Here is a 56,869-nt window from a genome sequence, read left to right as displayed (position 1 = left end):
GGGGCAGTTGTCGTTGCGGGCCACCGAGATAAGGCCGGTGGGGGTCGGGGAACTCCTCGCGCGGCTGGAGCAGTTGAAGAAGTCGCTGGCCGCGGAGGGGCTGTTCGCGGCCGAGCGGAAGAAACCGTTGCCGTTCCTGCCGCAGCTGATCGGGCTGGTCTGCGGGAGGGCCTCGGCGGCCGAGCGGGATGTCCTGGAGAACGCGCGGCACCGCTGGCCCGCCGTCCGGTTCGAGGTGCGCAACGTGCCCGTGCAGGGTGTGCACGCCGTGCCGCAGGTCGTGCAGGCCGTGAAGGAACTGGACGCGCTCGACGGCGTGGACGTGATCATCGTGGCGCGCGGCGGCGGCAGTGTGGAGGACCTGCTGCCGTTCTCCGACGAGCAGCTCGTGCGTGCCGTGTCGGCCTGTCGTACGCCCGTCGTGTCCGCGATCGGTCACGAGCCCGACAACCCGCTCCTGGACTACGTGGCCGACCTGCGCGCCTCCACCCCCACCGACGCCGCGAAGAAGGTCGTACCGGACGTCGGCGAGGAGTACGAGCGCGTACGGCAGCTGCGTGACCGGGCTCGGCGGTGCGTCGTCGCGTTCGTGGACCGGGAGGAGCGGGGGCTGGCGCAGGCGTTGTCGCGGCCGTCGATAGAGGATCCGCACCGGATGATCGACGAGCGGGCGGATCATGTCGCCGCCCTCCTCGACCGGGGCCGGCGCACGCTCGGCCACCTGCTGGACCGCGCCGACTCGGAGCTGACCCACACGCACGCGCGCGTGGTGGCCCTCTCCCCCGCGGCCACCCTGAAGCGGGGATACGCGGTGCTGCAGAGGGCCGACGGGCATGCCGTCCGGGACCCGGAAGAGGTGACGGCGGACGAAGTGCTGCGCGCGCGGGTCTCCGAGGGTGAGTTCACGGTTCGGGTCGAGGCGTAGTTCCTGTTGATGCATAGGGTGGGCGGATGACCAGCAAGGTGACGGAAGAGTCGCTCGGGTACGAGCAGGCACGCGACGAGCTGATCGAGGTCGTACGGCGGCTGGAGGCGGGCGGCACGACCCTGGAGGAGTCACTCGCACTCTGGGAGCGCGGCGAGGAACTGGCCAAGGTGTGCCGCCGCTGGCTGGACGGGGCGCGGGCACGGCTGGACGCGGCACTGGCGGAGGAAGAGGAAGCCGACTCGGCCACAGAGGCGGACGGCGAGTAGCGAGCGCGGGCAGCTCGCGGCGGGCAGCGACAGCTGGCGGCGGGCAGCAAACCGCGGCGGCCATCAGTCGGCAGCGACGGCGAACAGCTGGCAACGGCCAGCAACCGACGACCGGCAGCGAACGGCAGCAAACGGCAGCAAACGGCAGCTGACAGCCAAGCGCGGACAGCACGTAGCGCCAACTGTCAGCAGGCAGCAAGCCACAGTGGCCGCCGGCTGGCGCCATTACGGCGAAGAGCTGCAGCGGATGGCGGCCGACGGCTAGCGGCGGATCGCGAGAACACCAGCCACCAAACCAGCGGCAGACGGCGAGTAGCGCCCGCCTGCAGCCGACAGCGAGTCGCAGCCGCCGCCAGCCGTCAGCATCGGCCGTCGGCCGAAGACTGCCAGCGGACTGCGAGTCGCAGCAGCCGCCCGCTGTCAGCACCGGCGAGCAGCTGGCAGCGGACGGCAACTACCGGCAGCGGACCTCGAGTTACGACAGCCAGCAGGCGACCGCGGGTCACCCCGGCCGGCACCCGTCAGCAACGGCGGCCGGCTAGTACCCCCTCCCCCGCTGCCGGGCAACGTCGGACGCCCGGCAGCACCAGTGGACACCCGGCAAGGAGCCCCCACGGCGATTTCCTGTGAGGCGGATCACCATGCTCCGGTTTTGGTTGAACGTTGAACCTCTCATCGCGTACGGTCTGTCTCGTCAGCCTATCCGGACCATGGTCCGGTTCCGGTTCCCGGCCACCCGAGGAAGTTCACGTATGTCTCTCGTCCTTGACCCCACTGCCCAGGACCTGCTGTTCCGCGAGGCCCGCACCGCGAACACGTTCACCGACGAACCGGTGACGGACGAGCAGGTGCAGGCGATCTACGACCTGGTCAAGTACGGCCCGACCTCCATGAACCAGTCGCCGCTGCGCATCACCCTGGTCCGCTCCCCCGAGGCCCGCGAGCGCCTCGTGCAGCACCTCGCCGAGGGCAACCAGAAGAAGACCGCCGCCGCCCCGCTGGTCGCGATCCTCTCCGCGGACAACGAGTTCCACGAGGAACTGCCGAACCTGTTCCCGCACTTCCCGCAGGCCAAGGACGCCGTCTTCGCCGAGCGCTCGGTCCGCGAGGGCAACGCCGCGCTGAACGCCGCCCTCCAGGCCGCGTACTTCATCATCGGCATCCGCGCCGCCGGCCTCGCCGCCGGCCCGATGACCGGTCTCGACTTCGCGGGCGTCCAGAAGGAGTTCCTGGACGGCGACCACACCCCGTTCGTCGTCATCAACATCGGCAAGCCGGGCGAGGACGCCTGGTTCCCGCGTTCGCCGCGCCTGGAGTACGACGAGGTCGTCACCACCGTCTGAGTCATCTGAGTCAGTCGGCCCGGCCACGGATTTGACATGAGGAAGGCCCCCGGCGCCGAAGCCGCGCCGGGGGCCTTCGTCATACCTCTCGGCCTACTTCGTCTGCAGCGCCTTCGCCATCTCGGTCAGCTGGGTGAAGGAGCCCGTGCCCGCCACGACCGTCGTCGAGCCCTTGTCCGCGAGCACGAGGGCGTCGTAGCGGCCGCCGGTGTAGTGGGTCCAGGTCCGGCCGTCGATGTCCTGGGTGGTCTTCGTCGCGTCGGAGCCCTGGCTGGCGGCGTCGATGAAGTCGGTCGGCTTCTGAGTCGACTGCTCTATCTGCACGTACTGTCCGCCGGGGGCACTGAACCCGAGGTGCCAGGCGTCGAACGCGGCGCCGTCGTAGCTGACCGAGGTCGCCTTCCAGGTCTTCGACAGGCCCTCCGGGGCCGCCACCGGGTACGGCGCCGCGCGGCGGGCCGTGAGCAGCTCCACGCGGTAGTCGACCCGCTTGATGTCGGGAGCGTGGTCGCTGTGCGGGATGAAGATGTAGACGATCGCCGCCGCGATCCCGATCAGGCCCAGGGAGAGAATCATGTCCCGGACCGTCTTCTGCTTGCCGTTCGAACCTGCCACGTCCCTATCGTCGCAGGTGCCCTGGTCCGCTCATCCGTGGGCCCCCCTGCTCATTTTGTCTGCCTGGCGATAGAGTCGGGGCCATACCCTCATCCGGCCGTCGTCGTATCAGAAAGGTGCGCTCCGATGACCGAGCATCATCATCTGCCGTCCGAACTCGAAGTCCCCTCCGAGGCCCCCGACCGCAACCTCGCCCTGGAACTCGTCCGGGTGACCGAAGCCGCCGCGATGGCCGCGGGCCGCTGGGTCGGGCGCGGTGACAAGAACGGCGCCGACGGTGCCGCCGTGCGTGCCATGCGGACCCTCGTCTCCACCGTCTCGATGAACGGCGTCGTCGTCATCGGAGAGGGCGAGAAGGACGAGGCGCCGATGCTCTTCAACGGCGAGCGCGTCGGTGACGGGACCGGGCCGGAGTGCGACATCGCCGTCGACCCGATCGACGGGACCACGCTCAACGCCAAGGGCATGCCGAACGCGATCGCCGTGCTGGCCGCCGCGGACCGGGGTTCGATGTTCGACCCGTCCGCCGTCTTCTACATGGACAAGCTGGTCACCGGGCCCGAGGCCGCCGAGTTCGTCGACATCGAGGCCCCGATCTCGGTGAACATCCGCCGGGTCGCCAAGGCCAAGCGGGTCACGCCCGAGGACGTCACCGTCGTCGTCCTCGACCGGCCACGGCACGACGGGATCATCAAGGAGATCCGGGAGACCGGTGCGCGGATCAAGCTGATCTCCGACGGCGATGTCGCGGGCTCGATCCTGGCGCTGCGCGAGGGCACCGGCGTCGATCTGCTCCTCGGCATCGGCGGTACGCCCGAGGGCATCATCTCGGCGTGTGCCGTGAAGTGCCTCGGTGGCGTGATCCAGGGCAAGTTGTGGCCGAAGGACGACGCGGAACGGCAGCGGGCGCTGGACGCGGGGCACGATCTGGACCGGGTGCTCACCACCGGCGACCTGGTGTCGGGCGAGAACGTGTTCTTCGTCGCGACCGGGATCACGGACGGGGAGTTGCTGCGAGGTGTTCGCTATCGCGCCGAGACCGCCACGACCGACTCGATCGTGATGCGGTCCAAGTCCGGGACGGTGCGGCGGATCGACTCGGAGCACCGGCTGAGCAAACTGCGGGCGTACAGCGCGATCGACTTCGACCGGGCCAAGTAGCCACGACGCAGGCACGACGCAGGACGAAAAAAGCCACGACCACACGGTCGTGCGTGAAAGAGGCGCCCCCGGTGCGGTGGGGGCGCCTCTTCTACGTCGGTCAGCCCGCCGCCGCTATACGGCCCGCCGCACGTGCCTTCTGGAGTTCGAGGTCGCGGCGGCGGCGCCGTGCCAGGACCACTCGGCGTTCGGCGGCGGTGAGGCCGCCCCAGACGCCGTAGGGCTCGGGTTGGAGCAGTGCGTGTTCGCGGCACTCGACCATGACCGGACAGCGGGCGCAGACGCGCTTGGCGGCGTCCTCGCGGGAGAGTCGGGCGGCGGTGGGTTCTTTGGAGGGTGCGAAGAACAGGCCTGCCTCGTCGCGCCGGCACACCGCTTCGGTGTGCCAGGGAGCGTCTTGGTCCCTGTCTCGCGCAGGCACCCGCTGAGCCGGAACAACAGCTACCTGCAGGGACGAATGCGGCGGTTGCAGCACGGTCTACTCCTGACGACGGCTTCGCGAGCGAGAGACGATGCAGCAAGGCCTACCCGCTGTGCGCGCGCCTATGCACTGAGTTCCGAACCGCTGGTTTTCGGGCGCTTCTGCGCGATGTCAGGGGCGGACGGACGTGGACCGATCAGCTCCACATGTGTCCTGATTCACAACCGTCAACGGTCCAGGTGTTTGCGCAAACCCTTGTCGACCTTGCGCTGAACCCGATCGAGAATGTCCGCAACGAGCTTGCCGCGCTTGGGTTTTGCCTCGATGTTTCCGAGTACGGCCCACCCGTCGACGTAGACCACGGGCGCGTCCGGCTCGCCGGAGTCCAGCGTGTCCACCTCGAAGTTGCCGAGGACGCCGCCGCCGGTGCCGCGCAGCGACACGTTCTCCGGGACGCGGATCTCGACGTTGCCGAAGACCGAGATCGCCTTGATGACGACTTGCTGGTACTCGAAGATCGCCTCGCTGAGGTCGATCTCGACGCTGCCGAACACGGCGTACGCGTGCATACGGCGGCCGGCGCGCCAGCGGCCCTTGCGCATGGCGGCGCTGAACACCGCCACCACGTGCTCGTCGGCCTCGGCCGGGATCGCGCCCTCCGTCGGGCGGTTCGGGGCGGGGCTGTACGACGGGGTCGTCGGCCGGTGTCCGTGGGCGGCCGGCAGATCCTGGATGAAGACCTCCAGCTCGCCGACCGTCTTGGCGCTCAGCACCCCCTCGACCCGCTCGGCGTGCTCGTCCGCGTCCAGGCGCCCTTCGGCCAGGGCCTCGCGCAGGATGTCGGCGATGCGGTCACGGTCGGCGTCCGAGGCGCGCAGCGCCGAGCCGGGCGGATCGGCGACTGCGGGCGCCGGCTGCGCGGCGGTGGGCGCGGGTGCGGGCTGCTTCTGAAGGTCCACGACAGCAGAGTACCGAAACGCGATAGATCGCGACTAGGGGTGTGGACAACGTTGGCGTGGCGAAGGCCGTGGCGAACTGAGCCTTACCTCACAAGCTCGGTGTCAGTGGCAGGTTCTACGCTGGTGGACGCCTGCCAATGGAGGCCGGCTGCGCTGTCTGTCGAGTGAGGAATGGGCGACATGCCTGAGTTCGCGTACACCGATCTGCTCCCCATGGGAGAGGACACCACCCCGTACCGGCTGGTGACCTCCGAGGGTGTCTCCACCTTCGAGGCCGACGGGCGGACGTTCCTCAAGGTCGAGCCCGAAGCGCTGCGCCAGCTCGCGGCCGAGGCCATCCACGACATCCAGCACTATCTGCGGCCGGCCCACCTCGCGCAGCTGCGCCGGATCATCGACGACCCCGAGGCGTCGAACAACGACAAGTTCGTGGCGCTGGACCTGCTGAAGAACGCGAACATCGCGGCGGCCGGCGTGCTGCCCATGTGCCAGGACACCGGTACGGCGATCGTGATGGGCAAGCGCGGGCAGAACGTCCTCACGGAGGGCGGCGACGAGTCGGCCCTGTCGCGCGGCATCTACGACGCCTACCTGAACCTCAATCTGCGGTACTCGCAGATGGCCCCGCTGACCATGTGGGACGAGAAGAACACCGGGTCGAACCTGCCCGCCCAGATCGAGCTGTACGCGACCGACGGCGGCGCCTACAAGTTCCTGTTCATGGCGAAGGGCGGCGGCTCGGCCAACAAGTCGTTCCTCTACCAGGAGACGAAGGCGGTCCTCAACGAGGGCTCCATGATGAAGTTCCTGGAGGAGAAGATCCGTTCGCTGGGGACGGCCGCCTGCCCGCCGTACCACCTGGCGATCGTGGTCGGCGGTACGAGCGCCGAGTACGCGTTGAAGACCGCGAAGTACGCCTCCGCGCACTACCTGGACGAGATTCCGGCCGAGGGTTCGGAGTTGGGGCACGGCTTCCGGGACAAGGACCTGGAGCAGAAGGTCTTCGAGCTGACGCAGAAGATCGGGATCGGGGCGCAGTTCGGCGGCAAGTACTTCTGCCACGACGTGCGGGTGGTGCGGCTGCCCCGACACGGTGCGTCCTGCCCCGTCGCCATCGCCGTGTCCTGCTCGGCCGACCGGCAGGCCGTCGCGAAGATCACCGCCGAGGGTGTATTCCTGGAGCAGTTGGAGACGGACCCGGCGCGGTTCCTGCCGGAGACCACCGACGAGCATCTCGACTCCGCCGAGGAGGGCGTGGTGCGGATCGATCTCAACCAGCCCATGGACGACATCCTCGCCGAGCTGACCAAGTACCCCGTAAAGACCCGGCTTTCGCTCTCCGGGCCGCTCGTCGTCGCACGTGACATCGCGCACGCCAAGATCAAGGAGCGGCTCGACGCGGGCGAGGAGATGCCGCAGTACCTGAAGGACCACCCGGTGTACTACGCCGGTCCGGCCAAGACGCCTGAGGGGTACGCGTCCGGGTCCTTCGGGCCTACGACCGCCGGGCGCATGGACTCCTACGTCGAGCAGTTCCAGGCTGCGGGTGGGTCCAAGGTAATGCTCGCCAAGGGGAACCGGAGCAAACAGGTCACCGATGCGTGTGACGCGCACGGCGGGTTCTATCTCGGGTCGATCGGTGGGCCTGCGGCGCGGCTCGCGCAGGACTGCATCAAGAAGGTCGAGGTCGTCGAGTACGAGGAGCTCGGGATGGAGGCGGTCTGGAAGATCGAGGTCGAGGACTTCCCGGCGTTCGTCGTCGTCGACGACAAGGGCAACGACTTCTTCCAGAACCCGGCGCCTGAGCCCACGTTCACGCATATTCCGGTGCGGGGGCCTGGGTTGGCGTAATGCCGGTGGGGGCCGCGGGGATGGATTCGCCCCCGCCGCCCCTACCCGTCCCATCCTCCAGGGGCTCCGCCCCTTCGACCCCGCCAGGGGGCTCCGCCCCCTGGACCCCCGGTCGGCCTGAACGGCCTCGTCCTCAAACGCCGGACGGGCTGGGTGGTGCCGGCCCGGCTGAGTGGTGGTGTCCCGGGATGCCCACATGTCCCGGACCCTGTCCCATTTCATCCCCGGGACGCACGGGACGGCATCCCCGCCCGCTTTGCCGGAAAAGCTCCGAACCGACTGGATCACAGCCCGTGGTCCTCGGTCCACTCGGAGGAAACCCCCCATGATCCGACGCACTCTGCGCAACGGTCTCGTCGCCGCGATCGCAGCCGTCGCCGTCTTCCCCGTGACAGCCGTCGCCGCCCCGGCCGCCCACCCGACGAACCCCACCCGGCACCACGTCACCGCCCACGCCTGGGGCCGGGTCACGACCCACCACTACCGGCACCTGAACGTCCGCTCCGGCCCCGGCACCGGCTACCGCGTCGTCGGCACGCGGCCGGTCGGGCAGCGCCTCCCCATCGTCTGCAAGACCCGCGGCACGAACGTCTTCGGCAACCACCGCTGGTACAAGCTCCCGCACCACGAGGGCTACGTCTCCGCCCACTACGTCCACAACCGCAGCACCGTCCGCTGGTGCTGACCCCCGCCTGAGCCACGGCACCACCCGACGGGACCGCCCAGTGCGTCCCGTCGGGTGGTGCCAGGTCAACAGCCCTTCATATTCCGGTGATCGGGGTGTGGCGCGCGGCCGACCCCGGGAACTGATCACGGCGGACACCCCGGTACGGCTAGGGAGCAGGATGGAAAGCCACGTGACGGTCGAGCAGCAGCAGCCTCTGTCCGGCCCTTACGACGTCGCGGGGCCGCTCCTGACGGAACGGCTCCGCCTCCTCAAGCAGCGGACCGGGCTGAGCCTGGCCGCGCTGGCCTCCGTCACCCCGTTCAGCAAGTCGACCTGGCACCGCTATCTCCACGGCGACCAACTCCCGCCCCGCGCCGCGGTCGAGGCGCTCGCCAAGCTCGCGCACACCGACCCCGGCGCACTGCTCGCCCTGCTCTCCCTGTGGGACGCGGCGGCCCAAGAGCAGTCCAGGCCGCCCGCCGCTCCCCCGCCGCAGCCCCCGGTCCCGTCCGTACGACCCCGTCGGCTGCGCGCCCCCGCCCGCGCCCTGGTCGCCCTCGCCGCGATGGCCACCACCGTCGCGGTCACCGCCGGTGCCGCCGACGTCCTCGATCACGATGCCGGGGCGGAGCGGCGCACGGTCGCCTCCTGCCTGGCCGGCGGATGTCAGGGGGAGCTGCCGTCCTCCGAGACCTGCGCCCGGGACGCCCGTACGGAGCGTGTCGTCACGCGGGCCGCCCAGGTCGTACGGCTGCGCTACTCCCCGTCCTGCGCCACCGTCTGGTCCGAGGTGCGCACCCGGGTCGGCGGTGCGCGGGAGATCTCGATCAGGTCGGGGCAGGACGAGCTGTCCGCCGAGTATCCCGGTCACCGGTCGGACGGCTACAGCAGTCCGATGCTGGCCTCCGCCGACCCGCGCGGGGCTCAGGCCTGTGCCGAGGTGGGCGGGCAGCCGGTGTGCACCGGGGCGGGGCGCTGAGCGCTCGGCCAAGACACTCCGTTTCCGTCCGCTGCGGTGGGAACACGCGACGTGTCCGCGATGCTGTCCCCCACAGGAGGTGATCGGCGATGGCCGACGGTCAGACAGTGGGCCCGTTCCGCATCGAGCACGATTCGATGGGGGAGGTCCGTGTCCCGGTGGACGCGAAGTGGCGGGCGCAGACCCAGCGGGCGGTGGAGAACTTCCCGATCTCGGGGCAGCGCATCGAACGCGCCCACATCGAGGCGCTGGCCCGGATCAAGGGTGCCGCCGCGAAGGTGAACGCCGAACTGGGCGTCCTGGACAAGGACATCGCGGAGGCGATCCAGGAAGCGGCCCGTGAGGTCGCCGGCGGGAAGTGGGACGAGCACTTTCCCATCGACGTGTTCCAGACAGGGTCCGGCACCTCGTCCAACATGAACACCAACGAGGTGATCGCCACCCTCGCGACCGAGCGGCTCGGGCGGGACGTGCATCCCAACGACCACGTCAACGCCTCGCAGTCGTCCAACGACGTCTTTCCGTCCTCCATTCACATCGCGGCCACCGGTGCCGTCATCCACGACCTGATTCCCGCGCTGGAGCATCTCGCGGGCGCGCTGTCGCGCAAGTCCGTCGAGTTCGCCGATGTCGTGAAGTCCGGGCGGACCCACCTGATGGATGCCACGCCGGTGACCTTGGGGCAGGAGTTCGGCGGGTACGCGGCCCAGGTGCGCTACGGCGTCGAGCGGCTCGAAGCCTCGCTGCCGCGGCTCGCCGAGCTGCCTCTCGGCGGTACCGCCGTCGGGACCGGGATCAACACCCCGCCCGGGTTCTCCGCCGCCGTGATCGCGGAGGTCGCGCTGGTCACCGGGCTGCCGTTGACCGAGGCGCGGGACCACTTCGAGGCGCAGGGTGCGCGGGACGGGATCGTCGAGACCAGCGGGCAGTTGCGGACCGTCGCCGTAGGGCTGACGAAGATCGCGAACGATCTGCGGTGGATGGCGTCCGGGCCGCGGACCGGGCTCTCGGAGATCTCGCTGCCCGATCTGCAGCCGGGGTCCTCGATCATGCCCGGCAAGGTCAATCCGGTCATTCCAGAGGCCGTGCTCATGGTCGCCGCGCAGGTCGTCGGCAATGACGCGACCGTCGCCACCGCCGGGGCCGCGGGCAACTTCGAGCTCAATGTGATGCTGCCGGTGATCGCCAAGAATGTGCTTGAGTCCATTCGGCTGCTCGCCAACGTGTCGCGGCTGCTTGCCGATCGGACCGTCGACGGGATCGTCGCGCACCGGGAGCGCGCGCGTGAGTACGCCGAGTCCTCGCCGTCCGTCGTCACTCCGCTCAACAAGTACATCGGGTACGAGGAGGCCGCCAAAGTGGCCAAGAAAGCACTGGCGGAACGGAAGACGATCCGCCAAGTCGTGCTGGAGAACGGCTATGTGGAGCGCGGCGACCTGACCGTCGCGCAGCTCGACGAGGCTCTCGATGTCCTGCGGATGACGCGTCCGTAACCAATCGTCGCCCTGGCGTGAACCGTGACGCGCGCCGCAGCGTCGTATGCCCGGGGCACCTAATATCTCTTCATGACAGACGGTGGAGCGGTACGAGCGGTGGAAGCGGGTACGTCTACGGCCTTCTGGGCGCCCGGGGATCAGATCCTGTGGCGCTATCGGGAGAACGCGGGCAACCGTTTCCACATCGCCCGTCCCGTGACCGTCGTGCGGGACGACGAGGAGGTGCTCGCCGTCTGGATGGCGCCGGGCACCGAGTGTGTGAAGCCGGTACTCGCGGACGGTACGTCCGTGCACGTGGAGCCGCTGGAGACCCGGTACACGAAGCCGCGTACGGTCCAGCGCGACCACTGGTTCGGGACGGGTGTGCTGAAGCTGGCGCGGCCCGGTGAGCCCTGGTCGGTGTGGCTTTTCTGGGAGCCCGGATGGCAGTTCAAGAACTGGTACGTGAACCTTGAGGAACCGCAGCTCCGTTGGGATGGCGGAGTCGACTCGGTGGATCACTTCCTGGACATCTCCGTTCACCCGGACGGCAGTTGGCGCTGGCTCGACGAGGACGAGTTCGCGCAGGCCCAGCGGGACGGGCTGATGGATCCCCAACTCGCCGAGCGGGTACGGGAAGCGGGCTGGTCCGCGGTCGAGACGATCCGTGCGTGGGGGGCGCCGTTCGCGGACGGATGGCAGCACTGGCGCCCGGATCCGTCCTGGGCTGTACCTTCACTTCCGGAGGACTGGGACCGCACCCCCGCGCACATGTCCACATGAGACCCTTGATGCGCCCCCGGTCCACAACCGTAGGATCGTCCTCCGCAAGGGCACAGCAACAACTCCCGGGGCATGTACCGGGACTGACCAGACGTCACCGAGGGGCGGCAGGACGTGAGCGAGGGGTATCAGGGCACCATCTGTTCGGGCCGCCGGTCCACCGGTGACACAGGAACAGCCTCTGACCACGCGGGAATTCCGTTCCTGGGGCACGTATTCCGGGTATCGGCATTTCAGCGGGACGATCCGCACGTACCGCGTGCGGTCCCGGACGGACGGATTCGACACGCGTGACGGAGCACCCCACCTCCTTCGAGCGCCCCGGCGGCGCCGACCCCGCAGACCCCCGCGGGGCGCTCCTGCACACCTCGACGCCGTCCAGGCCGTCCGGTGGCGCCGGTTTACCGGCACAGGCACGCACCGGCGAGCCGCCTTCGGCGCCGGGCACGAGCACGTCCCGCGCCAAGGGGAAGGACCCGGCAGGTACTCCTGTGAAGCCCGAGCCCGATATCGCCGCAGCCGGCTCCGAGCACTCCCAGCCCTCGGCCGCCGAACCCGACACCCATCGCCCCCGCCCCTCGCCCGACGGCATCCCGGCCCAGCCGGGCGGCAGTGAGGTCGCCGACGCCGCCGCCAAGGAGCGCCGTACGGGCCAGGGGCTGCCGCCCGGCGGTCCCATGCCGATGCGGCGGGACGGGGACCGGCTGCGCTTCGTGGGCGCCGCGACCCGGCGGATCGCCCGCGGTATCGACCTCGACGAGATCGTCATGGGGCTGTGCCGGGCGACCGTGCCGACGTTCTCGGACGCGATCCTGGTCTATCTGCGCGACCCGCTGCCGGTCGGCGACGAGCGGCCCACCGGGCCCGTCGTGCTGCGGCTGCGCCGTACCGACCGGATCCCGGAGGAGCGGGACACGGAGAACGGCTTCATGCCCGCGATACAGCCGGAGCAGCCCTCCGAACTGTCCGCGGTCACCGCGGAGTTGTGCGAGGTACGGCCCGGCGGCGCGCTGAACGAGGTACTTCGGGGCGTACGTCCCGTGTTCGCGGACTCGCCCGCCGCCCGCGCCGCACTGCCGGAACTCCTCGGCGAGGGCGGCGAGTTGATCGTCCCCGCCGGTCAGCGCGCGATCCTCGCGCCGCTGCGCGGCCGGCGCCGGGTGATCGGCGCCGCGCTCTTCCTGCGCCGCCCCGAGCGCATGGCGTTCGAGGCCGACGACCTCCTGGTCGCCGCCCAACTCGCCACGCACAGCGCGCTGGGCATCGACAAGGCGGTGCTCTACGGCCGTGAGGCGTACATCGCCGACGAGCTGCAGCGCACCATGCTCCCGGAGACCCTGCCGCGGCCCACGGGCGTGCGGCTGGCGTCCCGGTACCTGCCGGCCGCCGAGACGGCCCGTGTCGGCGGCGACTGGTACGACGCGATCCCGCTGCCCGGCAGCCGGGTCGCCCTGGTCGTCGGCGATGTCATGGGCCACTCCATGACCTCGGCCGCGATCATGGGCCAACTCCGCACCACCGCACAGACGTTGGCCGGTCTCGACCTGCCCCCGCAGGAGGTCCTGCACCACCTCGACGAACAGGCCCAGCGCCTGGGCACCGATCGTATGGCGACCTGCCTCTACGCGGTCTACGACCCGGTCTCGCATCGCATCACCATCGCCAACGCCGGCCATCCGCCGCCGGTGCTGCTCCACCTGGGCGGCCGGGCCGAGGTCCTACGGGTGCCGCCCGGCGCCCCGATCGGTGTCGGCGGGGTCGACTTCGAGGCCGTAGAACTGGACGCCCCTGCGGGAGCGACTCTGCTCCTCTACACGGACGGGCTCGTCGAGTCGCGGCTTCGGGACGTGTGGACCGGGATAGAGCAGCTGCGCGAGAAGCTCGCCGCCGTCGCGCAGCTCACCGGACCCGATCACCCGCCGCCCCTCGAAGCCCTGTGCGACGAGGTGCTCGACATGCTCGGTCCGGGCGACCGGGACGACGACATCGCGCTGCTCGCCGCCCGCTTCGACGGGATCGCGCCGAGCGACGTGGCGTACTGGTTCCTCGACCCGGAGGACTCGGCCCCCGGCCAGGCCCGCCGACTGGCCCGGCGCGCGCTCGCCCGCTGGGGCATGGAGGACATGAGCGACTCGGTGGAGCTGCTGGTCAGCGAGGTCGTGACGAACGCCGTGCGGTACGCCTCGCGGCCGGTCACGCTACGGCTGCTGCGGACCGACGTGCTGCGCTGCGAGGTCGGCGACGACGTGCCCCAGCTGCCCCGGCTGCGGCAGGCACGGGCCACCGACGAGGGCGGACGTGGGCTGTACCTGGTCAACAGACTGGCCCGTCGGTGGGGAGCCACCCGGCTGAGCACCGGGAAGGTGGTCTGGTTCGAACTGAACCGGAATTAGACCCCGTCCAAAAGTTGCCGACGTACCGGCGTCGGAGTTGACTGCTGGGGTACGCGAAGCGGAAGCGACCTACTCTCTCCCGACAGGAGGACGCTCGTGACGCAGGCACCCCAGCACACTCCGTACACCACGAACAACGTCGGCATTCCGGTGGAGAGCGACGAACACTCGCTCACCGTCGGACCCGACGGCCCGATCCTGCTCCAGGACCACTACCTCATCGAGAAGATGGCCCAGTTCAACCGGGAACGGGTCCCCGAGCGGGTGGTGCACGCCAAGGGCAGCGGCGCGTACGGCTTCTTCGAAGTCACCAACGACGTCAGCCAGTTCACCCGGGCCGATCTCTTCCAGCCGGGCAAACGCACCGAGATGCTGGCCCGGTTCTCCACCGTGGCCGGTGAGCAGGGCTCGCCCGACACCTGGCGCGACCCCCGCGGCTTCGCCCTCAAGTTCTATACCGAGCACGGCAATTACGACATGGTGGGCAACAACACCCCGGTCTTCTTCGTCCGGGACACCATCAAGTTCCAGGACTTCATCCGCTCGCAGAAGCGCCACCCGGCGACCGGGCTGCGCAGCAACGACATGCAGTGGGACTTCTGGACCCTCTCCCCCGAGTCGGCGCACCAGGTGACCTGGCTGATGGGCGACCGGGGCATCCCGAAGACGTACCGCCACATGAACGGCTACAGCTCCCACACCTACATGTGGATCAACGGCGCCGGTGAGCGGTTCTGGGTGAAGTACCACTTCAAGACCGACCAGGGCGTCGAGTACCTCACGCAGGCCGAGGCCGACGAGCTGGCCGGGCAGGACGGCGACAAGCACCGCCGCGACCTGCACGAGTCGATCGAGGCCGGGAACGCGCCGAGCTGGAGCCTGAAGGTCCAGATCATGCCGTTCGAGGACGCGGCGGACTACCGCTTCAACCCCTTCGACCTGACGAAGGTCTGGCCGCACGGGGACTACCCGCTGATCGACGTCGGCCGCATGACCCTGAACCGCAACCCCGAGGACTACTTCGTCCACATCGAGCAGGCCGCCTTCGAGCCCTCGAACCTCGTGCCCGGCATCGGCCCCTCGCCGGACAAGATGCTGCTGGGCCGGCTGTTCTCGTACCCGGACACCCACCGGTACCGGATCGGCCCCAACTACGCCCAGCTGCCGCCGAATCGGCCGCACTCCCCGGTCAACTCGTACGCCAAGGACGGCCCGATGCGGTACGAGGCGTCCCACACGGCACGGCCGTACGCCCCGAACTCCTACGGTGGCCCGGCCGCCGACCACGGGCAGTTCGGCGACCCGGCGAGCTGGCAGACAGCCGGTGAACTCGTGCGCGAGGCAACCAAGTTGCACCGCGAGGACGACGACTTCGGCCAGGCCGGCACGATGGTCCGCGAGGTCCTCGACGACGCGGCCCGCGACCGGCTGGTGTCGAACATCAGCGGCCACCTGAAGGCCGACGTGTCCCGCTCGGTCCTCGACCGTGCCCTGCTCTACTGGCGACACGTGGACAAGGAGCTCGGCGACCGGATCGCCGCGAACTTCGAGTAGCGGCAGGCGAAAGGGCGCCCGGCGACGTGCCGGGCGCCCCTTTCGTTCGCGTGACCCGCCTACTGCCCGAACTGGTCGAGCGGCTGGTCCGTGTTGGCGTCGGTCGGTGTCGTCGGCGGATTGGTCGTCGGCGTCTGGGTGGGCGTCGGGGTCGGCGTCGGAGTCGGGGTCGGCGTGGGTGACTCCGTCGTCGGGGTCGGGGACGGCGACTTGGTCGTCGGCGTCTCGGACGGCGTCGCCGACAGGGTCGGGGTCGCCGTCGGCGTGTAGTCCGGCTCGACGGCCGCGCCCTGGTCGGTGTTCAGGTCGAACTTGCCGTTCGCCTTGGTCACTCCGAACATGTACGTCGCCCAGATCTGCGCCGGGTAGCCACCACCGTTGATACGGCCGCCGCCCGCGCTGATCAGACCGGTCGCGCCGGTCAGCGGGACGTGTGCGCCGCTGCCCTTCTTCTCACCGAACAGGCCCACCGAAGTGACCAGGTCGGGCGTGTAGCCCGTGAACCAGGCCGACAGGTTGCTGTCGGACGTACCCGTCTTGCCCGCCACCTGCTGGCCGTCGCGCTTGCTGTTCTCGGCCACGGACACCTTCGCCGTACCGTCGTCGACCACGCCGGTCAGCACCGAGGACACGGTGTCGGCGGCCTCGCGCGGGATGACCTGGGCGCCGATCGGGTTCGGCATGGTAACCGTGCGCGTGTTGTGCGCGACCGACTTGATGAGGGCCGGGGTGACCTTCCTGCCGTGGTTGTCGAAGGTGGCGTAGACACCGGCCATCTCCATCGGGCTCGCGCCCATGGTGCCCAGGGTCTGCGCCGGTACGGCCTTCAGGTCGCCGGTGTCCATGCCCAGCTCGCCCGCGGTCTTCATGACCTTGTCCATGCCGACGTCGACACCGAGCTGCGCGAAGACGGAGTTGATCGACTTGTTCATCGCCGTCTGGACGGTGACCTTGCCGTAGTCCTGGTCGTCCTCGTTCTGCGGTGCGAAGGCGATGTCGCTGCCCACGACCGGGCGCTTGCTGGTGCCGTCGTAGAGCGTGTCCGTCGTGATCGTCTTGCCGGACTGCGTCTTGGCCTCGTCGGCCAGCGCCGCGGCCAGGATCACCGGCTTGAACGTCGAGGCGGGCTGGTAGTCGGTGCGGGTGGCGTTGTTCGTGAAGTGCTCCGTGTAGCCCGCGCCGCCGTACATCGCCACGACCGCGCCCGTCTTGGGGTTCACGGACACCGCGCCGGGCTGGACGTTCCCGTCGACCTTGCGCTTCTTGGCGTTGAGCTTGCTGGTGAGCTGGGACTTGACCGACTTCTCCAGCTGGGCCTGCTTCTTCTTGTCGATGTTGAGCGTGATCGTCCAGCCGCCCGCGTTCACCAGCGCCTCGGCCTCCTTGGTGTTGGAGGCCTGCCCCGAGGCGATCAACTGCTTCTCCAGGGCGTCATTGGCGGCGGTCACCATGTAACCGGTCTGACCCTCCATGCCGGCCTCGGCCTTCGGCGCCTTCGGGACCGGGAACGTCATGGCCTCGCGCTTGGTGGAGGTCAGCCAGCCCTGCCCGACCATGTTGTCCAGCACGTAGTTCCAGCGCGCCTGCACCAGCTTCCGGCCGGTGTCGGTCGCGGCCTGCCAGTCGTACTGGCTCGGCGCCTGGAGGAGCGCGGCGAGATAGGCGCCCTGCGGGACGGTGAGGTCCTTGGCGTCGACCTGGTAGTAGGCCTGCGCGGCGGCCTGGATGCCGTAGGCGCCGCGGCCGTAGTAACTGGTGTTGATGTACCCGGCGAGGATGTAGTCCTTGGACTTCTCGCGGTCCAGCTTCAGCGAGATGACCATTTCCTTCAGCTTGCGCGTGACGGTCTGGTCCTGCGTCAGGTAGAAGTTCTTGACGTACTGCTGGGTGATCGTCGAACCGCCCTGCGCGCCCTTGCCGGACAGCGTGTTGAGCAGGCCGCGGGCGGTGCCCTTGAGGTCGACGCCGGCGTCGGTGTAGAAGGTCTTGTTCTCGGCGGCGACGAACGTCTGCTGGACGCCCTTGGGGACCTGCGAGAGATCGACGTTCTCGCGGTTCACGTCGCCCTTGCGGGTCAGGACCTTGCCGTCGCTGTACTTGTAGACGTTGCTCTGCAGCTTCGCGTCCGCGTTGCCCGCGGGGATGCTGATCATCATGTAGAGCACGATGAACGCGCCGATGCCGAGCAGGCAGAAGCCGAGGAACGTGCCGAGGATCTTCTTCCAGGTGAAGAGCCTGCGTATGAAGCTCTTGCCGTCCTTGGCGCCCTTGGTGCCCGTGCCGTCCTTCGCGCCCGTGCCGTCCGCCCCTGACGAGCGGCGGGTCTTGGGCGCCGCGCGGTGCCCACCGCGTTGGCGCGCTCGTCTCTCTTCCGCTCGTCCCATGAGTCCGTTCCGCTCCGCTTCGCTCTCTTGTGCTCTGGTGTCACACAGGTTCGCCCGTCAAGTCAGCTCAGAAAGCTAACACCAGGAGTTGTGACAAAGGGCCTTCGATCCGGTCCATTACGGACGTGACAATCAGCACCCGTCCTTATGGAACCGACGTCCGAAAGGGGTTGAGGGTTGCCGTGAGAGGGTAAAGTGATATCACTTTGATTCAACCAAGCTATGGGGGACCACCATGACCACCGACGCACCCGCGGACGTACCCGACATGCCCGCCCCGCACGTGCGGGAGTTCACCGCGCACAGCATCGGCGGCGGGCTCGCGCTCGTCCTCGGTCTGGCCGGACTGTTCGTCTCCGCCGGGCTGCTGGTCGGAGCCGGTGCGGTCGGCTCGGGCGGCGCCAAGGCCGCACTGGTCATCGGCGGCATCCTCGTCCTCCTCGCTGCGTTCATCGCGATGCGCGGGCTGAACACGGTGGCGCCGGGCGAGGCGCGGGTCGTGCAGCTCTTCGGGCGGTACCGGGGGACGATCCGGCGGGACGGGCTGCGCTGGGTGAACCCCTTCACCTCGCGCACGAAGATCTCGACCCGCGTCCGCAACCACGAGACCGCGGTCCTCAAGGTCAACGATGCCTACGGCAACCCGATCGAGCTCGCCGCGGTCGTGGTGTGGAAGGTCCGCGACACCGCGCAGGCCACCTTCGAGGTCGACGACTACACCGAGTTCGTCGCCACCCAGACCGAGACGGCCGTACGGCACATCGCCATCGAATACCCCTACGACGCCCACGACGAGGGCGGGCTCTCGCTGCGCGGCAACGCCGAGGAGATCACCGAGAAACTCGCCGTCGAACTGAGCGCACGCGTCGAGGCGGCCGGCGTCCAGATCATCGAGTCCCGCTTCACGCATCTCGCGTACGCGCCCGAGATCGCCTCGGCGATGCTCCAGCGGCAGCAGGCCGGGGCGGTCGTCGCGGCCCGGCGGCAGATCGTGGACGGAGCGGTGGGCATGGTCGAGGCGGCGCTGGCCCGGATCACCGAGCAGGACATCGTGGAGCTGGACAACGAGCGGAAGGCGGCGATGGTGTCCAACCTGCTGGTGGTGCTCTGCGGGGACCGGGCGCCACAGCCCGTACTGAACACGGGGACCCTGTACCAGTGACGGTTCCCTCCGGGGGTTCAACCCCCCAACAGCGCAAGCAGGTTCTGCTCCGGCTGGACCCCTCGGTGTACGACGCGGTCGCGCGGTGGGCCGGGGACGAACTGCGGTCCGCGAACGCGCAGATCGAGTTCCTGTTGCGGCGGGCGCTGGCGGAGGCGGGTCGGCTTCCCGGCGAGGCCAGGCCGCTGCCTCGTCGTGGCCGGCCACCAGCGCCACCTCAATGACAGAACCGTGACAATCGGCCCCCACCTGCACCTCCACACCCCCCGCCATGATCTACACACTGTGCGTATACACACCGGGTATACCCCGTGTGTAGAGTGCTCCGCATGTCCATCGGTCACACCCTTCTGGGGCTCCTTGAGTCCGGCCCGCGTCACGGTTACGACCTGAAGCGGGCCTTCGACGAGAAGTTCGGTCACGACCGGCCGCTGCACTACGGCCAGGTCTACTCGACGATGTCCCGACTGCTGAAGAACGGCCTCGTCGAGGTCGACGGGATAGAGGCGGGCGGCGGTCCCGAGCGCAAGCGGTACGCGATCACCGACGCCGGGATCACCGACGTACAGAAGTGGCTCGCGACGCCGGAGAAGCCCGAGCCGTATCTGCAGTCGACCCTCTACACCAAGGTCGTCCTCGCGCTGCTCACCCATCGGAACGCGGCGGAGATCCTCGACGTGCAGCGCTCCGAGCACCTGCGCAGCATGCGGATCCTGACCGACCGCAAGCGCAAGGGCGATCTCGCGGACCAGCTGATCTGCGATCACGCCCTCTTCCATCTGGAGGCCGACCTGCGGTGGCTGGAGCTCACCGCCGCGCGCCTCGACAAACTCGCCGAGGCGGTGGCCAAGTGACAACACATCCTGCTGGTTCCCTGCTCGCAGCCCATGAGCTGCGCAAGGCCTACGGGCCGACCACCGCACTGGACGGCGCCGAGTTCTCCATCCATCCCGGTGAGGTCGTCGCCGTGATGGGGCCCTCCGGTTCCGGGAAGTCGACGCTGCTGCACTGCCTCGCGGGGATCGTGCCGCCCGACTCGGGCTCGATCACGTACAACGGCCAGGAGATGGCGACGATGACCGACGCCCAGCGCAGTGCGCTACGGCGCTCCGAGTTCGGGTTCGTGTTCCAGTTCGGGCAGTTGGTGCCGGAGCTGACCTGCGTCGAGAACGTCGCCCTGCCGCTGCGGCTGAACGGCACGCACCGCAAGGAGGCCGAGCGGACCGCGCTCGGCTGGATGCAGCGGCTGGAGGTCGACGACCTCGCCAAGAAGCGGCCCGGCGAGGTCTCCGGCGGCCAGGGACAGCGCGTCGCCGTGGCCCGTTCGCTGGTCACCAGCCCGCGGGTGCTGTTCGCCGACGAGCCGACCGGCGCGCTCGACTCGCTCAACGGCGAGCGGGTGATGGAGCTGCTGACCGAGGCGGCCCGGTCCACGAACGCGGCCGTCGTGCTGGTCACGCACGAGGCGCGGGTGGCCGCCTACTCGGACCGCGAGATCGTCGTACGGGACGGCAGGTCCCGGGACATGGAGCGCATCGTATGAACGTGCGTCAGTGGGCCGCCGATCTGGCCATGGGGGTCCGGTTCGCCTTCGGCGGCGGACGTGAGGGCTGGGTGCGGGCGCTGCTGACGGCGGTCGGCGTCGGGCTCGGGGTGGCGCTGCTGCTGCTCACCACGGCACTGCCGAACGCGTTGTCGCAGCGCGACCAGCGCAGCAGTGCCCGGCAGGACTTCACCTACAGCGGGAAGCTGCTGCCGAAGGCGGACAACACGCTCGTCATCGCCAACACGGACACCACGTACCACGGCAAGGACGTACGCGGCCGTCTCGTGGAGCCCGAGGGCGCCAAGGCACCGCTGCCGCCGGGCGTCGCCAAGTTCCCCGCGAAGGGCGAGATGGTCGTCTCCCCCGCGCTGCACAAGCTCCTCACCTCCGGCTCGGGCGGGCTGCTGCGCGAGCGCCTGCCCTACCGCGTCACCGGCACCATCGCGGACACCGGCCTCGTCGGGCCCGCCGAACTCGCCTACTACGCGGGCGGGACGGGGCTGGCAAAGCACCGGTCCGGCGGCATCGTCGAGCGCATCAACTACTTCGGGCCCTCCCCGAACACCCAGCCCGACAAGCTGGACCCGGTGCTGCTCCTGCTGATCCTGATCGTCTTCGTCGTCCTGCTGCTGCCCGTCGGCGTGTTCATCGCGGCGGCCGTGCGCTTCGGCGGCGAACGCCGGGACCAGCGGCTCGCGGCACTGCGCCTGGTCGGCGCGGACGGACGGATGACGCGCCGGATCGCGGGCGGCGAGGCGCTCGCGGGGGCGCTCCTCGGGCTCGTCTTCGGCACCGGATTCTTCCTGTTCGGGCGGCAGTTGGCGACCCGGCTGAACGTGCGCGACATCAGCGTGTTCTCCAGCGACCTCAACCCGTCGCCCACGCTGGCCCTGCTCGTCGCCCTCGCCGTACCGACCGCGGCCGTCCTGGTCACGCTGCTCGCACTGCGCGGGGTCGTCATCGAACCGCTCGGCGTGGTCCGCAAGGCGAAGCCGCCGCGGCGCCGGCTGTGGTGGCGGCTCCTGATGCCGCTGGCCGGCCTCGCGATGCTCTACCCGATGATCGGCAAGGGCAACAACGGCGGGAACTTCAACCAGTATCTGGTGATCGGCGGCACCGTCCTGCTGCTCGTCGGCATCACCGCACTGCTTCCGTGGGTCGTCGAGGCCGTGGTCGCCCGGCTGAACTCCGGTTCGGTGTCCTGGCAACTCGCCGTGCGCAGGCTGCAGTTGAGCAGCGGTACGGCCGCGCGCATGGTCAACGGCATCGCGGTCGCGGTGGCCGGGGCGATCGCGCTCCAGATGCTGTTCGCCGGCGTCGAGAGCGGCTACACCAAACGGACCGACAACGACGTGAACCGGGCCCAGATGGAGGTCTCCGTCAACAGCAGCACCTCGCTGGACGAGGCCGGCCGGAACCTGACTCGGACCAAGGGGGTGCGCCGTACGTCGGCCATCTCACTGACCACGATCGGCGACCGGGCGAAGAACCCGAACGACGAGACCGAAGTGGCCGTCGGCAGCTGCGCCGAACTGCGTGAGGTGGCCCGCCTGACGACCTGCCGCGACGGGGACATCTTCCGGATCACCGGCGGCGACTTCAGCGCCACGTCGTCGAAGCTGGCCAAGGCGGGCAACACGGTGTACTTCGACCCGACGTACGACTCGGCACCGTCCACTCCGGGAGTGTGGAAGGTCCCGGCCGGGCTGAAGACGGCGGCACACCGCGAGGACCCGACCGGCTACGCGCGCGACGGGCTGCTGATCACCTCGGGGGCGCTGCCCGCGAACGCGGTGAAGGGCCTGAGCCAGCAGGTGTTCGTCTCGACCGACCCGTCGGTGCCGTACGCGAGCGACTACGTACGGAACACCGCCGCGCGGATGGACCCGCTGGCGAACGTGTTCACCCTGGCGGCCAACGAGCAGTCGCTGCAGTTCCGTTCGATCCGCACCGGGCTGTTCGTCGGCGCCACCTGTGTCCTCCTCCTCATCGGGGCGAGCCTGCTGGTGTCGCAGCTGGAGCAGTTGCGTGAGCGCAAGAAGCTGCTGTCGGCGCTGGTCGCCTTCGGCACCCGGCGACGCACGCTGAGCCTGTCGGTGCTGTGGCAGACGGCGATCCCGATCGGCCTCGGCCTGGCCCTGGCCACGGTGGTGGGGCTGACGCTGGGCACGGTGCTGCTGAAGATGACCGCCACGACGGTCACCATCGACTGGGCGAGCGTCCTGTCGATGACCGGCATCGGCGCCGGGGTCGTCCTGGCGGTGACCCTGCTGAGCCTGCCGCCGCTGCTGCGGATGATGCGGCCGGACGGGCTGCGCACGGAGTAGTCCACCCGCAGCCGTCCGCCCGCTCCCCGTCAGAGTCCGTACTCCTTCACCACGCGCCGGACCTGGGCGAACAGCATGCCCACGTTCACCGACTTGCGGCAGACGACCACGGCGACGACGTCCTGTTGCTCCGTCATCCGCACGAACAGGTGGGTGAGGTTCTCGCTGTTGACGAGGATCTCCTGGAAGAAGTGGTGGTCACTGGTGATCCCGCGACGCTCCTTGAAGACGTCCTCGATCATCACGACCGTCCGGCCCTGGAACAGGTCGAGGGTCGCACCCGCCAGCAGGTCCAGGACCTCTGGCGGGTGGTTGTCGATGGTCTCGTACGAGAGCAGCATGCCGGTGGACATGTCGACCACACCCGAGGCCACACAGTCGGGGGCATCGGTACGGAGGGTTTTGACCAGGCCCATCACCTGGTCGGAGAATCCTGGGGTCATACGTTTCGTCGCCATCCCTTCACACTCCTTCTGATGCCTTTTCGGTGAGGATCGACTCGATGCGATCGAGCGTCGGCCGGGCTGCCAGATGCAGCCGGTCCACGTCCATCCCCTCGTCGCCGAGCACCACCATCAGGGCGGTGTCGCCCACGGCGTAGGTCGCGGCGCAGCCGTGGCTGCCGTACGTCACCGTCTGGCGCAGCGTGCCGCGGTCGGTGGCCTCGGCGGTGCGCCGGGCGAGGCCGAGGCCGGCCGCGGCAAGGGCGGCGAGGACCTCCGGGTCGATCGAGTCGGCGGTGTCGGCCGCGATGAGCAGTCCGTCGGCCGCCGTGAGCGCGGTGTCGGTGATACCGGTCACCTTTTCCCGCAGTTCGCGCATTTCCAGTGCCAGGGCTTTGTGATCCACGTACTCAACTCCCCTACGCCTGATTGAATTTGTTCGCCTTTTTTCATGCGTCCATCGTGTTCATCGTTTTCATTTCGTGGTTCCGTTCCGCAGGCGGAAGAACCCTTTCCAACCCGCCCCGCTCTTTTCGGGGACGAGAGATTCGGTGATGCCGCTGGCGCCCGGGTGTCGGCGGGGCAGCTCGGCGGGTGCGGTGAACTGCGGTGCCGGGGGCGCCGGTTCACGCCGGCGTACGACGGGCCCGTCGGGCGGTACGCGTATCGGGATCGGCACGGGGGTGTCGGCGCACTCCAGCAGGCCCTCGGCGAGCATCCGGGCGACCTCGGCGGTGACCGGGTAGACCCCGCGCCCGGTACGGAAGGCGAGATCGCGTGCGGTACGGCGGCCGTCGACCTGGGCGAGCAACTCCCGTTGCAGCAGCCCGAGTACGGCCTCGTCGAGGACGTGCGCCGGGGGCCGCGGGCGTTCCCGGTCGGGGCGTACGGGGTACGGCAGCGCGGCGATCGCGTCGGCTTTCCGGGCCGCGTCCTGGAGCAGCCGGGCCGACGGCTCGCCGAGCGAGACCGGGGCGAACGGCCGTTCGTCCGGGGCGAGTTCGCAGTCGTCGACGTCTCCGGCGACGACCGCGAAGGCCGCGTCGTGCAGGGCCAGCACACAGACGATCCGCAACTGGGCGGCGCCCGCGTACCCGTGGGCGATCAGCTCGTCCAGCGGCCAGCGCGAGCCGCCCGACTCCCGTACCAGGTCGGCCCATTGCTCGCCGCCGACCCGGCCGGAGCGGAGCAGCAGCGCCTCCGGGCCGGGAGCGCCGGGACTCTCCACGGCGACGACGAGTCCGCCGCGCAGATGGAAGGTGCCGCCGGGCCTGCCGGACACCCGCAGTCCCCCGGTGAACTCCTCGCGCCCGCAGGCCGCAAGAGCCCGCGCGAGCAGGTCGTGACCGACCCGGCCGAGGGAATCCCGAATGCCCGACATCACTCCCCTAGGCTTTTCGTACACGTAACTGACGTGTAGCGCTGAGGGGTGAAGGTGTATCAGTCCGCGCGCATATTCCGGCCGGGTTCTTCCTACCTGCCTGCGGGTGACGGAAGTTGAGAATTCGCGCCGTTCGAAGTCCTGTGTTCGGTGCTCATTTGACCGAACGGAGGCGGCTCAGTGGCCGCCGCCCCACACCCTTACGGGCAACGGCCGCAGGGCCTCGCGCAGGGCGGCGGCCAGCTCCTGGTACTCGGCGCGGCGGGCGGCGCCGGTGCGCATCGCGAGGGCGATCCGGCGGGTCGGGGCGGGCTCGGTGAAGTATCCGGTGAGGAGTTGGTCGCTGCGGGCCGTCTCGACGCGCACGGCGGTGCGCGGCAGGAGCGTGACCCCGAGCCCGCCGGCGACCAGCTGCACCAGCGTGGACAGCCCGGCCGCGGTGGTGGTGACGGGGGCGTCCGCCCGCCCCGCCTCCCAGCAGATGTCGAGGGCCTGGTCGCGCAGACAGTGCCCTTCGTCGAGGAGCAGCAGGTTCAGCTCGCGCAGTGCCTCGCGCGGGATGCCGGACCGGCCGCCGAGGTGATGGCCGAGGGGCGTGACGAGCACGAAGTCCTCGTCGAACAGCGGGAGTTCGACGACCCCGGGCACCCCGAGGGGCACGGCGAGCAGCAGCAGGTCGAGCCGTCCGGTCGTCAGCCCGTCCAACAGGTTCGCGGTCTGCTCCTCGTGCACCTGGAGATCGAGGTCCGGGTACCGGTCGTGCACCAGCCGCAGCACGGTCGGCAGGAGATACGGCGCGACGGTCGGGATGACCCCGAGCCGCAGCGCCCCGGTGAACGGCGCCCGCACGGCCTCCGCCTCCTCCATGAGCGCCCCGACCTCCTCCAGCACCGCCCTCGCCCGTACGGCCAGCCGCTCACCGGCGGGCGAGAGGAGCACCTTGCGGGTCGTGCGCTCCAGGAGCGTGACGCCGAGGGTCTCCTCCAGCGCGGCGACGGCGCCGGACAGGGCGGGCTGGCTCATGCCGATCGCGGCGGCGGCGTCCCGGAAGTGGAGGTGCTCGGCGACCGCGGAGAAGGCGCGCAGCTGGGCCAGGCTGGGCTGGCGTCTCTTACTCGTATTACTTACGGTCACTGATAACCGCCTCCGATCAACACGACCAAGTGTAGCTATTTCCACAATCAATGCACGTTGTGCCAGGATCAGGGCCGACCAACCCACGAGAAGCACCCGTTCCGCTTGGGTGCTTCTCCGCTGCAAGGAGTGCGCGTGCTCACTGTCGGTGACAAGTTCCCGCCGTTCGATCTGACTGCCTGTGTCTCGCTGGAGAAGGGCAGGGAGTTCGAGCAGATCGACCACAAGACCTACGAGGGCAAGTGGAAGATCGTCTTCGCGTGGCCCAAGGACTTCACCTTCGTGTGCCCCACCGAGATCGCCGCCTTCGGCAAGCTGAACGACGAGTTCGCCGACCGTGACGCCCAGGTGCTCGGCTTCTCCGGCGACTCCGAGTTCGTCCACCACGCCTGGCGCAAGGACCACGACGACCTGCGCGACCTGCCGTTCCCGATGCTGGCCGACTCCAGGCACGAGCTGATGCGCGACCTCGGCATCGAGGGCGAGGACGGCTTCGCCAAGCGCGCGGTGTTCATCGTGGACCAGAACAACGAGATCCAGTTCTCCATGGTGACCGCGGGCTCGGTCGGCCGTAACCCGAAGGAGGTCCTCCGGGTCCTCGACGCGCTCCAGACCGACGAGCTCTGCCCGTGCAACTGGACCAAGGGCGACGAGACGCTCGACGCGGGCGCGCTGCTCGCCGGGGAGTGACCTGAGATGTCACTGGACGCCCTGAAGTCCGCCATACCGGACTACGCCAAGGACCTGAAGCTCAACCTGGGTTCGGTCATCGGCAACTCCGACCTGCCGGCGCAGCAGCTGTGGGGCACGGTCCTCGCTACGGCCATTGCCTCCCGATCGGCGGTCGTGCTGCGGGAGTTGGCGCCCGAGGCGAAGGCCGTGCTGTCGCCGGAGGCGTACACCGCGGCCAAGTCCGCCGCCGCGATCATGGCGATGAACAACGTCTTCTACCGGACGCGTCATCTTCTGTCCGACCACGAGTACGGCACCCTGCGCGCGGGGCTGCGGATGAACGTCATCGGCAACCCCGGGGTCGACAAGGTCGACTTCGAGTTGTGGTCGTTCGCCGTGTCCGCGATCAACGGGTGCGGGATGTGTCTCGACTCGCACGAGCAGGTGCTGCGCAAGGCGGGGGTTGAACGGGACGTGATCCAGGAGGCGTTCAAGATCGCGGCTGTGGTGGAGGCGGTGGGGGTTACGTTGGAGGCGGAGGCGGTTCTGGCTGCTGAGTGAGTTCGGCTGTCCGTCCGGCTGCTGGGGGCTTCGCCCCCAGACCCCCGTTTCCCACCCACCCGCCCGTTCACCGTCTGTTGAGAGGTTCACCTTTCGACCGACGGTAAACGGGCGGGTGGGTGGGAAATTGTGCTTCTACGGTGCCTCGTCCGACGGTTCGGGGTCAGCCGGCATCGACGACACCGCCGTAGCCCCCCGTCCCGGTTCCTGGGAGTACGACTTCAAGTAGCTCACCACCGAGTTCAGTACCGCCACCAGCGGCACCGCCACCACCGCCCCGCCGATCCCGGCGATCATGCCGCCCGCCGCGACCGAGAGGACCACCGCCAGCGGGTGGACGCGGACCGCGCGGCCCAGGATGAACGGCTGGAGGATGTGGCCCTCGATCTGCTGGACGGCGAGGACGACGGCCAGGGTCATCAGGGCCGTGAACACGCCCTGGGTGACCAGCGCGACGACCACCGCCAGCGCGCCGGAGGCCACCGCGCCCACCAGCGGGATGAACGAGAACAGGAAGATGAAGACGGCGAGTGGCACGGCCATCGGCACGCCGAGGAAGTAGATGCCGATGCCGATGCAGACCGCGTCGATGAACGCCACTATCACCGTGCCGCGGACGTAGGCCGTCAGCGTGCGCCAGGCGCGCGGGCCCGCGCCCGCCATCGCCGGCCGGGCCGCCGCGGGCACCAGCTTCAGTGCCCACTGCCAGATGCGCGGGCCGTCGTAGAGGAGGAAGAGGGTGGAGAAGACCGTCAGGAGGATGCCTGTCAGGGCCTCGACGATTACCTGGACGCCCTCCAGGCCGGCCGAGGTGATCTGGTCGGTGTTGGCGCCGATGGCCTCGCGGAGGTTCTTGGCGATCTGGTTGATCTGCTTCTCGGTGACGTGGAACGGGCCTTTGAGCAGCCAGTTGCGCAGGTCGTCGACGCCGTTCTGGACCTGGTTGGAGAGGTTGTCGATGTTCGCCATGACCTGCCAGGTCACGAACCAGCCGATCAGCCCCATCACGACGAAGCCGAGGATCGCGGTGAGCGCCGTGGCCACCCCGCGCGGAAAGCCGTAGCGGATCAGGCGGGACACGGTGGGCTGCAGCAGGGCCGTGATCAGGAGTGCGGCCACGAAGGCCAGGACGACCAGTTGGACGGCGCTGATGACCCGCATCAGCACCCAGACCGTGCCGGCCAGGATCAGCAGCCGCCAGCCCGCCTCGGCGGCGACCCGCACTCCCCAGGGGACGGCGAGCGCGGGGTCGGGGCGGTCCCGGGCGATGGTGACGGGGACCGGTGCCGGTTCCGGAGGTTCGGGGATGGCGGCGGGTGGTTCGGGCGCGGTCTCGGCGTGTTCCTTCGCCACCTCGGCGCGGCGCTCGTCCAACCGCTCACCCATCTCGCTCAGTCCGGCGCCGACCTTGCCGAGCCATCCTGGTACACGCGACATGATCCGTCCTCTTCCCCCGTCCTGCCCCACTAACTCCCCCCTGGAAGTCGTCGCGTCCGACCGTACATGGCCGAAGCCCCTCCCCCTAGGACGGGGAGGGGCTTCAGAAGGTTGAGCGGGCGACGCGCGAACGCGGGGCCTAGTAGTAGTGGTTGGCCTGCCAGAACGTCCACGCTTCGCAGGGGCTGCCGTAGCGCGAGTCCATGTACTTGAGGCCCCACTTGATCTGGGTGCCCGGGTTCGTCTGCCAGTCGGAGCCGACGGACGACATCTTGGAGCCGGGCAGGGCCTGGAAGAGGCCGTAGGCGCCGGAAGAGGCGTTCACCGCGCGGTAGTTCCAGCTGGACTCGTGGTCCACGATGTTACTGAAGCACTGGAACTGGCCGCTGGGCACGATCGAGGCGGCCATCGACTGGATCTGCGCGATCGTGTAGGAGCTCTGCACGGGGAAGCTCGTCGAGGAACTGCCGGCCTTGGCGGCAGCGGCCTTCGCCGCTGCCTTCTCCTTGGCCAGCTTCTCCGCCTTCTCGGCAGCCGCCTTCTTGGCGACGGCGGTCTTGGCGGCGGCCAGGCGGGCCGACTCCTCGGCGTCCTTCTTGGCGCTCGCGTCGGCCTGGATCGCCTGGGCGTCGGCCTGCTGCGTCAAGGAGGCGGTCTGTACCTGGGCCTGCTGACCCGTGGGGATGTCCGCCAGGAGCGTGGTGTCGGCTGCCGTCGTCTCGGCGTCATTGTTCTGCGCCTGTGCGACGCTGCCCGAGGCAACGCCTACGACGCTTCCGACGGCGGTGACCGCGGTGGCCGAGGCCACTGCGAATCCCCGGACCGAAATCCGGCTCACACGGTTTCCTTCCAGCATCGTCCGCTTCGGTGACCCTGGCGGACGCAATCGTGCCCCTGAACGCTGGCCTCCCACCTACGGGGTCACGGGAGGCACGGGCCCGGTGGGCGACTCCCGCGAGGGGAGCGCCGCGTGAAGAGCGGGCGGCATACGACTTCGCTGTGGAGTTGGCTGTGATGCTCAAGTTGGTGCGTACCGCTGGGGGTACACGTGTGTCGTATGCGGGGCCTGACAGGAGTGAGACTCTGCCGTAACCGGACGCCGGGTGGCAATTCTGAGTTGCGTGTGAAAGCTCACATCCCGTTTGCCCCACGGGATTTGGAGAAACAGCGAGACGCGAAAGCGCCGCCCCGCTAGGCTCTTCGGCCTCCCGGGACGGCGCCAACTACCTGCAACTATCTCAGATTTGACCGTCCTCCAGCATTTCGGTCACAAGCGCCGCGATCTGGGACCTCTCGGACCTGGTGAGGGTCACGTGTGCGAAGAGCGGGTGGCCCTTCAGCTTCTCCACCACGGCGACGACTCCGTCGTAGCGACCGACCCTCAGGTTGTCCCGCTGGGCCACGTCATGGGTGAGAACCACCCGCGAATTGGCCCCGATTCGGGACAGGACGGTCAGCAGGACGTTCCGCTCCAGGGACTGCGCCTCGTCCACGATCACGAACGCGTCGTGCAGTGAACGGCCGCGGATGTGGGTGAGGGGCAGGACTTCGAGCATCCCGCGGGCGGTGACCTCCTCGATGACCTCGCGGCTGGTGACCGCGGACAGCGTGTCGAAGACCGCCTGGGCCCAGGGGCCCATCTTGTCGGCCTCGGAGCCGGGCAGATAGCCCAGTTCCTGTCCGCCCACCGCGTACAGCGGCCGGAAGACCATCACCTTCTTGTGCTGGCGGCGCTCCAGGACCGCCTCCAGGCCCGCGCAGAGCGCGAGCGCGGACTTGCCGGTGCCGGCCCGGCCTCCCATGGACAGGATCCCGATGTCCGGGTCGAGCAGCAGATCCAGTGCGATGCGCTGCTCGGCGCTGCGGCCCTTGATGCCGAAGGCCTCACGGTCGCCGCGTACGAGACGGACGTTGCCGTCGGCCGTGACCCGGCCCAGCGCCTTGCCGCGCTCGGACTGGATCGTGAGACCGGTGTGGACGGGAAGATCCGCGGCCTCCGGGACGTAGACGTGGCCTTCCTCGAAGAGGATGTCCACCTGTTCGCCCGGCAGGGTCAGTTCGGACATTCCGGTCCAGCCGGAGGAGCCCGTGATGGCCAGTTCCGCGCGGTACTCCTCGGCGAGGAGTCCGACGGACGAGGCCTTGATCCTGAGCGGAAGGTCCTTCGACACGACGGTGACGTCGTACCCCTCGGCCTGCAGGTTGCGGGCGACCGCGAGGATGCGGGAGTCGTTGTCCCCCAGGCGATAGCCGCTGGGCAGCACGCTGGGGTCCGAGTGGTTGAGCTCGACCCTGACGGTGCCGCCGAGTTCCCCGATCGGGATGGGGGCGTCGAGGCGACCGTGCCGGACTCGGAACTCGTCCAGCAGGCGCAGGGCCTGCCGGGCGAAGTAGCCGAGTTCGGGATGGTGCCGCTTGGCCTCCAGCTCTGTGACCACGACGATCGGCAGCACGACTTCGTGCTCGTCGAAGCGGTTCAGTGCGTTCGGGTCGGCCAGCAGAACGCTGGTGTCGAGAACATAGGTGCGCCGGTCAGGCATACGGCGCTTTGTGCTGGTCACCACGGAAGGACGTACCCCCTCGGAAGAGGTCGGGGAGCGACGGAGAGGAGCTGGACCGGTCCTGGCCGCGATGCGCGGGCCGAGGACCGGCCCTCCGTCTCGCCCGTACTGACCGCACGGTCGAACTGGTGCAAAGGGCCTCCCGGGCGGACGGCCCCGTGCCGTCCGCTGAGATACGACACCCGTGGTTCGGGCGTCGACCTGCTTGGCTTATGCCCTCGAACATGCGCCGCCATGCCACGGCATATGACGGCGCCCCGGTGAACTCCTTGTTACTTCTGCACCAAACGGGGTAGTCCAGGCGACTTGACCGTCATCCGCCGTAACGCCGGTGTCGCGCGGCGTAGTCGCGCATCGCGCGCAGGAAGTCGACCTTGCGGAAGGCAGGCCAGAAGACTTCACAGAAGTAGTACTCGGAGTGGGCCGTCTGCCAGAGCATGAATCCGGACAGCCGCTGTTCGCCGCTGGTACGGATCACCAGGTCGGGGTCGGGCTGGGCGCCGGTGTAGAGGTGCTTGCCGATGAGGTCGACGTCCACGGCCTCGGCGAGGTCCTCCATCGAGGTGTTCTTCTCGGCCGCGTCCAGGATCATCGAGCGGACCGCGTCGGCGATCTCCTGCCGGCCGCCGTAGCCGATGGCGACGTTGACGAGTATCCCGTCGATGTGCGCGGTGGACTCCTCCGCCTCCTTGAGGACGGACTGCATCCGGGCCGGCAGCAGATCGAGGGTGCCGACGTGGTGGACGCGCCAACGGCCGTCCGCGGCAAGGGAACTGACGACGTTCTCGATGATGCCGAGCAGCGGGCCGAGTTCTTCGGCGGGGCGGTCGAAGTTGTCCGTCGACAGCAGCCACAGGGTGACGACCTCGACGTCCGTCTCGCTGCACCAGCCGAGGAACTCCTCGATCTTGTCGCCGCCGGCCTGGTGCCCCTGGACGGTGGTGGAACCCGCCGCCTTCGCCCAGCGCCGGTTGCCGTCCATGATGACGCCGATGTGCTTGGGCACCTGAGCGTGGTCGAGATGGCCTCCCACCCTGCGTGCGTAGAACCTGACCAGCAGGCGGCGCAGGGTGTCGCGCAGGTTCACGTGTTGTCAGCCCCTCCGTGGATGGCAGTCCCCGGCTGCGAAGCCTACCCCCGCCGGGACCCCGCTCCCCCAAGGGGTGTCTGGGCTCATACCGGTTCGGCACGAAGGTCGGGCCCGACCTGCGTGAGGACGGTCGCCGCACGGCACAAAAAAATCGGGCCGGTCCGTGGGGGGGATACGGACCGGCCCGAGGGGGGGTTTCCACCATAACCCTTCGTAAGTGATGCTGCGTGCATCGGCGCCCCACAACTACTCTCCGAAGTCGGCCGACAACGCGTCGAGGAGTGCGGAGGCCCTGATTCCAGCCCTGATCATGGCCGGTTCACAGCGGATTCCAAGGAGAACGTGGAGGTTTTCCGCCACCCCCCGGCGTGTCGCTCTCAGGGGTGACGTCGTCAGCGAACGTCCGCTTGACGGGGCCGGGCGCCGCGCGGCCCCCTCCACCGCGCGGCGCCGACCGCGCAGCTTTGCTCACGCGAATTACCTTGGTCTGAACTTACGTGAGGTGGCGGGCGGGATGCGAGTCGATCTCGATAACGATGTGGAAAACCCGTGCGCATATCGAGGACGTCCAGTGTCCTAGTTCCGCTCTAGCGTCGGCGCATGACCGAGAAGATCACTTGGGGCCGGGCGAGCGCCCGCCGCCTCGAACGACAGTTCCTGGACACACCGGCCGGGACCGGCACCCCGGTCGTCGACGTCGTGGCCGCGATGCTCGCCGCGCATGCACAAGTGCTGTCCGCGGCCGAGGTGTCGGTGGGGGTACGGGCGGCGGGACGGACCCGGGCGGACGTACGGGCGGCGCTGTGGGACGAGGGCGGTTCACCTGCTGCTCTCCTGAAGACGCACGGCCCGCGCGGGACCGTACATCTGCTGCCCACGCGCGAACTGCCGCTGTGGAGCGCCGCGTTGGCCGCGGTCCCGGGCGTGGGCCGGTTCGCCGCGGACATCCGGCTCACCGACGACCGGGCCGCCCAGGTGGTCGCGGCGATCGCCGACGCACTGGACGGGGCGACGCTGACCATCGACGAGCTGGACGAGGAGGTCGTCGCCCGCACCGGCCCGTGGGCCGGTGAGCGGGTGATGCCCGCCTTCCAGGACCTGTGGCCGCGCTGGCGCCAGGTCCTGCACCGGGCCGGCCAGTCCGGCGCCCTGTGCTTCGGCCCCAACCGCGGACGCAAAGTCACCTACACCCCCCCCCACCCCGCTTCGACCCCCTCCCGACGCCCGAAGCACTGCGCATTCTCGTCCACCGATATCTGCACGCCTACGGCCCGGCGACCCCACAGGATTTCGCCAAATGGCTCGCGGCGCCCGGGGGTTGGACGACGGGGCTCTTCGCGTCTGCCGCCGGAGCGGGGGAGATCGAGGAGGTCGACTTCGCGGGCACGCGCGCGTGGGTGGCGGCGGGCGACACGGTGTTCCCCGAGGCGCCCGTCCGGGGCGTACGGCTGCTGCCCTACTTCGACGCGTACGTCATCGCCGCACAGCCGCGCGAGGTGCTGTTCCCGGGCGCCGCGTACCGGCGGGCGCTGGCGGGCGGCCAGGCCGGGAACCACCCCGTGCTGCTGGTCGACGGGGTGGTGGCCGGGGTCTGGCACCAGCGCAGGCAGGGGCGGCGTACGACGGTCACCGTGGAGCCGCTCGGGGAGCTCACGGCGCCGCAGATACGGGAGTTGGGCGAGCGGGTCGAGCGGGTGGGCGAAGTGCTGGAGGCACGGCCGGAGTTGGTGATCGGGAAGGTCACCTCCGGGCCGCACGCCTGAGTCACGCCCGAGTCACGCGAGCGGCTTGCGGGCGTCGAAGAGGTGACGGGTGCTGTGCGCCACGAACGGGCCCGCCGCCTCGATCTGCTCGTGCAGGGCCCGGAGTTGGGGCTCGTAGACCTCGACCGTGAAGTCGGGGACCATCCAGATCACCTTGCGAAGGAAGTGGACGACCGCCGCGATGTCGTAGAACTCCATGCGCAGCCGCTCGGTGCGCAGGCCGACGATCTCCAGGCCCGCGGCCTCGGCACCGGCCCGCTCGTGCTCGGGGTCACGGCCGCCGCCGCTGGGCTCCGGCTGGGGGCCGAGGAAGTGCTCGACGAGTTCGAAGGCGCTGCGGGGGCCGACGTGTTGGGCGAAGTAGGTGCCGCCGGGGCGCAGGACGCGGGCGATCTCGGGCCAGTCGGCGCGGACCGGATGGCGGCTCAGGACGAGGTCGAAGGCTGCGTCGGCGAAGGGCAGCGGGGCGTCCTCGGGGACGGCGACGACCACGACACCGCGCGAGCGGAGCAGGGCGGTGGCCTTGGCGACGTTCGGCGGCCAGCCCTCGGTGGCGGCGACGAGCATCGGGGGCTGTGCGGCGGCCCGACTCAGGGCGAAGTCGAAGGCCTCACCTCCCCCTGTCTGGACGTCCAGGACGGTGTTCGCCCAGGTGAGGCGGTCCCCGGCGGAGCGCGCGTATCCCCAGGAGGGGCGCGCCTCGGTGGCCCGGCCCTCGAACCAGGAGAAGTCCCAGCCCTCGGTGGGGACGGCGGCGCCCTCCGCGACGAGGTCTTCGAAGCTGCGCGTGCTGCTCCCGCTGTTGTCCATGGGGCGATGGTCGCAGGGCGTTGTCAGTGGGCGCTGCTAATTTTCGAAGCATGGCCAACGACGTAGACACGGGTGCGGACAACGGGGACACGGGGCTGCCGTACCACGGCGACGAGAAGGCGACGCTGCACGCGAGCCTGGACCGGGTCCGGGACGCGGTGCTGTGGAAGCTGGACGGACTGGACGAGGAGCAGGCCAGACGGCCGATGACACCCTCGGGCACTAGTCTGCTCGGGCTGGTGAAGCATCTGGCGTCGGTGGAGTACGGCTATTTCGTGGAGAGCTACGGCCGCGAGGTGGAGCCGCTGTGGTTCGACCCGTACAAGGGCGAGGACATGGCCGCGAGCCCGGACGAGACGACGGAACAGATCGTCGCCTTCTACGGCCGTGCCCGCGCCGCCGCCGACCGCACGATCGCGGAACTGCCGCTGGACGCGGTCGGCCGGCCGCCGTGGCGTAAGCACTCCGTGTCCCTGCGCTGGGTGCTGGTCAACCTGATCGAGGAGACGGCGAGACACGCGGGACACATGGACATCGTGCGGGAGTTGATCGACGGGGCGGCCGGAGACCATCAGCCGCCTGGCACGTGACTCCGGTCAGGGGACGAGTGCCCTGACCTCCTCCGCCGCGAAGCGTACGAAGCCGTCCGGGTCGGGTTCGTCGCCGGTGGGCTGGAGGACCACCGTGTCGGCGCCGGCCTCCGCGAGGCGCTGGACGGCCTTCGCGACGGTGCCCGCGTCACCGGCGACCCCGAGGTCGGGGACCGACTCCAGGCCCTCGTCGGCGAGTTCTGCACGGAGTCGGGCGGCGGCGTCGGGACCGGTGGCGGTGAGGAGGTAGACGACCACCTTGTGCGGTTCGGTACGGCCCGCCGACTCCCGCCCCTCGTCGATGAGTTGACGGGCCCGGCGGACGCCGTCCGGTGCGGTGCTCGCGGTGAGGATCGTGCCGTCCGCCGCGGCGCCGGCGAGGCGGAGCGTGCGCGGGCCGCCGGCTCCGGCGAGGATCTCGACAGGACCCTCCGGCGGCCAGTCGAGGCCGACGTCGTCGAGCTTGACGTAGCGCCCGTCGGTCGTGAGCCGTTCGCCGCGCAACAGGGCGCGCAGCGCGTCGAGATGCTCGCGCAGCAGGGTCACCGGGGACTCGGCGCGCGCGCCGACCTGCCCCATCCAGTCCTGCACGCCGTGTCCGACGCCGAGGATCGCGCGGCCCGGGAACAGCCGGTACAGCGTGGCGGCCTCCATGGCCGTGATCGCGACGTTCCGCAGCGGGACCGGCAGCAGTCCGACGCCGACCCGCACCCGCTCGCTCCAGGCGAGCGCGGCGGCGGCGGCCGAGATCCCGCCCTCCCGGAAACAGTCCTCCCACAGCCAGAGCTCTTCGAGCCCCGAGGCGTCGGCGAGTTGGACCACCGTTCGCAGTCGCTCGGGGGGCAGTTGGGGACGGAACACAGCGCCGAGTCCGGTCATGGGTTCTTCCTACCTGGCGGGAACGCTACGGACAACATCTTTACGAGTCGCCGGAGTCGGGGGTCGCGCGCTCGTAGCGCAGGAGTACGACCCCGTTGCCGAAGGTGCGGGACTCCGTGAGGCGGAGTGGGGTGCGGGTGTCGGAGACCGGGAACATGGATCTGCCGCGGCCGATGAGAACCGGGTGGACGTACACCTTGATCTCGTCGACCAGGTCGTGGCGGAGGAAGGTGGCGGCGAGGTCGGCGCCGCCGAGGCCCAGGTCACCGCCGGGCTGTTCCTTGAGGGCCCGCACCTCCTCGGGGACGACCTCGCTCACGACCGTCGCGTTCCAGTCGGCGGGGCCGCTGGGCAGGGTCCGCGAGTACACGATCTTCGGCATGTCCCGCCAGATACCGGCGAACTCGGCCATGGGCGCGGGGGCGTCGGGGTCGGCGTCGGCGGTGGGCCAGTAGGCGGCCATCAGTTCGTGGGTGACGCGGCCTTCGAGGAAGGCGCCCAGGTGCTTGAGGGTGTCGTTGAAGTGCTGGTGGAGTTCGGCGTCGACCACATGCCAGTCGATGTCGCGGTCGGAGCCCTCCATGTAGCCGTCCAGGGATACGGACATCATCAGGCTGATCTTCCGCACAGCTGCACCACCTCGCTCGCGGTCGGTCCCCCTGGTACCAGGTTCACCACCGTCTCACGCCACCGCGAACGCACCCAGCAGCAACCCGGTGAACGCTCCCCCGAGCATGAACGGCCCCAGCGGGATCGCCGTCTTACGGCCCGCCCGGCGCAGGGCGACCATGCCCAGGCCGTACACCGCGCCGTACAACACCCCCGCGAAGGCGCCCGTGACGAGCACCGGCCAGCCGTACCAGCCGAGGACCGTGCCGAGGGCGAGGGCCAGTTTCACGTCACCGAAGCCCATGCCCGCGGGGTTGATGAGATACAGCACCAAGTACGCGGCGCCGAGGGCGAGTCCACCGAGCAGGGCCGTGAGCCAGGAGCCCGCGTCGGCGGGCAGCGCGGTCGCGATACCGAGGAGGGCGAGGGTGGCGGCGGCGAGAGGGAGGGTCAGGACGTCGGGGAGGCGGTGGACCCAGTAGTCGACGAGGGCGAGGAGGACGGCGACGGGGGCGGCGAGCAGCCAGACGACGAGTTCGGGACGGGGGCCGGTGGCCGCGGCGAGGGCCGCGCAGACGAGGGCTGTCGCGATGGACACGGCGGGGGTGCTGGGGCCGTAGGAGCCGCAAGGGGTGGGGCTGGTCGTTTCGGGTGCGGCTGGACTGTCGTCGTCCGCGGGCGTGGGCGGTCTCGGGCTCGGGCTCGGGCTCGGGCTCGGGCTCGGGCTCGGGCTCGGGCTCGGGCCGTACGAGCCGGTGGTGTCCGTGCAGCGGGCTCGGCCCAGCCAGCCGGCGAACGTACCCGTGATCGGGTGGCCGTCGGGGCACTGCCCGTTCCAGGGTTCCTCGGCCTCGACGGCGAGTCGGTGGGCGGCGCGCGGCAGCAGGAGGCCCGACCACGCGCCCCACAGGGCACCCACCACGATCAGAATCAGGCGCACGCGGGGACGATATCGGGAGGTGGCGGGCGGGGCCATGGGCCCGTGGGCCCATGTGGGGCCCACTCCCGTGTGGATACGGTCGGTCGACACCGGATCCGGAGCGGCGCCGGGGTGGCGCAGGAAGGTGACCCGACATGGGACGACGTTGGAGTGACGGGCGGGGGAAGCTGATCGTGCAGGGGGCCGCGGGGGCGGTCGCCGTTCCGCTTGAGTTCGCGACCTCCTACCGGGCGCGGACGAAGGGGCTGCTCGGCCGGGACGCGATCGACGGGGCGATGCTGCTCTCGCCGGCGAGCAGTGTGCACACGTTCCGGATGCGCTTCCCGATCGACGTGGCGTACCTGGACCGGAACCTGAAGGTCATCGCCGTGCACACCATGCGGCCAGGGCGACTGGGCCTGCCGCGGCTGCGGTCCCGGCATGTGCTGGAGGCGGAGGCGGGGGTCATGGCGGGGTGGGGGCTGGGGGTGGGGGCTCGGGTGACGGTGGAGACGGAGCAGGTGGAGCAGGTGGAGTAGGTGCAGGGGCGGAGGTTACTCCGGGCAAGTCCGCCAGGTCATGGCGGAAGTGTCCCGTCCGCCGCCAGCCGGGCGAGGGCCTCGCGGCTCCGGGGGACGGTACCGTGCCAGTTGAGCATCGACACGGCCTGCTCGGTGGCGACGCCGAACCGGGCGTACTGCTCGGCCAGTTCCATCGCCCAAGGGACGACGAGGGTCTCGTCGTCGACGCACATGCCGAGCCAGACGAAGACCTCGCCGGCGACCCAGCCGCCGATCCACGTCACCCACCGCCGGACGAACCGCGTCGCGTCCTCGCCGCCCGGATTCGCGGGTACGCCGGGGATGCCGAGCAGCGCGCACTCCCGCATGGCCTCGGTCATCCGCTCCTCGGTGACGAGGCGGGCATACGGCATCAACTCCCGCATGACCTGCCGGACTTCGAGCCAGGCGGGCGGTTCCTCGTCCTCGTCGTCGTAGCTGTGCCAGGAGGGGGCGGGGACCGGTTCGGGCACGGGCCCGGGTGGAGCGCAGGCCTGGAGAATCGCCCTGGCACGGGTGATGTTCTCCTCGCTCTCCGGCAGTTCCGCCGGCCATTGGAAGCCGGCGGCCCAGCTGTAGGGGAGTTCCCGTACGGCGGGAGGGAGCAGGGGGTGTTCGTCCTGCACCGGTTGCTGTGCGCGGGCGGCGTAGCCGGGGCGCCGCAGCCCCATGAGTGCGTCCCGCGCCTGTGAGCGGCTGTTGTCGCTCACGCTGTCGTCCTGCACGACGCGAAGCAGTGCCCGCTCGCCGTGGGGTGTGCCGAGGGCGTGCAGCAGGTTCACCGCGTCGTGGGAGGCGAGCCCGTTCTCGACGCAGCGCTCGGCCGCCGCCGCGACACCTGCTTCGTCGTACGGCCTCTGCTGAAGCCAGCGCAGCACGTCATGGGCCCAGCTCTCCAGCGCCTGGTCCGTCAACACCCCGACGATCAGGTCCAGTTGACCGTCCAGCCACCAGGTCGGTACCGGCGGTCGCGCGGTGCCCGCCCACTCCCGCAGTACATCGGCGATGCCCTCGCGGGTGAACCGGTCGGCCGTCGGCATGACGCGGGCCAGCCGGTACCCGACCTCTTGACGGATCCGGTCGAAGAGTTCCCACGACTCGTCGCTCCAGACGCGCGGCACGGGTGACGCCGACGAGCCCGAGAGCGCGGCCGTCAGTGCCTCAAGCGCGGCCTGCTCGGTCGCCTCCGTGTGTGCCAGCTCCTCCAGGGCCGGCTTCCGTTCCGAGGTCAGGTCGTTCCACGGTGGGGGGAGCCGCCGCATGTCCGCGGGCAGCAGGTGATGTGCGGTCACTGTCCGGCGCTCCGCTCCACGTCAGGAAACACCCAGATACTGCATGGCGGTCTTCGGGTCCTTCATCTTGCCCGAGTCCCGTGCCGCCTGCCGCTCGGCCGGAGTCTTCCCGCTCCATGCGTCGTTCATCGCCTTGAGCTGCTGCGGCGAGATGTCCTGGCCGGCGACGCGAAGGTCGAGGCCGTTCTCGGCGAGAGTCTGCGCGGGGGTGCCGCCCGGGACCTGTCCGGTCTTCTTGTCCTTCTGGAAACCGTCGAACACCTTGTCCCAGCCGTCCTGCGTCTCGATCTCGTAGCGGGCCTTCCGACCGGGGTTCGCCTTCTGCCAGTCGGCCAGTTTCTGCGCCTGGGCACGGATCGAGGCCTGGGTGGCGGCCTGGCCCGTGTTCTTGACCTCCACGACGTTGAGGGTGCCGTCCTTGCCCTTGTAGACCACGTCGGCGTCGTCGATACCGCTGAGATCGGCGGTGGTGCCGTCGCCCATGTCCACGGTCTGGCGCCCCTTCTTCACGCCGACGCCGGCGTAGACCTTGGTGCCCTCGGCGGCATCGTCGGCGGCCCGCGTCGCGGCCTTGACCTCGGCCATGGCTTCGGCGAGTTGGTAGCGGTTGCCGGCCCTGAGCACGGGGCCGCCGAGCGAACCGCGGCTCTGGCTGTCGATGGTCGTGTTCTTCAGCGCGTCCGCCAAGTCCTTGAGGGACTGGGTCAGTTCGGCCGTCCCGATCTCCCCCTTGCTCAGGTCCGGGCTGTCCTTGGCCTTGGCCACGAGGTCGTCGATCTTCTTCTCGTCGAGCGTGAACCGCTCGTTCCTGGGCGTCTTCTGCTTGTCCCTGGCATCCGCGATGACCTTCTTCAGCTCGTCCGCGGCGTGCTGCAGGTCGGCGGCGCGAGCGGCGGCGTCGGCCTCGTCCGCCTTCTTGCGGGCGTCCTCGGCCTCCTTCTTCGCGTCCTCGTCGCAGCCGTCCTCGGCGAGTACGACGTACGGGGAGCCGCCGGCGGCCAGGACCGTGGAGCCCGTGCCGGGAGAACCGGTGAGGGTGCCCGTGCCCGGCATGTCCGGGCCATTGCCGTCGTACGGGATCCGGCGGCTCGGCGCGCCGATCGTGCAGCCGGTCTTCTCGGCCTTCTTCTCCGCTTCCTCGGCGGCGTCGTCGGCCTCCTTGGCGGCCTTCTCCGCGCCCGCCACATCACCGGCCTTGGCCGCCCTCTTCGCGTCCTCCGCCGCCTTGGCCGCCTTCTCCGCGAACTCGCCGAGCTTCCCCAGCTTGCCGATCTTGCCGAGGTCGCCGACCTTCTCGACGATCTTGGCGCCGTCGTAGCCCGGGATGAAGAGCGAACCGACGTTCCACAGGACGTGGCTGACGGCGCGGGTCTTGTCGCCGTTGTTCCAGTCCTTGGCGACGTCGTCGCCGATGAACAGGTCGTAGAGAACCGTGCCGCCCGTCTTGACGGAGGCGCCGGTCCAATCCCACAGGGCTCCGCCGTAGTCGCCGTCGGACCACTTCCTGCCGGCGTCCTTGGAGTTCTTCGACCAGTCGTCGCCGAGTTGCTTGCCGTAGTCGCCGATGCCCTTCACGGTGTCGATCGGGTGGCGGACCATGTCGTAGATGCCGGTCAGGTCGCCCCAGACACCGTCGACGAAGAGGCCCTGACCGACTTGCTTGACCTGATTCCCGGCACAACCGAAGAAGGCACCTACGCCGGAGAAGCAGCCGTCGTCGCCGCCGTTATCTCCCTTGCCGTCCTTGTCGCCCTTGTCGTCGGCGGGGTCGGGCTTCTTGTCGCCCGTGGTGTCGGTGGTGGTCCTCGTGTCGGTCGTGGTCCTCGTGTCGGTCACGCCCGTGTCGCCGCCGGCCGGAGCCGGACAGGCCATGCCGGTGACCTTGCAGACCTCCGACTGGATGCCGGTGAAGACCTGGGTGCCGAGGCCGCTGACGAGCAGCGCGGTGATGAGGGCGGCGACGATGGCGATGAAGCCGGCGTACTCGACCGCCGTCTGCCCCTCGTCCCGGCGCCAACGGATCAGCCGGGCCGCGGAGAACGGGCGGCGCTCCACGCGTTCCAGTCCGGAAAGCCCGTACCACTGACGGCTTTCCGGGCGGGACAGGAAGAAGAGGATGAGGATCGGCAGAAGGAGTTGCAGACCTCCCCGGGCGGACCCGGAGACGAGGTTGACGACACCGCCGAGGATCAGCCAGACCTGTACGGCGACGAGTCCGCGCCGGACGCGGACCCCGCCCTCCCAGCTCCGCCGGGCGAGCCACCAGCCGAGGACGCCCGGCGCGGCGGCGTACGCGACGAGGGCGACGACCTGGCCGTCGAGGACGTCGTACGACCCGGCTGTCATCAGCAGACCGAGCCCACCGACGACGGTGACCGCGAAGAGGGCGTGCGCGAGCGCCAGGGCGACGGCGAGCGGCACGGGCATCTCGCGCCGCCCGCTCAGTCCACCTTGCCCGCCCGCCACTCCTCCGATCGAGGCCATGGTGTTTTCCCCCGTCCCCCGTCATCGCTCCCAACACCACCGGAACTCCCAGAGGTTAGGGACAGGGCGGGTGCCTGAGATGGGCCCGTGGACCCAAATCGACACCCAAGCGTTGGGGCTGCTTCGGCATAGGCGCCGTCGGCATCGCCTACGCCGTGCTTGCGCCGCCGTAGGTGAAAACTGGACGTCGGCCACTCGCTTCTTGGCCAGTGTCGGGCTTCCACGGCCCGAGTAAAGGGCGCTCCCTACGGTCGCGTCGCCTACGGCGATTCCGCTGCGCTCCACCCTTGACTCAACCCGCTCCAGCCCGTTTCAGAAGCGAGCGAGCGGCCCGGAGGAATGGGGGCCCAGCCATGAACTCCCTTGCCTGAGCTGCCTTGCGGGCCGGTGAGCGGGAGCGCGCTCGCGCCTCGCCAGCACGCCGGGCCGGCTCAGCGGCCAACGGCGAGTGGGGAGTGGGGAGTGGGGGGGGTGAAGAGGGGTGGGTGGAGGCCCGGCGGGTGGCGGGCGCCGACGGACAGGACACGATCACATCCCCGCTCCCCCCGGCCCTGAGGCGCCCCCCGGGGTACCCGGTCCGTGGAAGTGTGACAGTCGAAGCGGAAGTGTCACACTTTCCGGACCACCCCCCCACCCCCGGGCCCGCCCCGCCCTCTGCAGACCTGAAAGGCTGGGGTCTTTTCTAACCATTCATCAGGCGGGTGAGTGGTTAGTCTGACCCACACACCTTCCAGCACCCCCACCCGCCCACGCATGCACTCACTCACCCACTCGCGGTTGGCCGCTGAGCCGAGGCGGCGTGCTGGCGAGACGCTGACGCGCCCCTCCACCCCGGCCCGCAACGCAGTACAGGCAAGGGAATTCATGGCTCGGCCACCCGTTCTTCCGGGCCACTCGCTCGCTTCTCCAACGGGCTGGAGCGGCCCTAGTCAAGGGTGGCCCGCAGGGCCATCGGCGCAGCCGACGCGACCGCAGGGAGCGCCCTTTACTCGGGCCGCGGAAGCCCGACACTGGCCAAGAAGCGAGTGGCCCAACGGCTACTTGAAATCGTGGCTCAGCTTTCCGTGCGTGGGAACGTCACTTCAACCCTTCGGTTCTTCTTGCGGCCGGCCTCCGTAGAGTTGTCGGCGATCGGGTACTGCTCGCCGTAGCCGCGTACCTCGAAGGTGATGTTCGGGTCGTTCAAGTCCGAGTCCAGGACGGCCTGTACAGCGTCGGCGCGCTGCTTGGACAGGACGTCTCCGTGTGCCGACGAGCCGAGGTTGTCCGTGAAACCGAAGACGCGGACCGTGGTCGCGTTCTGCTTCTTGATCTCCTGGGCGATCGCGTCGATGCGGGACTTCGCCGCGGCGCTCAGCTTGGCGCTGTCCTTGCTGAAGAGGACCTCGGCCTGGAGGGCGAAGGTCACGTCCGAGTTGGTGTCCTCCCGGCGTTCCTCGCCGCCCTGGTCCTCCACGACGGACTTGATGTCCAGGACCTTAGGGTCGGCGAGCGTCGCGCCTTCGGGGAGTTTCAGGTCGGGGTCGTTCGGGTCGACCTTCACCGGGGCGGAGGCGGATGCCTCGGTGCCCGGTGGGACGCTCGGGCTCGGGGTGTCGTCGGCGTGGGCCGCAACGGCGCCGACGATGTTCGCGGCGACCATGATCGTGGCGGCGGTCACTACGAGGGCGAGACGGGGAGTGGTGGTCACGGCCGCGTCACCCGGAGATCTTGATCGTCGCGATGGGGAACGTCGGCATCTCGAAGGAAACCTCGGTCGTGGTCGACGGCGGTGCGGGGAACTGCATGAAGACGGCAATCGTGTCGCCGGCCTTGATCGACGTGAGGCCTGTCGTGGTCAGCGGTCGGCCTTCCGTGTCCCGCAGAACGTAGTAGCGCTTCTTCCCCTTGGAGTCCACGAGGGTGGCACCACCGAGCGACGTACCGTGTCGGAGGATCTCGGTCTCGTCGCCGCGCAGGGCAGCCGGAATCACGAGCAGCTTGTCCCCGTCGTTCTTCAGGTTCCCGTTGACGGTGACGAATCCACCCGAGTCCCTGTCGGCAGAGGTGATTTGGAGGAGCAGTCCGCCAGTCCCCCTGAGTTCGGCCAGAGGTGTCTCCGACTGCCCCTCCTGAGCACTCGGATCGGATCCACTACTCTTGGAGGCCGACGCCGAGGTGTCCGGCTTCTTGTCGCCACCACCGCCGCCGCAGCCGGCCACCCCGAGAGCCAGACCGGCCGCGACGGCCAGCGCGACCATCCCTCTGCGGGCCTTCGCAGTGAACCGAATGCTCATCACTCTGCTTCCTTCGTGACTCGTCGTTCGCTTGTCAGTCGGCCAGATGGACGTCGAAAAGGTCCTCGGGTCCCGGCAGATCGGTGAGATGGAGCGGGTCCAGTTCCCAGTTCTTGTTCTTGCAGGTGAGCGTCGGCAGCACATCGCCCCCGGCGTTCGCGCCGGGGAGTTGGAACGTACACAGCGACTCGATCACGGCGGTGGCATGGGTCTTCGAGTACGTGCTCTCCGTACCCGGAACGATGGAGTCCCCCACCGGCTTGTCGGTCTCGACCGCGACCAGATAGCCCGGGAGAATCCCCGACTGCGGCGGTCCGCAACTGGTCACGTGGGCGTCGTTCTGCCCCGCGAGTTGGCCGGCACGCCCGCACGAATCAGCGAGTCCCGCCACATTGCCCTTGAAGATGTCCTGCCACTTGGTCGGATCGAGTACGTCCTTCAGCCACTCGTCTGCAAGTTGGTCCCGGGTGTCCTGGGCCGCCGCGAGCGCTGCCGCATCGGCGGCCGTCTGGGCGCCGCTCCGGTTCACCGCGGCCTGGCCGACCGCGACATAGGCGAACGCGAGGAAGAGCAGGCCTGCCACCACCGTGATGTAGATGGGGAAGGCCTGCCCTGCGTCGCTGTAGTACCTACGCGGCCGCATCAGCCGCCGGTGATGTTGCCGATCTGGGTGTTGATCGCGTCGAGGATCGTCGTTCCGATGCTCGTGCCGGTGATCGCCAGCACGATGGCCACGACCACCGCGATGATGCCCAGGTACTCCACCGCGGTCTGGCCCTTGTCGTTGCGGGCGGCTCGGGTCTGAAGGTACGTCACGGTGCTGTTGATCCAGTTGCTCATGGTGTTCCCCTCCGAGTGACGCGTTACCGGCATCCTCGTCGCCGGTGCCGCTTTCGACACGACAAAGGTATGCCCCAACTTCCGGTTCGCAAGAGGGTCCCAGGGCCCAATCCCGGGCCCAATCGATGTTCCGTCGCGTCGTCACGAGTCACCCCAGGCCTCGGGCCGAACCCGGCGCCGTGCCCAGCCACTTGGCGGCGGCCTCGGAGCGGCTGGTGCTGTGGAGTTTGGCGAAGATGCGGTTGATGTGGTTCTTGACGGTCTTCTCGGAGATGAAGCAGGTGGCGGCGATCTGCTGGTTGTTCATGCCGGACGCGATGTGGTCCATGATCTCCGCCTCCCTCGCGCTCAGTTGGAACCGTGACCTGTCCGGAGCGGGCGTCGCCCGACGGCCACTCTCCCATCCAGACGTCGACTGTCCCATACTTGGTTGCAGTTGCGAAAGGTTTTCTGCAGAAGTTAGTACTGGAAGGGGAGTTGAGGGCGTGAAGCCGTGTGCGTTTGCACTTAGTTGATCCTCGTAGGAGCCCAGGCCCTCCGGCAGTGACGGGCCTGCCTGCCCCTGCCGCAGCTGTGCCAGCAGCGCTCCCGCCGCCGACGGCGTGAAGTGGGCCCTGCCCTGCTTGATGTCCCGTACGGCGGCCACGAGTTCGTCCGCCGTGAACTCACCGTGGACCAGGTAGCCGCCCGCCCCTCGGCGCAGCGCCTCCTGGACGATCTCCGACTCCCTGCTGTACGTGAGCATCACGACCGGGGCGATCTGCACCAGGTAGGGAAGGGCCGAGATGCCGTCCACGCCCGGCATGCGTACGTCCAGGAGGACGACGTCGGGGCGGTGGTGGTGGGCCACCTCGTACGCCTCCCGGCCGTCCGCCGCCTCCGCCACGACCGTGATGTCCGCGCGGCCCGACAACAGTGCCGTCAGGCCGGCCCGGACCACCGGGTTGTCGTCGGCCACCACGACACGGAGGGGCGAAGTCGGGGTGGGCTGCGGGAAGTTCGCGAACGGGTTCGGTGGCGGCTGCGGAGCGCCGGGGTGGGGCGTCGTCTGGTCCGGCATGGCTGCCTCCTCTCGGGTCGTCGGTGTGGGGGATGGGTGGGGGGATGGAGCGTTTGTCATGTCTTTGCTGTTGTCAGGGCTCCCAGCGGGAGTTCCAGGCGGACCTCCGTGCCCTTGGGGTGGCCGCCTCGGCCGATGCGGATGCGGGCGCCCACCGAGGCCGCTCGTTCGACCATGCCGACCAGGCCGAAGTGGCCTGCCCTGCGCAGCTGTTCGAGGGTGGTGCCGGGGGGCAGGCCGCGGCCGTCGTCGTAGACGCTGATGCGGAGGAGGTTGTCGTGGACTCCGGCCCGGACGTCGACCTTCGTGGGGGTCGCGTGGCGGTGGGCGTTCTCCATCGCTTCCGTCGCGATGGTGAGGAGTTGGCGGGCCACCGCGGGCGGGACCGGCGGTACGCCGTGGTCGCCCGTCGGGCGGTAGGTGGTGGGCAGGCCGGTCCTGGTGTTGAAGTCCCTTGTGCGGGCGGCCAGTTCGACGAGTACGTCCGTTCCCTCGTCCGGGTCGGACTCGCGCCGTAGGTCCGCCAGGAGTTCGCGGGATTCTGCCGCTGCCCTGCGCGCTGAGCGGGCCACCAACTCCGCCTGTTGTCGGATCAGGGTCGGGTTCATGCGGTCCGCGCTCGCCGAGCCTGCCAGGCCGTCCGCCGCCAGGGCCACGCCGTGCAGGGTCTTCGCCACCGAGTCGTGCAACTCGCGGGCCAGGCGCGCCCGTTCGGCCCCTACCGCCTCCGTCACGGCGAGCCGGGCCTGGACCGTCGTCAAGGCGGTCGTGGCCTCGCCGAAGCGGAGCATCAGGTTGCGCAGGGTCACGCCCACCGCGCCGGTGATCACGCACAGGCCGGGGAGCAGGGAGGCTTCCGCCACGCTTTTGTGGGCGTCCGCCGCGGCGGTCTGGGCCAGCAGCAGGATCACGGCCTGGAGGGCGGCGAAGCAGCCGGCGCCTCGCCAGCCGTAGACGATGCCGGCGAGCAGGGGGGTGCAGACGCTGACGTAGGCGAGCGTGCTCGTGGGCCCTGCCGAGATGAGGAGGAGGGAGCCGAAGAGGGTGTCCACGGCCAGGAGGGAGGGGTGGCGTAGGAGCAGGGGGCCGAAGCGTTCCCAGTCGCGGAACAGGACGTAGGAGGCCATGAAGGTGACCACTACGGCTGCGCCTACCAGGCGGGTGGCTACGCCGGGGTTGGCGTTGAGCAGGGCGGAGGGGGCGGCGAGGGCGATCATGGCGAGGCGGAAGCCGAAGACCTGCCTGCACATCGCCTGTAGGGCGCTGATCTGGATGGGGAGGGCCACCACTTCCCGGCCTTCGGCCGGGATCTTGTTCCCACCCGCAGCACCCGTTGCGCTTTCGTTGTCGGGTGCGGGTGGCCCCTGTGGGGCTTCCTCGCCGTCGGCGGCCTTCCGGTCCGTGCCCGGCTGTACCGGAATTCCCGGCAGCCTCGGTGCCGTGGAACCCGTAGAACCCGCCCTCACCCACCCCGGTGGCAGCGCCGGCGTCACCGACGTGACCGGTATGTCGGACGCGCCCGAGCGCACGTGGTCCGGCAGGACGGTTCCCGCCGGTGGGGTCGTGATCTCCGCCGGTCTGGGGCGCCGTCGTAGCAGTCCCGTTCGTTCGTCCGTCGTCGCCATCGCTCTCGTCACCCCCGTCCCTACTTGCCCGTGATCGAGCTGAAGTCCGTGCCGGAGCCGAGGAGCAGGCCCGCGCCGAGGAGGAGCATCGTCGCCGGGACCATGAACGTGGTGATCATCATGGTCGCCTTGGGGACCGCACGAGCCGCCTTCCGCCGCGCGTTCTGCGCGTCCGTGCGGCGCATGTCCTTCGCCAGGGACACCAGCGTGTCGACGATCGGCGCGCCCAGTTCCTCGCCCTGCTGCAACGCCGTGACGAACATGGCTACTTGCTCGCTGTCGTTGCGGCGGCGCAGTTCGGCGAAAGCTGCTCGGCGGCTCATGCCGAGGTCCATCTGCCTTAGCGTGATGCGGAGTTCGTCCGCCCACGGGCCCTCGTACTTCGACGCCACTCGGTCGAGCGCCTGGCGGAAGCCCAACCCCGCGCTCACCACCACCGCGAGGACGTCGAGGAAGTCGGGCAGGGTCCGTTCGATGACGTCCCTGCGGATGCGGATCGCCGACCAGATGCCGACCTCCGTCCAGAACGCGCCGAAGGCGAACAGGATCAGGGCGAGGAGGTAGTTGCCCTTGAGCAGGAAGATCAGGCCGCCGAAGCCGCCGAGGAAGCCGTAGACCGCGCGGCGGGCCGCGTAGCGGTCGATGGTCAGGCCGCCGGGGTTGCCCGCGAGGTCTATCTTGCGGCGGTACTTGGCGACCTGCTTGGGGCCCATGAGGCGGAGGACCATCGGGGCGTAGCGCATGCCCATGCGGTCGACGAGGGAGTCGACCGCGCCCGTGCGGGTCGAGCCGACCTCAAGGGCCAGGACGAGGTCGGTCGGTAGTTTCGCGTCCGCGCGGTACATGCGGATGCCCGCAAAGATGCCCCAGACGCTGAGGCCCATGACCAGGCCGAGTACGAGTGCCGTCATCAGGTCTCCCCCTCTCAGACGTCAATGCGGGACAGGCGGCGGATGAGGATGAAGCCGACCGCGTACAGCCCGAACGCGATGATCACGCAGGCCTGGCCGATCGGGGAGCCCGTCATGCGGTCCAGGGCGCCGGGTTTCACGCCGTTCATCAGGAAGAGGGCGCCCACGCCCATCACCGGAACGGCGTACGACGTCATGTTGACCTGGGCGAGCTGGGTGCGGACCTCGCGTCGGGTCTCCTTGCGTTCCTCCAGGGTCTCCGTGAGGTTGCGCAGGGCGCTGACCACCTGGCCGCCCGCTCGGTTCGAGAGCACCAATGTGGTGACCAGGACGACGAGTTCGCGGGACGGGAGGCGGTCCGCCAGCTCGCCCAGCGCCTCGTCCATGGAGGCGCCGACCGCCAACTGGTTGGCCACCTTGGCGAGTTCCTCCCCGGCCGGTGCCTCCAGCTCCTCCGCCGCCATGCTGATCGACGTGCGCAGCGCGAGGCCGGCGTGGGTGGCGTTGGCCATGATGCGGGCCAGTTCGGGGAGTTGGTTGATGAACTTCTCGATGCGTTTCTGGCGCTGCCAGTTGAGGAACTGGATCGCCACGCCGATGCCCAACAGCCCGGCGATCGGGCCGAAGAAGGGCGCCAGGGAGGCCTGGCCGATCAGCCAGAGGGCCGCCACCGTGGCCAGCATGTAGACGAAGAACTCGCCCGGCGTCATGTCCAGACCCGTTGCCGCCAGGCGGAGTTCGAGCTTTCGGCCGAGGCGGGTGCGGCGCAGCCGGCGGTCCAGGGTGCGGAAGCGGCGGGCGCGGCCGAGCGGGATCTGGCCGGTCGACGACAGCCGGTCGACCAGGGCCGCGCGCTGCGCCTTGCCCGTGGCGTAGGCGTGCACGCCGGCGACGCCCAGCACGCAGGTCAGCAGGGTGACGCCGGTGGTGAGCGTGACGATCGTCTGGAGATCCATGGGGTCGGTCCCTACCTACTGGCTTCTCGGAGGGCTAGCTGTTCTGCGGTGTGGGCGACGCCGAAGGCCTGCGGCAGGGGCTGGCTCGCCATGTAGAGGCGGTCGGCGGTGCGGCGGGAGAGCGGGAAGTACTCGAAGACGCCGTAGACCCGGCCGTCGGCGGAGATGGGCTGGGGGCTGAAGCGGGCCACCGTCGCCAGCCGGTACGGCTCGCTGCCGTGGCTGTCGAGGAGGGCGATCTCGGTGATGCGGCGGGCGCCGTCGGCGAAGCGGGTGAGCTGGATGATGACGTCGACGGCGCTGTTGATCTGGTCGTGGAGGGCCTCGAAGGGGATCTCCACCTCGGACATGGACGCCAGGGTCTTCAGGCGCATCAGCGCGTCCTCGGCGCTGTTGGCGTGGACGGTGGCGAGGGAGCCGTCGTGGCCCGTGGACATCGCCTGGAGCATGTCGAGGGATTCGCCGCCTCGGACCTCTCCTACGACGATCCGGTCGGGGCGCATGCGGAGCGAGTTGCGGACGAGGTCGCGGATCGTGACCTGGCCCTTGCCTTCCACGTTCGGCGGGCGTGCCTCCAGGCGGATCACGTGCGACTGCTGGAGCTGGAGTTCGGCGGAGTCCTCGATGGTGATGATGCGTTCGGTCTCCGGGATGAGGCCGGAGAGCGCGTTGAGGAGGGTGGTCTTCCCGGTGCCGGTCGCGCCGGACACGATGATGTTGAACTTCGCGTGCACCAGGCCCGCGAGGAGATACAGCATGTGCTCGTCCAGCGAGCCGAAGCCGACCATCTCCTGGAGCGTGAAGGAGCGCGGGAAGCGGCGGATGGTGAGCGTGGCGCCGGTCAACGACAGGGGCGGGATGATCACGTTGACGCGCTCGCCGGACGGCAGCCGCGCGTCGACCATCGGATTCGACTCGTCCACGCGGCGGTTGACCGTCGACACGATCCGCTCGATGGTCTGCATCAGCTGGTCGTGGGAGGGGAAGCGGAGCGGCAACTGCTCGACCCGGCCGCCGCGTTCGACGAAGATCGCGTCCGGGCCGTTCACCATGATCTCGGTGATCGACGCGTCTTCGAGGAGCGGTTCGAGGATGCCGAGGCCGAGCGCCTCGTCGACGACCCGGCGGATCAGCTGCGAACGCTCGACCGTCGAGAGGACCGGGCCCTCACGGCTGATGATGTGCCCGAGCACCCGCTCCAGCCGGGCCCGTCGCTCGGCGGCGGCCAGCGCGCTCATCTCCGCGAGGTCGATCTCCTCCAGGAGCTTGGCGCGGTACGAGGCGACCATGTGGCCGTCCTCGCCCCGATGGCCGTTCTCCTCGGGATGGTTGACTCGTTCCCGCAGACCCATGAGTCCTGTGCTCCTTGCTCCGCGTTCAGTGGTCGAGCGGCATGGTGGCCGTCTTGCTGGCGTCCCCGAAGTCGTGGCCGGGGATGACGGACGGGATGTGGACGGAGGCGGTGACGGTGACCGTGTCGACGCCGAACGAGGCCGGACAGCTGGTGACCGTGAGCCGGGCGCTGATCGCGTCACTGCACGCGGGCTGGGCGCCCTGGCGGAGCGAGGCGCTGCGCGCGCCCGCCCTGGCCGCCGTCCCCGCCTGCTCCGCGGCGTAGGCGATCAGCCCCAGCTGTACGGCGGCCAGGGTGACGAGGATCAGGATCGGGATGAACCCGAGGTACTCGATGGCGACCTGTCCGCGGTCGCGCGCCCTGCGGTCGTGGGACATCTCAGTTCGTCGCCTCCTCTACGGCGCCCGCGTGGGCGTGCACCGTGAAGGGGAAGGCGATCGAGCCCGGGAAGAGGACGGGCACGCTGAGCGTGACGTCGGCCGTGACGAACCCCGTGCCCCCGCACTTCACCTCGGCGTTCCCCCTCCACGCGGCGGACAGCTTGCTGAGGCCCGCCTGTTCGCAGGCGGCCTGCCGCTGGTCGCGCGTCGCCGCCGTCCCCGCCCGCACCGCCTCGTCCGCAGCATTCCCCGCGAGCGTGTACGTGTACCCCACCAGCACGAACTGCCACATCAACACCAGTGTCAGGATGATCAGGGGGGTCATGCCGAGGAACTCGATGGTGACCTGGCCCCGGTCTCCCCTCAGGACGGACATCAAAGGCATAGAAGGCACACGCATCCCCCTCACTCCCTACGCCGCCGGAAACTCAGCGAGCCGCGGTCGCCGCCGCCTCGCGACCGGCCGCCCTTCTGGGCGACCTCGGGGACCTTGACCAGTCCCAGTTCGCCCGCGAGACCCCAGAGGGCCTGCTTGACCACGCTCCTGTTGTCGAGTTCGTGGAGGCGGCCCGCGTCCACCGCGCCCTGGAGTTCCTTGAAGTTGGCGGGGATCGCGGTGGCGGCGACCGCCGTGCCGGTGATCCGCTGGATGAGGGCGGGCTGGATCTCCGTGCCGCGCGTGTGCCGGTTGACGACGATCGTCGTCTCCTCGGCCTTGCGGATCTGCAGCCGGTCCCACATGCGGACGGTGCGCTTCGCGGCGCGTACGGCGACCACGTCCGGGGTGGTGAACAGCAGTGCCGTGTCGGCCATTTCGACGGCCGCCGCGCTCGCGCCGCTCATCTGGGCGCCGCAGTCGATGACGACGACCTCGTAGCGGGAGCGCAAGGCGCTGACGATCTGGCGGGCGGCCCGGTCGGTGACCTCCTCGCCGCGTTCGCCCTCGCCGGGGGCCAGCAGCAGCGCGAGGCCCGTGTCGTGCCGGAACACGGCGTCGGCCAGGACGCGCGGGGAGATGTCGGTGATCGCGGCGAGGTCGACGACGGAACGGCGGAACTGGACGTCCAGGAAGGAGGCGATGTCACCGGTCTGGAGGTCCATGTCGACGAGCGCGACGCTACGGCCCGACGCCTGTGCGGCGAGGGCGAGTTGGATGGCGGCGAGGGTCGCGCCGACGCCGCCCTTGGCGCCGCTGACCGTGACGACGGTGCCGCCGACGCCGGTGAACACGTCGCCGCCGTGGCCCAGATGACGCCGTACGCCCACGGACCAGGCGGCGACGGCCTGGACGCGGTTGGCCAACTCCTCGTAGCTCAGCGGCAGGGCGATCAGGCCGCGGGCGCCGGAGTCCATGGCGGCCTGGAAGAGGCCGGGGCTGGCGTCCGTGGTGACGAGGATGACGCCCACCGCGGGGAAGCGCAGCGCGACCTCGCGGACCAGCTCCAACGCGGGGACGGGACCGATGCGTTCATGCACCACCACGACCTCGGGCAGCTCGTCGACGGACTCGGCGGCGAGCCGGGCCAGGGTGTCGATGAGCTGCGTCGAGTCGGCCACCGGAGCCACCGGGTCGGCGTCCGGGAGCTGGCTGAGCAGGGTCGTGATGGCGCGGATGGCGTCCGCGTCACCGACGGCCGGGAGAATCCTGGTGGGCATGCGGGCCTCTCACTTGTCCGTCGTGAGTTCGTACGTCCGGTCCTTGTCGGGCACGGTCGTAGCGCTGCCGGGTGCCACCAGCGCGAGCCGGACCCGCTCGGCGAACGACTCGGCGTAGGTGATCCGTTGGGCGTCGAGCGTGGAGAGCGCGAAGGTGATCGGCACGGCGTTGGTGGACTGCTGCTGGTTCTTGTCGCTGTTGCTGCCGGGGTCGAGGGCGGTGATGTGGCCGACGTCGATGACCTTCGCGTTGGTCACGATGATCTTGGACTGGTCGGGGTCGCCCACCTTCTGGCCCGCGAAGGTGGCGTACACGTTGACCGTGGAACCCGGGGTGATCTTGCCGGCGACGCCGGTCGCCGCGTCGATCATGATGGCGACCTCCTGCTGCCCGGGCTGGAGGGCCGGCTGGTCGACGATCATGTCGGTCTGCAGCAGGGAGCCCTCGCGCAGGGTGGTCACGGCGATCTTGCCCGCGATCTGGCGGAGGTCGGTCACGGCGTTGTCCGAGAGCCACCGCTTGGGCATCTCGATCTTCTTGAACTGGGCCGTGGTGAGGGTGGTGTACGGCGCCACGTCGGTCTTGAGCTGGTACGCCGTGACCTCGGGGCCGACCTTGGACTTCACGTCGCTGATGACGGAGAGGACGCCGGCGAACGCGCCGAGGGCGCAGAGGACCGACAGGAGCAGGAGTATCACGCCGCGGCGCTGACGGGAGTTCATGAACCGTACAACCTCATTGGGGATATCGGTCGAGCGGAAATGAGCGGATCGAGCGGGATCGAACCGGGTCGAGCGGATCGTGTGCTGTAAGCGTGTCCTGTGAGTTGAGGACTTATCCGGCGGATGTTTGGTTCTCATGAACCGGCGGTGTCGCGGAGCAGAAGACACAACGGTCGCCGATGACGTCGATGCCGCACCAGTGGCACACGGACTGCCGTACAGAGGTGACCAGTTGGTACAGCACCGACAGATCGGGCAGATACGTACAGAACTCGATCAACTTGCTCGTACCCCACCAACTCACCGATTCCGCGGGCAAGGTGGCCTCGCGCAGTCCCATCGCGTTCCACGCCGGGGCGAGGGTGGTACCGATCCAGTCGGACTGCAGCTGACCCTTGGCTACCAGCATCCAGGTGCCGAACTCCGGCCCGTCGAGGGTGGCTTCGGGGCCGACCCTGACGAGCTGCGGCTCGGGGTGGGCGATCACCGCGAACTGAGTGCCGGGCACCCAGGACTTGGCGTGCGACTTGAGGCCGACGGGGACGCGGTCCAGTTTGGTGACCGAGCCGAGGACCGCGCCGGCGTGGATGTAGTGCGTGAGCAGCCGGCCGGCCGAGGCGAGCACCCCGGGACTGAGGTCGCAGGACGCGAGCTGCCTCAACTGGCGGGCCAGCACGGCGAGTCCGAGCGGGGGCAGATTCGGACGGAACAGGGCGATCCGGTCGGTCTCCAGGATGGACCGGATGGTGTGCAGCCGTCGGTCGACACCCTCGGACACGGCATGCGAGGACACGACGACGACATGCCCGTGCTGGTCGATCAGGGCCTGCATCTCCGACAGCGCCTGGTCCAGCGGTCGTTGATCCAGGTCCCGCAGTACGACCGCGGGCAGGGTCCGTTCGTCCTGTGGCGGCAGCGCCATGTCGGCGCTGGTCACGGCAATGGCAGTTGGCACGCGCAGCTCCCCGTCTCACGCCTGTCGGCTTGCCGGTATTACTCCGGCACGCCGAGTTGACTTCACTGCGTGACTACCTCAGCACTGTATCCACGCCTCTGTGACCGGAGAACAGCGTTTCTGTAGCTGTGCCGCAACTGTCATTGCGCACAACACGCCAAAACGGGGCAGGTCGAGCAGCTGATCGCGGCCGGAGGGTCAAAACCGCCGCCGGGGAAGTTGGTCTGGACCTCTTGACATCAGGATTGGTCTGGACCAACTCTGGACTCCCAGCGGTGGCCACCGTCTTCACAGTCCCCTCCAACTCCCCCACCGGAGGCATCAGTGGACCGCGCACCAGCCATGCCCAGAAACAGACGCCTGTGGGCCGGGGTCGCCATGGCCGCCCTCGCCCTCTCCTTCGCGGGCACCGGCCAGGCGTCCGCCGCCGACATCAACAACGCCAAAAACGCCGGCTTCGAGTCGGGCCTGACCAACTGGACCTGTACGGCGGGCAGCGGCACGACCGTCTCGTCCCCGGTGCACAGCGGCGCGGCGGCCCTGAAGGCCACACCGGCCGGGCAGGACAACGCCCAGTGCAGCGAGTCGGTGGCGGTCAAGCCCAACTCGACGTACACGCTGAGCGCCTGGGTGCAGGGCGGCTACTCCTACCTCGGCGTGACGGGCACGGGCACGACGGACGTCTCGACCTGGACGCCCGACACCTCCGCCTGGAAGCAGTTGTCGACGACGTTCACGACGGGCGCCTCGACGTCGTCCGTCACGGTGTACACGCACGGCTGGTACGGACAGGCCGCGTACTACGCGGACGACATCTCGGTCTACGGCCCCGACGGCGGCGGTGGCAGCGACCCGGCCCCGACGGTCCCGGCGACACCCACGGGCGTGAGCGTGTCCTCCACGACCTCCTCCTCCGTCTCCCTGGCCTGGAGCGCGGTGTCGGGAGCCACGGGCTACAACATCTACCGCGACGGCACGAAGATCACGGCGGTGACGGGAACGTCCGCGACCATCACGGGACTTGCGGCTTCGACGTCGTACTCCTTCCAGGTCACGGCGACCAACTCGGCCGGTGAGTCCGGGAAGTCGTCGGCGGTGACGGGCACGACGACGGCGTCGGGCGGCAACGGCAGTACGGGTCTGCCGAAGCACGCGGTGACCGGCTACTGGCAGAACTTCAACAACGGCGCGACCGTGCAGAAGATCTCGGCCGTCTCCTCCCAGTACGACATCATCGCGGTGGCCTTCGCGGACGCGACCTCGACTCCGGGCGCGGTCTCCTTCACGCTCGACTCGTCCGGCCTCGGCGGCTACACGGTCGACCAGTTCAAGGCGGACATCGCGGCCAAGCACGCGGCCGGCAAGAAGGTCGTCATCTCGATCGGCGGCCAGAACGGCACGATCTCGGTGAGCGACTCGACGTCCGCGACGAACTTCGCCAACTCCGTCTACTCCCTGATGCAGACGTACGGCTTCGACGGCGTCGACATCGACCTGGAGAACGGCATCAACGCGACGTACATGACGCAGGCGTTGAGGTCCCTGTCCTCGAAGGCGGGCTCGTCGCTCGTCATCACGATGGCCCCCCAGACCATCGACATGCAGTCGACGTCGAACGCGTACTTCCAGACGGCCCTGAACATCAAGGACATCCTCACGGTCGTCAACATGCAGTACTACAACAGCGGCACGATGCTGGGCTGCGACGGCAAGGTCTACGGCCAGGGCACGGTCGACTTCCTGACAGCACTGGCCTGCATCCAGCTCCAGGGCGGCCTGTCCCCCTCCCAGGTGGGCCTGGGCCTCCCGGCCTCGACCAGCGCGGCCGGCAGCGGCTACGTCTCCCCCACCATCGTGAACAACGCCCTCGACTGCCTGACAGCCGGCACCAACTGCGGCACCTTCAAGCCGTCGAAGACGTACCCCGACCTGCGGGGCGCGATGACATGGTCGACGAACTGGGATGCCGCCGCGGGCAGTTCGTGGTCGAACTCGGTGGGAGCGCATGTGCACGCGCTGCCGTAACACCACCCGGTGAACGAGTGGGGGAGTGGGACTCGACCGTGTAGCCCTGAAGGCTCTGCATGGTCAGGCTCACGGTGACGGTAGCCGGGGGGTAGTCGCCGGTCGGCCC

53 protein-coding genes and 1 pseudogene (1 of these 54 cut by a window edge) are annotated in these 56,869 nt (G+C 69.4%); 22 read left to right on the top strand and 32 right to left on the bottom strand.

The features are described from left to right. The 3 genes from xseA to AB0I69_RS43435 form a co-directional block, all read left to right on the top strand. Positions 1–925, top strand: partial view of an exodeoxyribonuclease VII large subunit gene (gene xseA / locus AB0I69_RS43445; RefSeq protein ID WP_363101347.1) — the 3' portion only. Its footprint begins 284 nt before the window's first position; 925 of the gene's 1,209 nt are visible here — the last part of the coding sequence; its start codon lies off the left edge, out of view; it ends in the stop codon at positions 923–925. 26 nt (positions 926–951) lie between these two features. Beyond that, entirely contained in the window at positions 952–1,194 is a 243-nt protein-coding gene (locus AB0I69_RS43440) for an exodeoxyribonuclease VII small subunit (RefSeq protein ID WP_363101346.1), read from the top strand. A 752-nt stretch (positions 1,195–1,946) separates the two neighbouring features. Beyond that, entirely contained in the window at positions 1,947–2,537 is a 591-nt protein-coding gene (locus AB0I69_RS43435; protein WP_363101345.1) for a malonic semialdehyde reductase, read from the top strand. A 93-nt stretch (positions 2,538–2,630) separates the two neighbouring features. Here AB0I69_RS43435 and AB0I69_RS43430 read toward each other — a convergent pair whose 3' ends face one another. After that, positions 2,631–3,152: a DUF4245 domain-containing protein gene (locus tag AB0I69_RS43430; protein ID WP_363101344.1), complete on the bottom strand. Its 522-nt coding sequence runs from the start codon at positions 3,150–3,152 to the stop codon at positions 2,631–2,633. A gap of 126 nt (positions 3,153–3,278) precedes the next feature. Between AB0I69_RS43430 and glpX the strand changes: the two genes are divergently transcribed. After that, positions 3,279–4,313 (top strand): class II fructose-bisphosphatase, encoded by a 1,035-nt coding sequence (glpX, locus tag AB0I69_RS43425; protein WP_363101343.1) that lies wholly within the window; start codon positions 3,279–3,281, stop codon positions 4,311–4,313. A 100-nt stretch (positions 4,314–4,413) separates the two neighbouring features. On the opposite strand, the gene AB0I69_RS43420 is transcribed toward glpX, so the two are convergent. Both AB0I69_RS43420 and AB0I69_RS43415 read right to left on the bottom strand, forming a co-directional pair. After that, entirely contained in the window at positions 4,414–4,788 is a 375-nt protein-coding gene (locus AB0I69_RS43420) for a WhiB family transcriptional regulator (protein WP_329256615.1), read from the bottom strand. 173 nt (positions 4,789–4,961) lie between these two features. Continuing rightward, on the bottom strand, positions 4,962–5,693 hold the full coding sequence (locus tag AB0I69_RS43415) for a DUF1707 domain-containing protein (RefSeq protein WP_363101342.1): 732 nt from the start codon (positions 5,691–5,693) through the stop codon (positions 4,962–4,964). 180 nt (positions 5,694–5,873) lie between these two features. Between AB0I69_RS43415 and AB0I69_RS43410 the strand changes: the two genes are divergently transcribed. From AB0I69_RS43410 to AB0I69_RS43380, 7 genes are all read left to right on the top strand, one after another. After that, positions 5,874–7,544: a fumarate hydratase gene (locus tag AB0I69_RS43410; RefSeq protein WP_363101341.1), complete on the top strand. Its 1,671-nt coding sequence runs from the start codon at positions 5,874–5,876 to the stop codon at positions 7,542–7,544. A gap of 325 nt (positions 7,545–7,869) precedes the next feature. Further along, positions 7,870–8,229, top strand: coding sequence for an SH3 domain-containing protein (locus tag AB0I69_RS43405; RefSeq protein WP_363101340.1), 360 nt, complete (start codon positions 7,870–7,872; stop codon positions 8,227–8,229). 160 nt (positions 8,230–8,389) lie between these two features. Beyond that, on the top strand, positions 8,390–9,190 hold the full coding sequence (locus AB0I69_RS43400; RefSeq protein ID WP_363101339.1) for a DUF2690 domain-containing protein: 801 nt from the start codon (positions 8,390–8,392) through the stop codon (positions 9,188–9,190). Positions 9,191–9,279: 89 nt separating this feature from the next. Next, positions 9,280–10,683 (top strand): class II fumarate hydratase, encoded by a 1,404-nt coding sequence (locus AB0I69_RS43395; protein ID WP_363101338.1) that lies wholly within the window; start codon positions 9,280–9,282, stop codon positions 10,681–10,683. 72 nt (positions 10,684–10,755) lie between these two features. Beyond that, positions 10,756–11,448, top strand: coding sequence for a DUF402 domain-containing protein (locus AB0I69_RS43390; RefSeq protein ID WP_363101337.1), 693 nt, complete (start codon positions 10,756–10,758; stop codon positions 11,446–11,448). Between the two features lie 290 nt (positions 11,449–11,738). Beyond that, entirely contained in the window at positions 11,739–13,841 is a 2,103-nt protein-coding gene (locus tag AB0I69_RS43385) for a SpoIIE family protein phosphatase (RefSeq protein WP_363101336.1), read from the top strand. Positions 13,842–13,937: 96 nt separating this feature from the next. Continuing rightward, positions 13,938–15,395, top strand: a complete 1,458-nt coding sequence (locus AB0I69_RS43380) for a catalase (protein WP_363101335.1) — start codon at positions 13,938–13,940, stop codon at positions 15,393–15,395. Positions 15,396–15,454: 59 nt separating this feature from the next. Here AB0I69_RS43380 and AB0I69_RS43375 read toward each other — a convergent pair whose 3' ends face one another. Further along, positions 15,455–17,779 (bottom strand): transglycosylase domain-containing protein, encoded by a 2,325-nt coding sequence (locus AB0I69_RS43375; RefSeq protein ID WP_363101334.1) that lies wholly within the window; start codon positions 17,777–17,779, stop codon positions 15,455–15,457. Positions 17,780–18,014: 235 nt separating this feature from the next. Here AB0I69_RS43375 and AB0I69_RS43370 point away from each other — a divergent pair, with 235 nt between their 5' ends. From AB0I69_RS43370 to AB0I69_RS43350, 5 genes are all read left to right on the top strand, one after another. Continuing rightward, positions 18,015–18,941 (top strand): SPFH domain-containing protein, encoded by a 927-nt coding sequence (locus AB0I69_RS43370; protein ID WP_363101333.1) that lies wholly within the window; start codon positions 18,015–18,017, stop codon positions 18,939–18,941. Further along, positions 18,938–19,165 (top strand): hypothetical protein, encoded by a 228-nt coding sequence (locus tag AB0I69_RS43365; RefSeq protein ID WP_363101332.1) that lies wholly within the window; start codon positions 18,938–18,940, stop codon positions 19,163–19,165. Before AB0I69_RS43370 ends, AB0I69_RS43365 begins: the two co-directional genes overlap by 4 nt. A gap of 105 nt (positions 19,166–19,270) precedes the next feature. After that, positions 19,271–19,795 (top strand): PadR family transcriptional regulator, encoded by a 525-nt coding sequence (locus AB0I69_RS43360; RefSeq protein WP_363101331.1) that lies wholly within the window; start codon positions 19,271–19,273, stop codon positions 19,793–19,795. Then, positions 19,792–20,484 carry an ABC transporter ATP-binding protein gene (locus tag AB0I69_RS43355; RefSeq protein ID WP_363101330.1) on the top strand — a complete coding sequence of 231 codons (693 nt, stop codon included), beginning with the start codon at positions 19,792–19,794 and terminating at the stop codon, positions 20,482–20,484. The genes AB0I69_RS43360 and AB0I69_RS43355 overlap by 4 nt, the downstream gene beginning before the upstream one ends. Further along, complete coding sequence (locus AB0I69_RS43350) at positions 20,481–22,814, top strand: FtsX-like permease family protein (protein ID WP_363101329.1); 2,334 nt, start codon at positions 20,481–20,483, stop codon at positions 22,812–22,814. Before AB0I69_RS43355 ends, AB0I69_RS43350 begins: the two co-directional genes overlap by 4 nt. Positions 22,815–22,843: 29 nt before the next feature. Here AB0I69_RS43350 and AB0I69_RS43345 read toward each other — a convergent pair whose 3' ends face one another. The 4 genes from AB0I69_RS43345 to AB0I69_RS43330 form a co-directional block, all read right to left on the bottom strand. Beyond that, on the bottom strand, positions 22,844–23,272 hold the full coding sequence (locus AB0I69_RS43345; protein WP_363101328.1) for a hypothetical protein: 429 nt from the start codon (positions 23,270–23,272) through the stop codon (positions 22,844–22,846). Positions 23,273–23,276: 4 nt separating this feature from the next. After that, positions 23,277–23,636 carry a roadblock/LC7 domain-containing protein gene (locus tag AB0I69_RS43340; protein ID WP_363101397.1) on the bottom strand — a complete coding sequence of 120 codons (360 nt, stop codon included), beginning with the start codon at positions 23,634–23,636 and terminating at the stop codon, positions 23,277–23,279. Between the two features lie 96 nt (positions 23,637–23,732). Continuing rightward, positions 23,733–24,638 (bottom strand): MarR family transcriptional regulator, encoded by a 906-nt coding sequence (locus tag AB0I69_RS43335; protein WP_363101327.1) that lies wholly within the window; start codon positions 24,636–24,638, stop codon positions 23,733–23,735. 177 nt (positions 24,639–24,815) lie between these two features. Next, a complete protein-coding gene (locus AB0I69_RS43330; protein ID WP_363101326.1) occupies positions 24,816–25,772 on the bottom strand; it encodes a LysR substrate-binding domain-containing protein in 957 nt (318 codons plus the stop codon). A 135-nt stretch (positions 25,773–25,907) separates the two neighbouring features. On the opposite strand from AB0I69_RS43330, the gene AB0I69_RS43325 reads away from it, so the two are divergent. Both AB0I69_RS43325 and AB0I69_RS43320 read left to right on the top strand, forming a co-directional pair. Next, entirely contained in the window at positions 25,908–26,462 is a 555-nt protein-coding gene (locus AB0I69_RS43325; RefSeq protein ID WP_363101325.1) for a peroxiredoxin, read from the top strand. 6 nt (positions 26,463–26,468) lie between these two features. Then, on the top strand, positions 26,469–27,005 hold the full coding sequence (locus AB0I69_RS43320; RefSeq protein ID WP_363101324.1) for an alkyl hydroperoxide reductase: 537 nt from the start codon (positions 26,469–26,471) through the stop codon (positions 27,003–27,005). Positions 27,006–27,140: 135 nt separating this feature from the next. Here the strand turns inward: AB0I69_RS43320 and AB0I69_RS43315 are convergent, their stop codons facing one another. The 4 genes from AB0I69_RS43315 to AB0I69_RS43300 all read right to left on the bottom strand — a co-directional run bounded on the left by AB0I69_RS43315 (position 27,141) and on the right by AB0I69_RS43300 (position 32,090). Then, positions 27,141–28,442 carry an AI-2E family transporter gene (locus AB0I69_RS43315; protein ID WP_363101323.1) on the bottom strand — a complete coding sequence of 434 codons (1,302 nt, stop codon included), beginning with the start codon at positions 28,440–28,442 and terminating at the stop codon, positions 27,141–27,143. A gap of 139 nt (positions 28,443–28,581) precedes the next feature. Next, entirely contained in the window at positions 28,582–29,280 is a 699-nt protein-coding gene (locus AB0I69_RS43310) for a lytic transglycosylase domain-containing protein (RefSeq protein WP_363101322.1), read from the bottom strand. Positions 29,281–29,680: 400 nt separating this feature from the next. Beyond that, positions 29,681–31,006 carry a PhoH family protein gene (locus AB0I69_RS43305; RefSeq protein ID WP_262055911.1) on the bottom strand — a complete coding sequence of 442 codons (1,326 nt, stop codon included), beginning with the start codon at positions 31,004–31,006 and terminating at the stop codon, positions 29,681–29,683. Between the two features lie 310 nt (positions 31,007–31,316). Then, positions 31,317–32,090, bottom strand: a complete 774-nt coding sequence (locus AB0I69_RS43300) for an isoprenyl transferase (protein ID WP_363101321.1) — start codon at positions 32,088–32,090, stop codon at positions 31,317–31,319. A gap of 603 nt (positions 32,091–32,693) precedes the next feature. Between AB0I69_RS43300 and AB0I69_RS43295 the strand changes: the two are divergent. Further along, positions 32,694–33,856: pseudogene (locus tag AB0I69_RS43295) on the top strand (winged helix DNA-binding domain-containing protein). Between the two features lie 12 nt (positions 33,857–33,868). Here AB0I69_RS43295 and AB0I69_RS43290 read toward each other — a convergent pair. After that, complete coding sequence (locus AB0I69_RS43290) at positions 33,869–34,666, bottom strand: class I SAM-dependent methyltransferase (RefSeq protein WP_363101320.1); 798 nt, start codon at positions 34,664–34,666, stop codon at positions 33,869–33,871. Between the two features lie 50 nt (positions 34,667–34,716). Here AB0I69_RS43290 and AB0I69_RS43285 point away from each other — a divergent pair, with 50 nt between their 5' ends. Further along, complete coding sequence (locus AB0I69_RS43285) at positions 34,717–35,256, top strand: DinB family protein (protein WP_363101319.1); 540 nt, start codon at positions 34,717–34,719, stop codon at positions 35,254–35,256. Positions 35,257–35,262: 6 nt separating this feature from the next. Here AB0I69_RS43285 and AB0I69_RS43280 read toward each other — a convergent pair whose 3' ends face one another. The 3 genes from AB0I69_RS43280 to AB0I69_RS43270 are packed head-to-tail and all read right to left on the bottom strand — an operon-like array spanning position 35,263 to position 37,684. Continuing rightward, positions 35,263–36,135 carry an LLM class flavin-dependent oxidoreductase gene (locus AB0I69_RS43280; protein ID WP_363101318.1) on the bottom strand — a complete coding sequence of 291 codons (873 nt, stop codon included), beginning with the start codon at positions 36,133–36,135 and terminating at the stop codon, positions 35,263–35,265. 40 nt (positions 36,136–36,175) lie between these two features. Further along, positions 36,176–36,763, bottom strand: coding sequence for a dihydrofolate reductase family protein (locus tag AB0I69_RS43275; protein WP_363101317.1), 588 nt, complete (start codon positions 36,761–36,763; stop codon positions 36,176–36,178). Positions 36,764–36,817: 54 nt separating this feature from the next. Continuing rightward, positions 36,818–37,684 (bottom strand): A24 family peptidase, encoded by an 867-nt coding sequence (locus tag AB0I69_RS43270; RefSeq protein ID WP_363101316.1) that lies wholly within the window; start codon positions 37,682–37,684, stop codon positions 36,818–36,820. A gap of 134 nt (positions 37,685–37,818) precedes the next feature. Here AB0I69_RS43270 and AB0I69_RS43265 point away from each other — a divergent pair, with 134 nt between their 5' ends. Further along, on the top strand, positions 37,819–38,202 hold the full coding sequence (locus AB0I69_RS43265; protein ID WP_363101315.1) for a DUF192 domain-containing protein: 384 nt from the start codon (positions 37,819–37,821) through the stop codon (positions 38,200–38,202). Between the two features lie 38 nt (positions 38,203–38,240). Here AB0I69_RS43265 and AB0I69_RS43260 read toward each other — a convergent pair whose 3' ends face one another. The 16 genes from AB0I69_RS43260 to AB0I69_RS43185 form a co-directional block, all read right to left on the bottom strand. Next, positions 38,241–39,515, bottom strand: coding sequence for a hypothetical protein (locus AB0I69_RS43260; RefSeq protein WP_363101314.1), 1,275 nt, complete (start codon positions 39,513–39,515; stop codon positions 38,241–38,243). A 21-nt stretch (positions 39,516–39,536) separates the two neighbouring features. Beyond that, on the bottom strand, positions 39,537–41,999 hold the full coding sequence (locus tag AB0I69_RS43255) for a hypothetical protein (protein WP_363101313.1): 2,463 nt from the start codon (positions 41,997–41,999) through the stop codon (positions 39,537–39,539). Between the two features lie 1,054 nt (positions 42,000–43,053). Next, on the bottom strand, positions 43,054–43,641 hold the full coding sequence (locus AB0I69_RS43250; protein WP_363101396.1) for an OmpA family protein: 588 nt from the start codon (positions 43,639–43,641) through the stop codon (positions 43,054–43,056). 55 nt (positions 43,642–43,696) lie between these two features. Then, positions 43,697–44,275, bottom strand: coding sequence for a hypothetical protein (locus tag AB0I69_RS43245; protein WP_363101312.1), 579 nt, complete (start codon positions 44,273–44,275; stop codon positions 43,697–43,699). 34 nt (positions 44,276–44,309) lie between these two features. Next, entirely contained in the window at positions 44,310–44,918 is a 609-nt protein-coding gene (locus tag AB0I69_RS43240) for a pilus assembly protein TadG-related protein (protein WP_363101311.1), read from the bottom strand. Next, positions 44,918–45,115, bottom strand: coding sequence for a hypothetical protein (locus AB0I69_RS43235; protein ID WP_363101310.1), 198 nt, complete (start codon positions 45,113–45,115; stop codon positions 44,918–44,920). Before AB0I69_RS43235 ends, AB0I69_RS43240 begins: the two co-directional genes overlap by 1 nt. A gap of 148 nt (positions 45,116–45,263) precedes the next feature. Next, on the bottom strand, positions 45,264–46,175 hold the full coding sequence (locus tag AB0I69_RS43230; RefSeq protein ID WP_363101309.1) for a response regulator transcription factor: 912 nt from the start codon (positions 46,173–46,175) through the stop codon (positions 45,264–45,266). A 56-nt stretch (positions 46,176–46,231) separates the two neighbouring features. After that, the gene (locus tag AB0I69_RS43225; protein WP_363101308.1) at positions 46,232–47,800 is read right to left on the bottom strand and encodes a histidine kinase; all 1,569 of its coding nucleotides are present in this window, start codon (positions 47,798–47,800) and stop codon (positions 46,232–46,234) included. Positions 47,801–47,820: 20 nt separating this feature from the next. Next, positions 47,821–48,711 carry a DUF5936 domain-containing protein gene (locus AB0I69_RS43220; protein ID WP_363101307.1) on the bottom strand — a complete coding sequence of 297 codons (891 nt, stop codon included), beginning with the start codon at positions 48,709–48,711 and terminating at the stop codon, positions 47,821–47,823. Between the two features lie 14 nt (positions 48,712–48,725). After that, entirely contained in the window at positions 48,726–49,667 is a 942-nt protein-coding gene (locus AB0I69_RS43215; RefSeq protein ID WP_363101306.1) for a type II secretion system F family protein, read from the bottom strand. An 11-nt stretch (positions 49,668–49,678) separates the two neighbouring features. Continuing rightward, positions 49,679–51,019, bottom strand: coding sequence for a CpaF family protein (locus AB0I69_RS43210; protein ID WP_363101305.1), 1,341 nt, complete (start codon positions 51,017–51,019; stop codon positions 49,679–49,681). A 25-nt stretch (positions 51,020–51,044) separates the two neighbouring features. Then, positions 51,045–51,398 carry a TadE/TadG family type IV pilus assembly protein gene (locus tag AB0I69_RS43205; RefSeq protein ID WP_363101304.1) on the bottom strand — a complete coding sequence of 118 codons (354 nt, stop codon included), beginning with the start codon at positions 51,396–51,398 and terminating at the stop codon, positions 51,045–51,047. Between the two features lies 1 nt (position 51,399). Further along, on the bottom strand, positions 51,400–51,777 hold the full coding sequence (locus AB0I69_RS43200; protein WP_363101303.1) for a TadE family protein: 378 nt from the start codon (positions 51,775–51,777) through the stop codon (positions 51,400–51,402). Between the two features lie 29 nt (positions 51,778–51,806). Then, the gene (locus tag AB0I69_RS43195; RefSeq protein WP_363101302.1) at positions 51,807–53,057 is read right to left on the bottom strand and encodes an AAA family ATPase; all 1,251 of its coding nucleotides are present in this window, start codon (positions 53,055–53,057) and stop codon (positions 51,807–51,809) included. Between the two features lie 9 nt (positions 53,058–53,066). Further along, entirely contained in the window at positions 53,067–53,780 is a 714-nt protein-coding gene (gene cpaB / locus AB0I69_RS43190) for a Flp pilus assembly protein CpaB (RefSeq protein ID WP_363101301.1), read from the bottom strand. Between the two features lie 112 nt (positions 53,781–53,892). Next, positions 53,893–54,702 (bottom strand): hypothetical protein, encoded by an 810-nt coding sequence (locus AB0I69_RS43185; protein WP_363101395.1) that lies wholly within the window; start codon positions 54,700–54,702, stop codon positions 53,893–53,895. A gap of 375 nt (positions 54,703–55,077) precedes the next feature. Here AB0I69_RS43185 and AB0I69_RS43180 point away from each other — a divergent pair, with 375 nt between their 5' ends. Beyond that, positions 55,078–56,760 (top strand): glycoside hydrolase family 18 protein, encoded by a 1,683-nt coding sequence (locus tag AB0I69_RS43180; RefSeq protein WP_363101300.1) that lies wholly within the window; start codon positions 55,078–55,080, stop codon positions 56,758–56,760. Positions 56,761–56,869: the final 109 nt, after the last annotated feature.

Origin of the sequence: Streptomyces sp. NPDC050508 (assembly GCF_040655155.1) — a bacterium.
Classification (GTDB): Bacteria; Actinomycetota; Actinomycetes; order Streptomycetales; family Streptomycetaceae; genus Streptomyces.
This window is presented reverse-complemented; position numbering and strand designations above follow the sequence as displayed.

Bases quoted from the DNA above. Each gene is read 5' to 3' on its own strand.
- AB0I69_RS43440 (WP_363101346.1), top strand. From the start codon at position 952: ATGACCAGCAAGGTGACGGAAGAGTCGCTCGGGTACGAGCAGGCACGC.
- AB0I69_RS43335 (WP_363101327.1), bottom strand. From the start codon at position 24,638: ATGTCGGGCATTCGGGATTCCCTCGGCCGGGTCGGTCACGACCTGCTC.
- AB0I69_RS43390 (WP_363101337.1), top strand. From the start codon at position 10,756: ATGACAGACGGTGGAGCGGTACGAGCGGTGGAAGCGGGTACGTCTACG.
- AB0I69_RS43215 (WP_363101306.1), bottom strand. From the start codon at position 49,667: ATGGATCTCCAGACGATCGTCACGCTCACCACCGGCGTCACCCTGCTG.
- AB0I69_RS43400 (WP_363101339.1), top strand. From the start codon at position 8,390: ATGGAAAGCCACGTGACGGTCGAGCAGCAGCAGCCTCTGTCCGGCCCT.
- AB0I69_RS43375 (WP_363101334.1), bottom strand. From the start codon at position 17,779: ATGGGACGAGCGGAAGAGAGACGAGCGCGCCAACGCGGTGGGCACCGC.
- AB0I69_RS43280 (WP_363101318.1), bottom strand. From the start codon at position 36,135: ATGACCGGACTCGGCGCTGTGTTCCGTCCCCAACTGCCCCCCGAGCGA.
- AB0I69_RS43315 (WP_363101323.1), bottom strand. From the start codon at position 28,442: ATGTCGCGTGTACCAGGATGGCTCGGCAAGGTCGGCGCCGGACTGAGC.
- AB0I69_RS43220 (WP_363101307.1), bottom strand. From the start codon at position 48,711: ATGACGGCACTCGTACTCGGCCTGGTCATGGGCCTCAGCGTCTGGGGC.
- AB0I69_RS43290 (WP_363101320.1), bottom strand. From the start codon at position 34,666: ATGGACAACAGCGGGAGCAGCACGCGCAGCTTCGAAGACCTCGTCGCG.
- AB0I69_RS43360 (WP_363101331.1), top strand. From the start codon at position 19,271: ATGTCCATCGGTCACACCCTTCTGGGGCTCCTTGAGTCCGGCCCGCGT.
- AB0I69_RS43350 (WP_363101329.1), top strand. From the start codon at position 20,481: ATGAACGTGCGTCAGTGGGCCGCCGATCTGGCCATGGGGGTCCGGTTC.
- AB0I69_RS43405 (WP_363101340.1), top strand. From the start codon at position 7,870: ATGATCCGACGCACTCTGCGCAACGGTCTCGTCGCCGCGATCGCAGCC.
- AB0I69_RS43395 (WP_363101338.1), top strand. From the start codon at position 9,280: ATGGCCGACGGTCAGACAGTGGGCCCGTTCCGCATCGAGCACGATTCG.
- AB0I69_RS43180 (WP_363101300.1), top strand. From the start codon at position 55,078: ATGCCCAGAAACAGACGCCTGTGGGCCGGGGTCGCCATGGCCGCCCTC.
- AB0I69_RS43185 (WP_363101395.1), bottom strand. From the start codon at position 54,702: ATGGCGCTGCCGCCACAGGACGAACGGACCCTGCCCGCGGTCGTACTG.
- AB0I69_RS43200 (WP_363101303.1), bottom strand. From the start codon at position 51,777: ATGTCCGTCCTGAGGGGAGACCGGGGCCAGGTCACCATCGAGTTCCTC.
- AB0I69_RS43225 (WP_363101308.1), bottom strand. From the start codon at position 47,800: ATGGCGACGACGGACGAACGAACGGGACTGCTACGACGGCGCCCCAGA.
- AB0I69_RS43245 (WP_363101312.1), bottom strand. From the start codon at position 44,275: ATGAGCATTCGGTTCACTGCGAAGGCCCGCAGAGGGATGGTCGCGCTG.
- AB0I69_RS43240 (WP_363101311.1), bottom strand. From the start codon at position 44,918: ATGCGGCCGCGTAGGTACTACAGCGACGCAGGGCAGGCCTTCCCCATC.
- AB0I69_RS43320 (WP_363101324.1), top strand. From the start codon at position 26,469: ATGTCACTGGACGCCCTGAAGTCCGCCATACCGGACTACGCCAAGGAC.
- AB0I69_RS43205 (WP_363101304.1), bottom strand. From the start codon at position 51,398: ATGTCCCACGACCGCAGGGCGCGCGACCGCGGACAGGTCGCCATCGAG.
- AB0I69_RS43230 (WP_363101309.1), bottom strand. From the start codon at position 46,175: ATGCCGGACCAGACGACGCCCCACCCCGGCGCTCCGCAGCCGCCACCG.
- AB0I69_RS43285 (WP_363101319.1), top strand. From the start codon at position 34,717: ATGGCCAACGACGTAGACACGGGTGCGGACAACGGGGACACGGGGCTG.
- AB0I69_RS43250 (WP_363101396.1), bottom strand. From the start codon at position 43,641: ATGGTCGCCGCGAACATCGTCGGCGCCGTTGCGGCCCACGCCGACGAC.
- AB0I69_RS43340 (WP_363101397.1), bottom strand. From the start codon at position 23,636: ATGCGCGAACTGCGGGAAAAGGTGACCGGTATCACCGACACCGCGCTC.
- AB0I69_RS43235 (WP_363101310.1), bottom strand. From the start codon at position 45,115: ATGAGCAACTGGATCAACAGCACCGTGACGTACCTTCAGACCCGAGCC.
- glpX (WP_363101343.1), top strand. From the start codon at position 3,279: ATGACCGAGCATCATCATCTGCCGTCCGAACTCGAAGTCCCCTCCGAG.
- AB0I69_RS43210 (WP_363101305.1), bottom strand. From the start codon at position 51,019: ATGGGTCTGCGGGAACGAGTCAACCATCCCGAGGAGAACGGCCATCGG.
- AB0I69_RS43265 (WP_363101315.1), top strand. From the start codon at position 37,819: ATGGGACGACGTTGGAGTGACGGGCGGGGGAAGCTGATCGTGCAGGGG.
- AB0I69_RS43435 (WP_363101345.1), top strand. From the start codon at position 1,947: ATGTCTCTCGTCCTTGACCCCACTGCCCAGGACCTGCTGTTCCGCGAG.
- AB0I69_RS43410 (WP_363101341.1), top strand. From the start codon at position 5,874: ATGCCTGAGTTCGCGTACACCGATCTGCTCCCCATGGGAGAGGACACC.
- AB0I69_RS43195 (WP_363101302.1), bottom strand. From the start codon at position 53,057: ATGCCCACCAGGATTCTCCCGGCCGTCGGTGACGCGGACGCCATCCGC.
- cpaB (WP_363101301.1), bottom strand. From the start codon at position 53,780: ATGAACTCCCGTCAGCGCCGCGGCGTGATACTCCTGCTCCTGTCGGTC.
- AB0I69_RS43255 (WP_363101313.1), bottom strand. From the start codon at position 41,999: ATGGCCTCGATCGGAGGAGTGGCGGGCGGGCAAGGTGGACTGAGCGGG.
- AB0I69_RS43345 (WP_363101328.1), bottom strand. From the start codon at position 23,272: ATGGCGACGAAACGTATGACCCCAGGATTCTCCGACCAGGTGATGGGC.
- AB0I69_RS43370 (WP_363101333.1), top strand. From the start codon at position 18,015: ATGACCACCGACGCACCCGCGGACGTACCCGACATGCCCGCCCCGCAC.